29 protein-coding genes (2 of these 29 only partly in view) are annotated in these 57,671 nt (G+C 74.6%); 13 read left to right on the top strand and 16 right to left on the bottom strand.

What is annotated here, in order from left to right; translation table 11 throughout:
- The 4 genes in view from ispG to ispH are tightly spaced (at most 25 nt apart) and all read right to left on the bottom strand, a layout consistent with a single transcriptional unit that may run on beyond the window.
- Window positions 1-533, bottom strand: the beginning of a protein-coding gene (gene ispG / locus IE316_RS18060) for a flavodoxin-dependent (E)-4-hydroxy-3-methylbut-2-enyl-diphosphate synthase (protein ID WP_190205385.1). Its footprint begins 637 nt before the window's first position; the window shows 533 of its 1,170 coding nt (coding positions 1-533); it begins with the start codon at window positions 531-533; its stop codon lies beyond the left edge, outside the window.
- On the bottom strand, window positions 530-2,380 hold the full coding sequence (locus IE316_RS18055; protein WP_190205384.1) for a 1-deoxy-D-xylulose-5-phosphate synthase: 1,851 nt from the start codon (window positions 2,378-2,380) through the stop codon (window positions 530-532). The genes ispG and IE316_RS18055 overlap by 4 nt, the downstream gene beginning before the upstream one ends.
- A gap of 4 nt (window positions 2,381-2,384) precedes the next feature.
- Window positions 2,385-3,428: a polyprenyl synthetase family protein gene (locus tag IE316_RS18050; protein WP_190205383.1), complete on the bottom strand. Its 1,044-nt coding sequence runs from the start codon at window positions 3,426-3,428 to the stop codon at window positions 2,385-2,387.
- A gap of 25 nt (window positions 3,429-3,453) precedes the next feature.
- A complete protein-coding gene (gene ispH, locus IE316_RS18045) occupies window positions 3,454-4,404 on the bottom strand; it encodes a 4-hydroxy-3-methylbut-2-enyl diphosphate reductase (RefSeq protein ID WP_190205382.1) in 951 nt (316 codons plus the stop codon).
- A 266-nt stretch (window positions 4,405-4,670) separates the two neighbouring features.
- Here ispH and IE316_RS18040 point away from each other — a divergent pair, with 266 nt between their 5' ends.
- Window positions 4,671-5,837: an IS701 family transposase gene (locus tag IE316_RS18040; RefSeq protein WP_229910444.1), complete on the top strand. Its 1,167-nt coding sequence runs from the start codon at window positions 4,671-4,673 to the stop codon at window positions 5,835-5,837.
- Window positions 5,838-5,967: 130 nt separating this feature from the next.
- Here the strand turns inward: IE316_RS18040 and IE316_RS18035 are convergent, their stop codons facing one another.
- Together IE316_RS18035 and wrbA are read right to left on the bottom strand one after the other, a co-directional pair.
- The gene (locus tag IE316_RS18035) at window positions 5,968-6,432 is read right to left on the bottom strand and encodes a GNAT family N-acetyltransferase (protein WP_229910443.1); all 465 of its coding nucleotides are present in this window, start codon (window positions 6,430-6,432) and stop codon (window positions 5,968-5,970) included.
- Between the two features lie 153 nt (window positions 6,433-6,585).
- Window positions 6,586-7,203, bottom strand: a complete 618-nt coding sequence (wrbA, locus tag IE316_RS18030; RefSeq protein WP_190205381.1) for an NAD(P)H:quinone oxidoreductase — start codon at window positions 7,201-7,203, stop codon at window positions 6,586-6,588.
- Between the two features lie 462 nt (window positions 7,204-7,665).
- On the opposite strand from wrbA, the gene IE316_RS18025 reads away from it, so the two are divergent.
- Genes IE316_RS18025 through IE316_RS18010 form a run of 4 tightly spaced genes read left to right on the top strand, consistent with a single transcriptional unit; the run spans window position 7,666 to window position 13,746 of the window.
- Complete coding sequence (locus tag IE316_RS18025) at window positions 7,666-9,069, top strand: nitrate/nitrite transporter (RefSeq protein WP_190205380.1); 1,404 nt, start codon at window positions 7,666-7,668, stop codon at window positions 9,067-9,069.
- 2 nt (window positions 9,070-9,071) lie between these two features.
- Window positions 9,072-11,150: a molybdopterin oxidoreductase family protein gene (locus tag IE316_RS18020; protein WP_190205379.1), complete on the top strand. Its 2,079-nt coding sequence runs from the start codon at window positions 9,072-9,074 to the stop codon at window positions 11,148-11,150.
- Window positions 11,147-12,541, top strand: coding sequence for an FAD-dependent oxidoreductase (locus IE316_RS18015; RefSeq protein ID WP_190205378.1), 1,395 nt, complete (start codon window positions 11,147-11,149; stop codon window positions 12,539-12,541). Before IE316_RS18020 ends, IE316_RS18015 begins: the two co-directional genes overlap by 4 nt.
- On the top strand, window positions 12,538-13,746 hold the full coding sequence (locus IE316_RS18010; RefSeq protein WP_190205377.1) for an NAD(P)/FAD-dependent oxidoreductase: 1,209 nt from the start codon (window positions 12,538-12,540) through the stop codon (window positions 13,744-13,746). Before IE316_RS18015 ends, IE316_RS18010 begins: the two co-directional genes overlap by 4 nt.
- Before the next feature lie 85 nt (window positions 13,747-13,831).
- Here the strand turns inward: IE316_RS18010 and IE316_RS18005 are convergent, their stop codons facing one another.
- The 3 genes from IE316_RS18005 to IE316_RS17995 all read right to left on the bottom strand — a co-directional run bounded on the left by IE316_RS18005 (window position 13,832) and on the right by IE316_RS17995 (window position 17,038).
- On the bottom strand, window positions 13,832-14,602 hold the full coding sequence (locus IE316_RS18005) for a 2,3-dihydro-2,3-dihydroxybenzoate dehydrogenase (protein WP_190205376.1): 771 nt from the start codon (window positions 14,600-14,602) through the stop codon (window positions 13,832-13,834).
- 21 nt (window positions 14,603-14,623) lie between these two features.
- Window positions 14,624-15,793, bottom strand: coding sequence for a 3-deoxy-7-phosphoheptulonate synthase (locus tag IE316_RS18000; RefSeq protein WP_229910442.1), 1,170 nt, complete (start codon window positions 15,791-15,793; stop codon window positions 14,624-14,626).
- 480 nt (window positions 15,794-16,273) lie between these two features.
- A complete protein-coding gene (locus tag IE316_RS17995) occupies window positions 16,274-17,038 on the bottom strand; it encodes a GDSL-type esterase/lipase family protein (RefSeq protein ID WP_190205374.1) in 765 nt (254 codons plus the stop codon).
- Window positions 17,039-17,453: 415 nt separating this feature from the next.
- Here IE316_RS17995 and IE316_RS17990 point away from each other — a divergent pair, with 415 nt between their 5' ends.
- On the top strand, window positions 17,454-18,674 hold the full coding sequence (locus IE316_RS17990; protein WP_229910441.1) for an IS701 family transposase: 1,221 nt from the start codon (window positions 17,454-17,456) through the stop codon (window positions 18,672-18,674).
- A gap of 51 nt (window positions 18,675-18,725) precedes the next feature.
- Here the strand turns inward: IE316_RS17990 and IE316_RS17985 are convergent, their stop codons facing one another.
- Both IE316_RS17985 and IE316_RS17980 read right to left on the bottom strand, forming a co-directional pair.
- A complete protein-coding gene (locus tag IE316_RS17985) occupies window positions 18,726-20,303 on the bottom strand; it encodes an FAD-binding oxidoreductase (RefSeq protein ID WP_229910440.1) in 1,578 nt (525 codons plus the stop codon).
- A 190-nt stretch (window positions 20,304-20,493) separates the two neighbouring features.
- The gene (locus IE316_RS17980; protein WP_190205373.1) at window positions 20,494-22,446 is read right to left on the bottom strand and encodes a helix-turn-helix domain-containing protein; all 1,953 of its coding nucleotides are present in this window, start codon (window positions 22,444-22,446) and stop codon (window positions 20,494-20,496) included.
- 230 nt (window positions 22,447-22,676) lie between these two features.
- Here IE316_RS17980 and IE316_RS17975 point away from each other — a divergent pair, with 230 nt between their 5' ends.
- Complete coding sequence (locus IE316_RS17975; RefSeq protein ID WP_229910439.1) at window positions 22,677-23,450, top strand: methyltransferase domain-containing protein; 774 nt, start codon at window positions 22,677-22,679, stop codon at window positions 23,448-23,450.
- Window positions 23,451-23,527: 77 nt separating this feature from the next.
- Window positions 23,528-25,744, top strand: a complete 2,217-nt coding sequence (gene pabB, locus IE316_RS17970) for an aminodeoxychorismate synthase component I (protein WP_190205372.1) — start codon at window positions 23,528-23,530, stop codon at window positions 25,742-25,744.
- A gap of 98 nt (window positions 25,745-25,842) precedes the next feature.
- Here pabB and IE316_RS17965 read toward each other — a convergent pair whose 3' ends face one another.
- From IE316_RS17965 to IE316_RS17955, 3 genes are all read right to left on the bottom strand, one after another.
- Window positions 25,843-27,762 (bottom strand): anthranilate synthase family protein, encoded by a 1,920-nt coding sequence (locus IE316_RS17965; protein WP_190205371.1) that lies wholly within the window; start codon window positions 27,760-27,762, stop codon window positions 25,843-25,845.
- Entirely contained in the window at window positions 27,759-28,382 is a 624-nt protein-coding gene (locus IE316_RS17960) for an isochorismatase family protein (RefSeq protein ID WP_190205370.1), read from the bottom strand. The genes IE316_RS17965 and IE316_RS17960 overlap by 4 nt, the downstream gene beginning before the upstream one ends.
- Before the next feature lie 295 nt (window positions 28,383-28,677).
- Window positions 28,678-29,538: an AfsR/SARP family transcriptional regulator gene (locus IE316_RS17955; RefSeq protein WP_190205369.1), complete on the bottom strand. Its 861-nt coding sequence runs from the start codon at window positions 29,536-29,538 to the stop codon at window positions 28,678-28,680.
- 207 nt (window positions 29,539-29,745) lie between these two features.
- Between IE316_RS17955 and IE316_RS17950 the strand changes: the two genes are divergently transcribed.
- Window positions 29,746-30,363: a TetR family transcriptional regulator gene (locus tag IE316_RS17950; protein ID WP_190205368.1), complete on the top strand. Its 618-nt coding sequence runs from the start codon at window positions 29,746-29,748 to the stop codon at window positions 30,361-30,363.
- Window positions 30,364-30,419: 56 nt separating this feature from the next.
- Here IE316_RS17950 and IE316_RS17945 read toward each other — a convergent pair whose 3' ends face one another.
- On the bottom strand, window positions 30,420-31,364 hold the full coding sequence (locus IE316_RS17945) for a zinc-dependent alcohol dehydrogenase (protein WP_229910438.1): 945 nt from the start codon (window positions 31,362-31,364) through the stop codon (window positions 30,420-30,422).
- A 263-nt stretch (window positions 31,365-31,627) separates the two neighbouring features.
- On the opposite strand from IE316_RS17945, the gene IE316_RS17940 reads away from it, so the two are divergent.
- Together IE316_RS17940 and IE316_RS17935 are read left to right on the top strand one after the other, a co-directional pair.
- The gene (locus IE316_RS17940) at window positions 31,628-32,257 is read left to right on the top strand and encodes a malonic semialdehyde reductase (RefSeq protein WP_190205366.1); all 630 of its coding nucleotides are present in this window, start codon (window positions 31,628-31,630) and stop codon (window positions 32,255-32,257) included.
- Window positions 32,258-32,670: 413 nt separating this feature from the next.
- Window positions 32,671-35,592 (top strand): helix-turn-helix transcriptional regulator, encoded by a 2,922-nt coding sequence (locus IE316_RS17935; RefSeq protein ID WP_190205365.1) that lies wholly within the window; start codon window positions 32,671-32,673, stop codon window positions 35,590-35,592.
- Here the strand turns inward: IE316_RS17935 and mhpA are convergent.
- Window positions 35,558-37,159: a bifunctional 3-(3-hydroxy-phenyl)propionate/3-hydroxycinnamic acid hydroxylase MhpA gene (gene mhpA, locus IE316_RS17930; RefSeq protein ID WP_190205364.1), complete on the bottom strand. Its 1,602-nt coding sequence runs from the start codon at window positions 37,157-37,159 to the stop codon at window positions 35,558-35,560. The two genes, IE316_RS17935 and mhpA, sit on opposite strands and share 35 nt — an antisense overlap.
- A gap of 200 nt (window positions 37,160-37,359) precedes the next feature.
- Between mhpA and IE316_RS17925 the strand changes: the two genes are divergently transcribed.
- Window positions 37,360-53,673: a type I polyketide synthase gene (locus IE316_RS17925; RefSeq protein ID WP_190205363.1), complete on the top strand. Its 16,314-nt coding sequence runs from the start codon at window positions 37,360-37,362 to the stop codon at window positions 53,671-53,673.
- 16 nt (window positions 53,674-53,689) lie between these two features.
- Window positions 53,690-57,671, top strand: the 5' portion of a protein-coding gene (locus tag IE316_RS17920) for a type I polyketide synthase (RefSeq protein ID WP_444545390.1). Its footprint extends 2,597 nt past the window's final position; 3,982 of the gene's 6,579 nt are visible here — the first part of the coding sequence; its start codon is at window positions 53,690-53,692; its stop codon lies off the right edge, out of view.

Raw genomic sequence — 57,671 nt, 5'->3', positions numbered from 1 at the left:
CACAGCGCCGACTCCACCAGGGCCTCCGGGGTCGCCCTGCCGTACTTCTCCAGCAGCCGGCGGTCCAGCGAACCGGCGTTGACGCCGATGCGGATCGGGATGCCGGCGGCGGCCGCCTCCTTGGCGATCTCCCCCACCTTGTCGTCGAACTTCTTGATGTTGCCCGGGTTGACGCGGACGGCGGCACACCCGGCCTCGATGGCCGCGAACACGTACTTGGGCTGGAAGTGGATATCGGCGATCACCGGGATCGGGGACTTCCTGGCGATGGCGGGCAGCGCCTGCACGTCGTCGGCCGAGGGGACCGCGACCCGGACGATCTGGCAGCCGGCCGCCGTCAGTTCGGCGATCTGCTGGAGCGTGGCGTTGACGTCCGCGGTCACCGTCGTCGTCATCGACTGCACCGACACCGGCGCGTCACCGCCGACCGGCACCGAACCGACCATGATCCGGCGGGACCTGCGCCGCTCGGCCAGTGGCGGCAGCTCCGCCTCGGGCCTGACCGCGGGCATCCCGAGACCAACCGTCGTCATCGTGTCTCTCCTCCGCGTTCCCGGTCGATGAGGCGGGCCATCTCCCGCTCGAAGTCGATCGCTTCACCGCCGGTCCGGTCCTCCGCCGGACCGCTGATCTCCTCCACCACGGCCCGGGCGATCTCCTGTGCGGTCAGTCCGCAGCCGGAGAGCACCTCGGCACGGCTGCCGTGCTGGAGGAAGCGCCGGGGGATGCCGAACTCCCGCAGCGGCGTGCGCACCCCTTCGTCGCGCAGGAACTGGGCGATGGTCGAACCCACGCCGCCCATCCGGCTGTTGTCCTCGACGGTGATGGCCAGCCGGTGCCGGCGCGCCATGTCGGCGAGCGTGGGGTTGACCGGCGTGACCCAGCGCGGGTCGACCACCGTGGCGCCGATGCCCTGCGCCCACAGCACCTCGGCCACCTGCAGCGCCACCGGGGCCAGCGCGCCCACCGAGACGATCAGTACGTCGAGGGGACCGGCCCGGTGCAGTACGTCGGTGCCGGCGAACGTGCTCCTGGCGGGGATGTCCTCGCCCGTCGGTCCCTTGGGGAAGCGCACCAGGGTGGGGCCCTCCTCCCACTCGACGGCCTCCGCCAGCAGCTCGGCGAGCCGGGTGCCGTCGCGCGGGGCGGCGATCCGCAGCCCGGGCACCACCTGCAGGACCGACATGTCCCACATGCCGTTGTGGCTGGGGCCGTCGTCGCCGGTGACGCCGGAGCGGTCCAGTACGAACGTCACGGCCCTGCGGTGCAGCGCCACGTCCATCAGCAACTGGTCGAAGGCCCGGTTGACGAACGTGGAGTAGATCGCGACGACCGGGTGGACGCCGCCCAGGGACAGGCCCGCCGCCATGGTGACCGCGTGCTGCTCCGCGATGCCCACGTCGACGACCCGCTGGGGGAACCGCTGCTGCATCGGCAGCAGGCCGGTCGGCTCCAGCATGGCCGCCGTGATGGCCACGACGTCCGGACGGCGCTCGGCGATCCGGACCAGTTCGCGCCCGAAGACGGAGGTGAAGGACGGCCCGGCGGAACTCTTCAGCGGCCGGCCCGTCGCGGGGTCCATCGGCTTGACGGCGTGGCCCCGGTCCAGCTCGTTCCGCTCCGTCACCGGGAAGCCGCGCCCCTTCTCGGTCACCACGTGCACGACGACCGGCCGGCGCAGCTCCCGGGCCCGCCGCAGCGCCACCTCCAGCGCCGTCACGTCGTGCCCGTCGACCGGTCCGAGGTAGGCCAGCCCCAGTTGCTCGAACAGGCCGGGCGGCCCCGGCTGCCCGGAGCGCAGCTCCCCCAGGTGGTCGGCGAACCCGCCCTGGGTGGGCGCGTAGGAGCGCTGGTTGTCGTTGAGCACGATGACCAGCGGCCGGTCCGGCCCGCCCGCGATGTTGTTCAGGGCCTCCCACGCCATGCCCCCGGTCATCGCCCCGTCGCCGATGACGGCGACCACGGCCCGGTCGGTGCGGCCGTGGTGGGCGTCGGCGCGGGCCAGGCCGTCGGCGTAGGACAGCGCGGTGGAGGCGTGCGAGTTCTCCACGAAGTCGTGCTCGGACTCGGCCGGGTTCGGGTAGCCCGACAGGCCGCCCCGCCGGCGCAGCTTGTCGAAGCCGGCCGCCCGGCCGGTGACGATCTTGTGCACGTACGACTGGTGCCCGGTGTCCCACAGCAGCCGGTCGCGGGGCGAGTCGAAGACCCGGTGCAAGGCGAGGGTCAGCTCGACCACCCCCAGATTGGGGCCGAGGTGCCCGCCGGTGGCGCAGACCCTCTCGACGAGGAAGGCGCGGATCTCCGCGGCGAGGGTGTCCAGTTCCTCCGCGCTCAGTTCCCGGAGCCGCTCCGGGCCGTGCACGGTCTCCAGCAATGACATGCGATCACCGGTTCCGGTAGGCGACTTCGAGGGCCATCTCGCTCAGTTCCTCCCGCCACACCGGTTCGATCGCGGCCTGGTCGAGGGCCACGCCGGCGCGTTCCACGAGCGCGTCGATGCGCTCTTCGATCCGGGTCCTGCTCTCGTCGAGGAGGTCGAGCAGCGCGGCGGTGTCCCATTCGGGGCGGTTGACCAGGCAGCGCACCTGCTGGTCCCGCTCCGCCGCCTCGGCGAGCAGCAGGGTCATCTTGTGCTGCTCCAGGTCGAGTCCGACCGGTTTGCCGGCCACCGTGCTGTCGCCGAACGCGCCGATGAGGTCGTCGCGCAGTTGGAAGGCGAGGCCGAGGCACTCGCCGTACTCCTCGAACGCGGACGTCAGGTCGGGCCGTCCGGCGAGCGCGGCCCCCAGCAGCAGCGGGCGGGTGATGCTGTAGCGGCCCGACTTGCAGATCGCGATCCACCGCGACAGCTCCGGCGCGATCACGCCCTCCGCGGCCACCGCGACGTCCAGGTGCTGGCCGATCTGGATCTCGGTGACCATCTCGCCCCACACCTCGCGGGCGGCGGGCGGCAGGCCGCGGGTGAGGCGGTCGGCGTAGAGCATGGCCAGCACCCCGGAGATCAGCGCCACGCCCTCGCCGTAGCGGCGCGACTCGCCCCGCCAGCCGCGTTCGGCGTGCACCGCGGCGTGCCTGACGTGCGCCGCGGGGGCGCCGCGCCGGGTGTCGGAGGCGTCGAGCACGTCGTCGTGCAGCAGCGCACCGGTGTGGACCAGTTCGATGCCGGAGGCGGCGTCCGCCACCATCGGGTCCTCGGGGTCGCCGCCCGCGGCCAGGTAACCGGTCACGCAGAAGGCGGGGCGCAGCCGCTTGCCGCCCGCGTCGACCAGGGAGGTCACCGTGTCCACGGGGACCGCGCCCCGTTCGTCGACACCGCTCCAGCGGGCGCGTTCGTGCGCGAGGAGCTCACCCAGCCGTCGCTCGGCCCTGCGCAGCACCTCGGCGCGGGTGCCGCGCACCGCGAGCCGGTCTGTCACCGCGGTCGTCATATTGCTCCCTCTCCTGTCCGGCCGGTCAGCCGGCCTTGGCCGTGTCGATGAGATGCGTCGGCGGATGGAAGACCACGTCCTCCTGCGCCACCTGCTCGATCTCGATGTCGCGGTATCCGAAGTCCGCGAGCCTCTCCAGCACCTGGTCGACGAGGATCTCGGGAGCGCTCGCCCCCGCGCTCAGGCCCACCACCGAGACCCCCTCCAGCCACCGCTCGTCGAATTCCGTGACGTCCGGGACCAGGTGGGCGGGAACGCCGAGCCGGCGCGCCACCTCCACCATCCGCAGGGAGTTGCTGGAGTTGCGGGAGCCGACCACGAGCATCAGGTCGGAGCGCGGCACGACCTGCTTGACGGCGTCCTGCCGGTTCTGGCTCGCGAAGCAGATGTCGTCGGTGCCCGGGCCCCGCAGATCGGTGAAGCGGCGGCGCAGCACCTCGATGATGTCGCGGGTCTCGTCCACCGACAGCGTCGTCTGGGTGAGGTAGGCCACCGGGGTGCCGGCCGGCAGGTCGAGCCGCTCGGCGTCCTCCACGGTCTCCACGATCACCGTCCGGTCGGGCGCGTGCCCGAAGGTGCCCTCGACCTCCTCGTGCCCGGCGTGCCCCACCAGCAGCAGCGTGCGCTCCTCCCGGGCGAACCGCTTGGCCTCCTGGTGCACCTTGGAGACCAGCGGGCAGGTCGCGTCGATGACGTCGAGCCGGCGGGCCCTGGCGTTGTGCCGCACCTGGGGTGAGACGCCGTGCGCGGAGAACACGCACACCGCGCCCTCGGGCACCTCCTCCTCGGAATCCACGAACACGACGCCGCGCCGCTCGAACTGCCGCACCACATAGTGGTTGTGCACGATTTCCTTGCGTACATAAAGCGGAGCGCCATGGCGTTCCAGTGCGAGGTCGATAATCGATATCGCTCGGCGCACACCGGCGCAGAAACTGCGCGGTTCGGCGAGGATGACCTTCTTCTTGCGTCCCATTTTCACCCGTCTCCGCTGCCTGGTTCGACTCCCGCTGCCGACTGTGCTGTTCAGGTCTGTCCCCGGTCAACCACATACGGGTGCTCGGGCTCGAAGCAGTCATGTACCGCGGGCGCCCCAACCGCTGAACCTTGCTAGGCCCTTGTCATTCATTACGGCTGCCCCGATTCCTACCGTAGAGCGGACCGCACGACGCGAATTCATCCGGCCGCACCGCGTGAATTGAGCGGGCCGCGCGACGTGAAATGCATCGACCGAGGAGTCACATGAGTACTGCTCTCATTCGTCCCGAAGCGGTGCTCGGGGATACGCTCGAGGACCTGGGCACGGAGCTCTTCGCGACACTGCGCCGCAGCGACCAGCGGCGCCGGGGCATGGAGTACATCCACGGGCTGCTCTCCACCCGCGGTCGCAAGTCGATCCGGAACATGGCGGCGCTGAAGGGCAGCAGCACCGGCCAGAGTCTGCACCACTTCATCTGCAGCTCCACCTGGGACTGGATCCCGGTGCGCCGGTCGCTGGCCGGGTACCTGACCCGTACGGCGCCGCCGCACGCCTACGTGGTCCGCCTGATGACGATCCCGAAGGTGGGCCGCCACTCGGTCGGGGTCGGCCGCTACTTCTCGGCCGACGAGGGACAGGCCCTCAACGCCCAGCGCGCCGTCGGGGTCTGGGGCGCCGCCGACACCATGACGGCGCCGCTGAACTGGCGGCTGTATCTGCCGCAGACCTGGATCAAGGACGGGCTCCGCCGCAACCAGGCGTCCATCCCGTGCGAGGTGGAGCCCGAGACGCTCGGCGACTGCGTGCTGACGGCGTGCCGGGAGAGCCTGGCCGCCTGGGAGCTGCCGGCCCAGCCGGTGGTGGTCGACATCGAGGAGGCGGACCCCGTCGCCACCGTCCACGGGCTGCGGGCCATGGGGTTCCCCGCCATGGTCCGGGTCCACGGCGACGTGCCGCTCACGGTGCACGACCCGGCGCTGACGGGGCACGCCGCGCACCGGCTGACCGCGCCGGAGATCATGCAGGCGGCGCGGGCGCTGTTCCGGCCCATGGCCCGTCTGGAGACCGTCTCCCGGTCGCTGCCCGCGGTGCGCAGGACGGCGCTGGTCGCGGCGGTCGGGGTGCGGGTGCCGGGGACCGGACCGGGCGGCGCGCCGCTGTCGCTGGTCGGTGTCAGTGCTCCGGGCCGGCGCGGACCGGCCGAGATGTGGCTGACCGATCTGCCGCACCCGGCCGCCGCGGTGCTGCGCTTCGGCGACTGCGCCCGCCGGGTCGACCGGGACTGCGACGAGGTGGCCTCGCAGGTCGGGATCCGCGACTACGTGGGCCGCTCCTACGGCGGCTGGCACCGGCACACCACGCTGGCCTCGGCCGCGCACGCCGTGTGCGTGCTCTCGGCGGCGGACCCGCGGGCGCGGCGGGCCTCGTGAACCGGTGGCCGGGCCGGCCGGCGACCGGGGCGTGCCGGGGCGCGGCAGGCGTCGCCCCTTCCCCCGCGCTCCCCTGGGGGAGGGGGGCGCGGGGGAAGGGGCGAGGCGCGCGGGCACACCGGCCGCGCGGTCAGTCCAGGCCGTCCAGCCGGAAGTGGTACGCCGCGATACGCATCCGGCGCGCGTGGTAGAAGCGGTGGGCGGCGTGGTTGGTGACGCCCGAGTCCAGCTCGACGGCGGCGCAGCGCGCGGCGCGGGCCCGCTCGACGAGGCTGTCCAGCAGGCGGGCGCCGATCCCGGTGGACCGGTGGTCCGGGCCGGTGACCAGGTCCTCGACCAGGAGGATCCGTCCCCGGCTGGTGGCCAGCGTGCGGTGGGCGGCCACGGCCACACAGGTGCCGTCCGGGGCGTAGGCGGCGGTGAACACCAGCCCCTGTCCGTGCGCTTCGGCGGCGAACGCGTCGAAGCCGTCCTCGGTCAGCTCCGGCCGCAGGGCGCGGACGAGCGGCCGTACGTCGTCGCGCATGCGCGGGGTGCCGGGTGCGACGTCCGTGGTGCGCAGCCCGTCACCGGCGGCGGACCGGGCGCCGCTCACGGGAGGTCCCGGACGGCCGGGGTGCCGGGCGGCCGGACCGGGCTCGTGCCGGGCCGGTGTGCGCCGGGCGGGGCGGTGGTCGCGGATCGGATCATGCCGGGTCCTCCTGCGGTGGGGGGTCGACTCGCGCCGTCCGGGGGAGTCGCCGGCGGGTCAGGCCGAGGCGAATCCGCGCTTGAGGGCGCTCGCGACGGCGACGGTCCGGCGGGCCTGGAACTCGATCGCGGCCAGGTTGTGCGGGTCGACGTTGTCGGGCTGGTTGCCGGAGATGCTGCTGGTGCCGTACGGGTTGCCGTTGGCCGGCTCGAACTGGACCGGGTCGGCGAAGCCGGGGGGAACGATGATCGCGCCCCAGTGGTAGAAGGTGTTGTTCAGCGCGAGCAGGGTGCTCTCCTGCCCTCCGTGGTCGCTGGCGGTGGAGGTGAAGGACGACACCACCTTGTCGACCAGCTTGCCCTCGTACCAGATGCCGCCGGTGGTGTCGAGGAACTGCTTGAGCTGGGCCGCCGGCAGGCCGAAGCGGGTCGGGGTGCCGAACAGGAGGGCGTCGGCCCACTCCAGGTCCTCCAGGGCGGCCTCGGGAACGTTCCGGGTCGCGGCGGCGTGCGCGGCCCAGGACTCGTTCTGCGCGATCGCGGACTCGGGTGCCAGCTCGGCGACCTTGCGCAGCCGCACCTCCGCGCCGGCCTTCTCGGCGGCGTCGGCAGCGGTCTGGGCGAGCCGGTGCACGTTGCCGGTGGACGAGTAGTAGATGACGGCGACATTGGTCATGGTGGGTGAGGCCCCCTCGATGGGTTGACGCCGGCCTCGGCGCGGGTGTCCGGCGCCCGGGGCCGCAGGTGGCCTCATCGTGCGGACGGCGCGGCCGCCCGGCAAAGCGGTTTCTCCGGAGTCCGTCAGGTCCCGCCGGACGGACCGCGAAACCGCAGGCCGGACGGCGACTTGACGGACCCCCGAGCGGGTCGTTGACCGCCCGGCGACGGCTCAGCAGGCTCGGTAGCAGCGATTCCCCCCGCCAGGCCGCCCACCGCGCGGCCCGCGAGGCGTGCGGCTTCCCGCGCCGCGGCGCATGTCCGGATACCGAACGGAGACCTTCGTGAACGGTAGTCATGTCGATCGGTGCACAGCGGGGGCCGGGCCGCGCGGACTCTCCGTCCCGGAGCGGCTGCCGGCCGGCGTCTCCGGCGTCCTCGTCGCGGGTGCCGGCGGCCACGGCGCGATCGGGGCCGCGTGATGGGGCGCAAGGGCGGGGCGGCGTCCGGTGCGGCCGCGCGCGGCGGGCGGCGGCTCACGTACTGGGACCCCGAGGACGAGGCGTTCTGGGAGCGCGAGGGCCGGTTCACCGCCCGCCGCAACCTGGTGTTCTCGGTGCTGTCGGAGCACGTCGGGTTCTCGGTGTGGAGCATGTGGTCGGTCCTGGTGCTCTTCATGTCGCCCGACATCGGCTTCACCTTCACGCCGTCCGAGAAGTTCCTGCTCGTGGTGGTGCCGACCCTGGTCGGGGCGGTGCTCAGGCTGCCGTACAGCGCGGCCGTGCTCCGCTTCGGCGGCCGCGACTGGACGGTGTTCGCCTCCTGCGTGCTGCTGGTGCCCGCGGGGCTGGCGGCGTTCTTCGTGCAGCGCCCGCAGACGCCGCTGTGGGTGTTCCTGATCGTCGGTGCGCTGGCGGGCCTGGGCGGCGGCAACTTCGCGTCCTCCATGACCAACATCACCGCGTTCTACCCGCAGCGGCACCAGGGCTGGGCGCTCGGGATCAACGCGGGCGGCGGCAACCTGGGCGTGGCCGTCGTGCAGGTGCTCGGCCTGCTGGTCATCACCACGGCCGGCGACACCCACCCCTCCTACGTGGCGGCCGTCTACCTGCCGCTGATCGTGCTGGTGTCGCTGGGCGCGGCGCTGCGCATGGACAACCTGCCCGTGCCGCCCGCCGAGCCGGGGGTGCTGCGGGAGGCCGCCGCGCACCGGCACACCTGGTGGATCTCGCTGCTGTACGTCGGCACGTTCGGCTCGTTCATCGGCTACGGGTTCGCCTTCGGCCTGGTGCTGCAGAGCGAGTTCGGGGCGAGCACGCTGGAAGCGGCCTCGTACACCTTCCTGGGGCCGCTGCTCGGCTCGCTGGCCCGCCCGGTCGGCGGCAGGATGGCCGACCGCTGGGGCGGCGCACGGGTGACGTTCGGGAACTTCGCGGCGATGGCGGCCGGCACGGGGGTGCTGCTCGTCGCCTCGGCCACCACCTCCTTCCCGCTGTTCGTGGCCGCCTTCACGGTGCTGTTCGTGCTCAGCGGGCTCGGCAACGGGTCGACGTACAAGATGATCCCGGCGCAGCACGCCCGGGAGGCGGAGCAGGCCATCGCGGCCGGCGCGGACGCCACGGCGGCCTTCGCGCGGGCCCGCCGGCTCTCCGGCGCGCTGATCGCCGTCGCCGGGGCCGTGGGCGCGCTCGGCGGGGTCGGCATCAACCTCGCCTTCCGCGGCGCCTACGGCACGTCCGGCTCGGGAACCGTGGCGTTCGCCGCGTTCCTCGGCTACTACGTGCTCTGCCTCGCCCTGACCTGGCGCGTCTATCTGCGCCGCCGGGACGACGAGGCCGCGGCCGGCGTCCGGCCGGTGCGGCCGAGGATCACGGGACGGGTGTGACCATGGACCCCCGACTCACCGCGTCCTCGCCCGGGACGGCCACCCACTGCCCGTACTGCGCCCTGCAGTGCGGGACGAGGCTGAGCGGCGTCCGGGGCGCCGTCGAGGTGCGCCCCGACCCGGACTTCCCCGTCAACCGGGGCGGCCTGTGCCAGAAGGGGTGGACCGCGCCGGACGTGCTCGGCGTGCCCGACCGGCTCGCCACTCCCCTGGTGCGCGGGGCCGACGGGCGGCTCGCGGCGGCCGGCTGGGACGAGGCCCTGGACCTGGTGGCCCGGCGGCTGCGCGAGATCCGCGCCGCGCACGGGCCGGACGCCCTGGCGGTCTTCGGCGGGGGCGGGCTCACCAACGAGAAGGCGTACACGCTGGGCAAGTTCGCCCGGCTGGCGCTGGGCACCAGCCAGATCGACTACAACGGCCGCTTCTGCATGGCCTCGGCCGCCGCGGCGCAGATCGCCGCCTTCGGCGTGGACCGCGGGCTGCCGTTCCCGGTCACGGACCTCGGCGGGGCCGACGTGGTGCTGCTGGCCGGCGCCAACCCGGCCGAGACGATGCCCCCGCTCCTGCGCCACCTGGACCGGCCGGACCTGATCGTCGCCGATCCGCGGCGCACCCGTACCGCCGAGCGCGCGGCGCTGCACCTCCAGCCGACGCCGGGCACCGACCTCGCCCTGGCCCTGGGACTGCTGCACATCGCCGTCACCGAGGGCCTGGTCGACAAGGCGTACGTCGACGAGCGCACCACCGGCTTCGACGCCGCGTGGGCCCGCGCGGTCGCCTGGTGGCCGGAGCGCGTCGAGGCCGTGACCGGGGTCGCGGTGTCCGAGCTGCGCGCCGCGGTCCGGATGCTCGCGGGCGCCGAACGCGCCTACGTCCTCACCGGGCGCGGCGCCGAGCAGCACAGCAAGGGCACCGACACGGTGGCGGCGTTCATCAACCTGGCGCTCGCCCTGGGCCTGCCGGGGCGCGCCGGCCGCGGTTTCGGCACGCTCACCGGCCAGGGCAACGGCCAGGGCGGGCGGGAGATGGGGCAGAAGGCCGACCAGTTGCCCGGGTACCGCCTGCTGACCGACCCGGCGGCCCGGGAGCACGTGTCCCGGCTGTGGGGGGTGCCGCCGGACCGGCTGCCCGGACCGGGGCGCAGCGCCTACGAACTGCTGGACGCGATCGGCGAGGCCGGCGGCCCCCGGGCGCTGCTGGTGGTCGGCTCCAACCCGGTGGTGTCCGCGCCCGCCGCGGGCCGGGTCACCGAGCGCCTCGGCCGGCTCGACCTGCTGGTGGTGGCCGACTTCGTGCCGTCCGAGACGGCCCGGCTGGCCGATGTGGTGCTGCCGGTGGCGCAGTGGGCCGAGGAGGAGGGCACGCTCACCAACCTGGAGGGGCGGGTGCTGCGCCGCCGGAGGCTGCTCGACCCGCCGCCGGGCGTGCGCGGCGACCTGGAGGTGCTGCACGCCTTGGCGGTCCGCCTGGGCGAGCCCGCCGAACGGTATCCGTGCGCGCCGCGCGAGGTCTTCGCGGAGCTGCGCGAGGCCACCCGGGGCGGGCCTGCCGACTACTCGGGCATCAGCTACGAACGCCTCGACGCCGGCGCGGAGCTGTACTGGCCCTGCCCCGAGGGGAGTACCGGCACGCCCCGGATGTTCCTGGACCGGTTCGCGCACCCCGACGGCCGGGCCCGGTTCGCGCCGGTGGAGCACCGGGACCCGGCCGAGACGCCCGGGCCCGGTTTCCCGTTGTACGCGACGACCGGGCGGGTCCTCGCCCACTACCAGTCCGGGGCGCAGACCCGCAGGGTGGCCCGACTGGCCGAGGCCGCGCCGGAGCCGTTCGTCGAGATGCACCCGGACACCGCGGCCCGCGCCGGGCTCGCCGACGGTCAGTGGGCCCTGGTGCGTTCGGCGCGCGGCGCGATGCGCGCGCGGGTGCGCTGCGAGCCCTCGCTGCGGACGGACACCGTGTTCGTGCCGTTCCACTTCCCGGGCGCGGGACGCGCCAACCTGATCACGCACCCGGCGCTCGACCCGCGCAGTCGGATGCCGGAGTTCAAGGTGTGCGCGGTACGGGTGGAGGCGGCGCCATGAGCACACCGGGAACCGAGCGGATCGTGGTCGTCGGATACGGCCCGGCCGCCCACCGCCTGGTGGAGCGGCTCGGCCGGCACGGTCACCGGGGTGAGGTCACCGTGCTGGGCGACGAGCCGGCGGGGGCCTACAGCCGCCCGCTGCTGACCTCGGTGCTCGACGGCACCCTCACCCCCGGGGCGCTCGCCCTGCCCGCCCCGCCCGAGGGCACCCACCTGCGGCTCGGGGTCACGGCCACGGCCGTCGACCGGCACCGGCGCCTGGTGCGCGGCAGCGACGGGCGGGCCTACCCCTACGACCGTCTCGTCCTCGCCACCGGCGCCGCTCCCCTGGTGCCCGACCTGCCCTGGGCCCGGGGCGCCGACGGGCGGCTCACGCCGGGCGTGCGGACGCTCAGGACGCTGGCGCACTGCGCGGACCTCGGCTCGGGCGACCCGGTGGCGGTGGTCGGCGGGGGCCCGCTGGCGGTCGAGGCGGCGCTGGCGCTGCGCCGTCGCGGCCGGGACGTCACCCTCGTGCACCGGGGCCGCTACCCGCTGGACCGGCATCTGGACGCCCGGGCGGGCGAGTCGCTGTCGGCGCGGCTGCGCGCCCTGGACGTGGCCCTGTGCACCGGCCGGACGGCCGAGGCCCGCACGGGCGGCAAGCTCCGTCTCGACGACGGCCGGTGGGTGGCCGCCGGCGAGGTCCTGCTGTGCACCGGGGTGGCGCCGCGCACCGCGCTGGCACGCGCCGCGGGGCTCGCGGTGCGCACGGGCGTCGTCGTCGACGACAAACTGCGCACCGCCGACCCGCGGGTCCACGCGCTCGGCGACTGCGCCGAACCCCCCGGCGGCACCGGCCCGCACTTCGGGCACACCGCCGCCTGGGAGCAGGCCGAGGCGCTGGCCGGGCTGCTGGCCGGCGGGCGGGACCGCTACACCGCCGCCGGACCCGTCGTACGCCTGAAGGCACCCGAGATGGACCTGGTGTGGCTCGGGGCGCCGGACGGGGCCGAGGAGACGGTGGTGTTCGCGGACGCCGCCCGCCGCCGGTACGCCCGGCTCTGGCTGCGCGACGGCCGCGTCCGCGGCGCGGTGCTGCTGGGGCTCGGCCGGGCCATCGCGGCGGTGGTACGCCTCTACCGGCGCGGCGAGCCGGTCCCCGCCGACCGGCTGGCCCTGCTGCTGGGGTCTCCGGTGGAGTACGCCGGCGAACGGCGGCCGGCCGACGCCGTGGTGTGCCACTGCGCCCACGTCACGGGCGCGGACCTGGCCGCCGCCTGGCGGGCGGGTGCCCGTACCGTGGCCGGGCTGGCCGCCGCCACCCGGGCGACCACCGGCTGCGGCGGCTGCGTCGGCGAGGTGCGCGGCTGGTGCGCGGCGTACGCACGCGGTACGGAGGCCCGATGAGTGGCGTCCTGGTCGTGGTCGGCCACGGGATGACGGGCCACCGGCTGGTGCGGGAGGTGCGCGACCGGGACCGGGAGGGCGCCTGGCGGGTGGTCGTCCTGGCCGAGGAGCCGGTGGCCGCCTACGACCGGATCGCCCTGTCCGCGCACGCCCGCGGCGCTCCGGCCGGCCGGCTGGCGCTGCCCGGCGCCGACTTCGCGGGCGACGAGCGGGTGGAGCTGCGGCTGTCCGCCCCCGTGGTGCGCATCGACCGGGCCGCCGCCACGGTGCGCTGCGCCGACGGCACGGAGGTGGGCTACGACGCGCTGGTCCTGGCGACCGGATCGCGGCCGTTCGTCCCGCCGGTGCCCGGTCACGACCTGCCCGGCTGCCACGTCTACCGCACGCTGGAGGACGTCGCCGCGATCCGCGCCGCCGTCCGGCCGGGGCGCGGCGCCGTGGTCGTCGGCGGGGGCCTGCTCGGGCTGGAGGCCGCGGGCGCGCTCGACGCGCTCGGCATGCGGACGCACGTGGTGGAGGCGGCGCCGTGGCTGATGCCGCTCCAGATGGACGAGGGCGGCGGTGCCGTGCTCGGGCGGCTGCTGGCCCGGCGCGGGGTGCGCGTCCACTGCGGTGCCGGGCTGCGGTCGGTCGACGCGGGCGCGGACGGCTCGGTGCGGTCGGTGACGCTCGCCGACGGGTCGGTCCTCGGCACCGGCCTGGTGGTGTTCGCCGCCGGTGTGCGCCCGCGGGACGAGCTGGCCGCCGGCGCCGGCCTGGCCACCGGCGGCCGGGGCGGTTTCCTGGTGGACGCCCGCTGCCGTACGGCGGACGCACGGATCTGGGCGGTCGGCGAGTGCGCGGCGGTCGAGGGCCGGTGCTACGGCCTGGTGACGCCGGGCTACCGGATGGCCGAGGCGGTGGCCCGGCAGCTCACCGGCGAGCGGGACGCCGGGTTCGCCGGGGCCGAGCTGTCGACCCGGCTGAAGCTGGTGGGGATCGAGGTGGCCAGCTTCGGGGACGCGCACGCGCGCACCGAGGGCGCCGTCGAGTTCGTCCGGGCCGACCTCGGCGGCGACCGCTACGCCAAGCTCGTCCTCGACAGTTCGGCGACCACCCTGGTCGGCGGCGTCCTGGCCGGGGACACCGCCGCCTACGCCGCCCTGCGGTCCCTGCTCGGCCGGCGGCTGCCCGCCGCGCCGGACGAGCTGCTCACCGCCGCCTGAACCAGCCGGCGTCCGCACACCCCGCGCCCCCGGCCCGGTGGTCCGCCGGGCCGGGGGCGCGGGGTGCGGTGACCGGTCCGCGGGCTCAGGCGCCCAGGGAGGCGCCGCCGTCGACGGTCAGGGCGTGCAGGGTGATCTGCTCGGCCGCGTCGGAGAGCAGGAAGGCCACCGCCGTGGCGACGTCCGCGGGCAGGGCGATCCGGCCCAGCGGGATGCCCACCCGGTACTTCTCCGGATCACCCGCCAGCGTCCGCCGCGCCCCCGACTCGTCGCTCCACATGGACCGCAGCATCGGGGTGTCGGTGGACCCCGGCGCCACGACGTTGCACCGCACGCCGAAGCGGGCCACCTCCAGCCCCAGGGACTTGGTGAACATCGCCGCGGCCGCCTTGGAGGCGGCGTACGCGGCCATGTCGGCGCGGGGCGTGGCCGCCGCGTTGGACGCCACGGTCACGACCGCGCCCCGGGACCGCGTCACCATCCGGCCGACCACCGCCCGGGACACGTGGAAGACACCGTGGACGTTGACGTCGAAGGTCGTACGCCAGTCCGCGTCGTCGTAGGAGACGACCTCGCCGAGCCGCAGCACACCGGCCGCGTTGACGAGCATGTCGACCGGGCCGAGTCCGTCCTCGATCCGGGCGACGGTCTCCTCCACCTCGCCGCTGTCGGTGACGTCGGTGGGGAAGGCGGTGACCGCCAGGCCCTCCGCCACGAGTTTCCCGGTCCGCTCCCCGAGCCGCTCCCCGTCCCGGTCCAGGGCCGCGACGACGGCGCCGCGGCCGGCCAGCTCCCTGACGACGGCCTCTCCGATGCCGCCGGCCGCGCCGGTGACCAGGGCCACGCGTCCTTCCATGTCTGCGACCTCCATCATCGCTCAGTCGGTCCAGGCCGTCACGACGGACACCGCCTGATCCGGAGTCAGACGCGGGTCGCAATGGCTGGTGTAGACGTCCCCCACCCGTCCGATGTCGCCGGCGTGGCGCGCGCACTCGGTGACGTGGTCGGGCGTGGTCTCCAGGTGCAGGCCGCCGGCCACACCGCCGGCCGACTCCACGGCGCGCTTGAAGGCCCGCACCTCGCGTTCGATGGTGGTGACCAGGCGGGTCTTGTGCCCCGACGGGGTGCGGACGGTGTTGCCGTGCATCGGGTCGGTGAGCCAGATCACCGGGTGGCCCGCCGCGCGCACCGCGCGGACCAGGGGCGGGAGCCGTTCGGCGGCGTGGTCGGCGCCCATCCGCGCGATCAGGGTGAGCCGGCCGGGTTCGCGCCCGGGGTCCAGGCGCTTGCACAGGGCGAGCAGTTCGTCCTCGGTCATGGCGGGCCCCACCTTGCAGCCGACCGGGTTGCCGACCTTGGCGAGCAGGGTGACGTGGGCTCCGTGGACCTGACGGGTGCGCTCTCCGATCCACGGGAAGTGGGTGGAGGTGAGCAGCAGCTCACCGGAGGGCTGCTCCCGCACCATGGGCACCTCGTAGTCGAGCAGGAGCGCCTCGTGGCTGGTCCACACGGTGGACTCCGCGTGCGGGCGGCGGACGCCGTGCCAGCCGAGGTTCCGGGCGATCTCACTGGCCGCCATGTAGCCGGTGAGCAGCCGCAGCGGGTCCGGTCTGCGGCTCTCCGCGTCCGGCGCGGGCGAGTTGACCATGTGGCCGCGGTAGACGGGCAGTTCGACACCGCCGACGATCTCCGTGTCGCTGGTGCGCGGCTTGCCGAACTGCCCCGCGATGCGGCCGACGCGGACCACGGGCCGGCGGGTGATCAGCTTCAGGGCCCCGGCGAGCAGGTCCAGTACGGCGGCCTTGCGGTGGACGTGTTCGGGTGTGCTTTCGTCGGGGTCCTCGGAGCAGTCGCCGGCCTGCACGACATGGGCCTCGCCCGCGGCGACGCGGGCGAGCTGGTCCCGCAGGACACGTACGTCGTCCGCGCGGACCAGCGGCGCGCGCAGGGAGAGCTCCTTGCGGATCAGCTCGGTCTGCACGAGGTCGTCCCACCTGGGCTGCTGCGACGCGGAGGTGAGGCATATGTCGTCCAGAGTGTTGTCCACTGAAGATCTCCGAAGGGTGCGGGACGGGTACGGCCGGACGGGTCGCGGAACGGGCTGGCGGTCGGTCATCGCGCGGGGGAGCCGCCGGGGGCGATCCGGATGCCGGTCCCGTACTCGACGACTGTCTTCGGCATCGCTCTTCGTCTCCTCGGTATCTGTCCAGACGGGCACGTGAGCTGTGACGCCCTGTCACTCGTGGCGGGCTCGGCGGGTCACGGCCGCGGCCGGGGGCGGACGGCCTGTCGCTCCTCGGAGAGGAAGGTGCCGACGAGGCGGCGGCTCAGGAACGTCGGTGAAGGCGGTTCCATGCTGTGGATTCAGGACAGACGCGGCAACAAACGCCCGGCCACTTCGTCATGTCGCGGGCACGCGCGCACGACCGCGGCCCCCTGGGCTCCCGGGCCGAGGGGTGCGGTCGCGGCCGGTGGCCGGTCGCGGCGGGATCCGGAAGGGGCGTCCCGTGGGCCGGTGGCGCCGCCCTCAGGACTCGCGCCGGCCCGCGGGCCGGGGCTCCGGCACCGGGCGGGCCAGCCAGGGCGCGTGGTAGTCGCGCAGCCACTCCGCCCCGCTGCGGCGCAGCCGGCTGAGGGACGTTCCCGGCTCACGCAGCAGCCGGCCCTCGGAGGCGGTGCTGCGCAGCCCCAGCACCCGGGCCGCCTGCGCGGCGACCTGCCGGTGCCCCGCCGGGGACAGGCACAACGCGCCGTCCTCCCAGGCGCGGTGCTCCTGCAGCGCGCGCAGCGACCACAGATCCACCACCGGGCAGTGGAACCGGTCGGCGATGGCCCGTACGTGCGCGGTGTACGTGGCGGTCCTGCCGCGCAGATGGCGCAGTCCCGGCAGGGCACGCGGATCGACGCCGGTGAACAGCAGTACGGTGCCGGCGTGGGCGGACAGTTCCGCCACCGCCTCCTCGGTGCGTTCCGCCACCGCGTCCGGGTCGCCCCCGGCGAGCAGCAGGTCGGCGTTGCCCGCGCTGAAGCTGACCAGGTCGGGCGGGTACCGCCGGACGACGGCCAGTTGCTCGGCCCCGGCCCGGTCCCGGAACCGTCCGCGCGCCGGTCTCCGGTAGTGCAGCACACCGTCGGGCCGCTCCTCGGCGAGCAGCACGGCGAGCCGGTCCGCCCAGTCGGTCGACGCGCCGTCGGCCGCGCGGACGACGCCGCGGTCCGCGTCCAGAGTCTCGCCGACGACCGTGTACGACTCGATGCGGCGCCTGTCACCCGTTCTGCATGGTGTGGTCACGTCGGGACTTCTCACTCTCGGGCCCTGCGGGCGCGTCCGCCACCTCGGCGGACAGCGGGGAGCGGAGCCACCGGCTCGCCGGCGGCGGCAGGTGATCCGGTACTCCGGGAATCCGTCAGGCATGGTCCGGCCATTTGCCGGTGAACGCTAGGAGGTCTGGTCCGAATCTGTCACCTAGCGGCGCTCGTACAGGCCGTTTCCCGCCGGTTTCCGCCGTACCCGGTGGTCCGGCCACACCCCTCGCCGCCGGTGCGGCCGGCCGTCCCGGCCCGGCGCCGCGCCCGGTGGGCCCGCTGGTGGCACGGGCACCGGCCGGCCCCGCAACGGGGTGTCCGCCGCACCTCGTGCCGGGCCGGGTCCGGACCTGACGGTGGTCTCCGCAGCCGCGGGGCTGTCCGACCGGATGGAGAGCGTTGTGAACACGTCTGCAGTCAGGCGGGAGACTTTCGCCGAACCGGGCCTGAAGCGCCTTCGAGTCCACGAACTCACCGGCAGCGCGGTCTGCGACGACGCCGTCACCGAACTGGGTGCCGCGCTCTTCTCCACGTTCCGCAGGAAGGACCAGCGCCTGAAGGCCGACCAGTATCTGCGGGGGCTGCTGTTCGCCAAGGGGCGCAAGTCGATCCGCAACATCGCCGCGCATGTCGGCGGTGCCGCCGCCGAGCAGAGCCTGCACCACTTCATCTCCAGCTCGACGTGGGACTGGCGCCCGATCCGGACCGAACTGGCGGGGTATCTGGAGCGGACGGCGGCGCCCCGGGCGTGGGTGGTGGGCCCGCTGCACATCCCGAAGGCCGGGGAGCACTCGGTGGGCGTGGACCGGCTGTTCGCCCCGCGACTGGGCCATATGTTCCGGGGGCAGCAGGCGTTCGGTCTGTGGTTCGCCGCGGAGGAGATGAGCGTCCCGGTCAACTGGCGGCTGCTGCTGCCCGAGCCGTGGGTCGAGGACCACGAGCGGCGGGAGCGGGCGGAGGTGCCCCGGGAGGCCGGCCGGGAGACCCCGGAGGAGTGCGCCGTCGCGGTGGCCCTGGACACCGCCCGGTACGGGAACGTCACGCGCCGGCCGGTCCTGCTGGACCTGCGCGGCGGCGCCGTCCGTCCGGCGCTGGCGCAACTGGCCCGGGCCCGGGTGCCCGTCGTCGGCCGGATCGGCGCCTCCTGCCGGCTGACGGTGGCGGACCGGTCCCTGCCCGGTTTCGGCGCGGGGCCGCTGCCCGCCCAGCAGATCATGGAGTCGACCAAGGGGCTGCGCCGGCCGGTGCACTGGCTCGACCCGGCGCGGCCGCACGCCTCGCACACCTCCCTCGCCTCCGTGGTACGGGTGTCGCTGCTGGACCCGCAGATGGGCCGGCAGCGGCCGATGCTGCTGCTCGGCGAGTGGCGCGACCCGCGCCGCCCGCCGGTCCGGTTCTGGCTGACCGACCTGATGAGCGCGCCGGTCGCGCCGCTGCTCCGGCTGACGAAGCTGACCCGCCGGGTGGACCGGGACTACGCCGAGACCGGCGAGGAGGTCGGGCTGCGGGACTTCGTGGGGCGGTCCTTCCGGGGCTGGCACCGGCACATCACCCTGGCCTCCGCGGCCCACGCGGCGGCGGTGCTCTCCACCGGCGGCCTCGGCCTGGAGGACGTGGCCTAGGGCACGGGCGGCGCGGAGCGCCCCGCGCCGCCCGTGCCGTGCCGTGCCGGGTCAGTCGTTCAGCGGTTCGATCGACTGGGGGTGGCGGAAGAAGTTCCGCGGGTCCCACTCGGTCTTGACGCGCCGCAGCCGGGGGTAGTTGTCCTTGTAGTACAGCTCGTGGCAGGAGACGCCGGACCGGTTGAAGTCCGGGTCGCTGAGGTCGTTGTCCGGGTAGTTGATGTAGCAGCCGTCGGTGACGTCGTTCGGCACCGGGACGCCGCCCGTGTCGGCGTACAGGTCCTGGTACAGCGACCGCAGCCAGGTCACGTTCCGCTCGTCGTCCTCGGCCCGGTGCCAGTAGGACTCGAAGTACACCAGCCACAGGGCGTCGCGGTGGGCGGCCGCGGTGTCGGCGTCGTCCAGCGCGCTGATCCGCCCGCGCACGGAGTTGATGACCAGGAAGCTGTACGGGTTGGGGTTGACCGTCTTGGTGAGGTACCGGTAGATGGTCCGCACCTGGTGCTCGGGGAAGGCGTCCTTCATGTAGGTGGACTTGTGGGACGTCCGCAGACTGGGGCTGGTGATCGTCTCGCCGGCCGTCATGGTCTGCGCGGTGGCCTTCAGGAACGGCTGTTCCGTGATGGTGGTGCGCTGCGGCTGGACGCCGAGCGAGCCGGCCACGAACGCGAGGAAGTCGTCCACCAGCCTGCGGGCGTCCGGCACGGTGGAGTCGATCTGCGCGACCACGTTGAAGGTGCCGGAGTCGGCGTGCTGGAGGAAGATCCAGTGGCCGAGGTCGATGTAGGGCGAGTCGAGGCTGCCGTGGGTCTTGGACCAGTCGGCGTAGCGGGCCATGAAGGTGGCGAAGGCTTCCTCGGTGATCTGCTCCCACGACCAGGCCGCGAAGATGGAGAAGACCGTGGACGGCGCCTTCGGCAGCAGAGCGCCCGGGCCGCCCTCGGCTCCGCGGCTGCGCATCCAGAAGCGGGTGACGACACCGAAGTTGCCGCCTCCCCCGCCGGCCACGGCCCAGGCCAGGTCGTGGTGGGGGTCCTCGGGGTCGCGGGTGGCGACGACCGCGCGCACCTCGCCCCGCTCGTCCACGGTGACGATCTCGACGGCGTAGAGGTGGTCGCTGAGGATGCCGTGCTTGCGCGAGAGGATGCCGTACCCGCCGCCGGAGAAGTGGCCGCCGGCGCCCGTGGCGTAGCAGCCGCCGCCGGGGAGGGTGACGCCCCAGCCGATGTGCAGGGTCTCGTAGATCTTCAGCAGGGTGGCACCGGGCTCCACCACGAAGGCGCCGCGGTCCTCGTCGAAGCCGACGTGGTTCATCAGCCGCAGATCGATGATGATCTCCGTCTCGTCGTTGAAGACGAGGTTCTCGAAGCAGTGCCCGCCGCTGCGGACGGCGACGCGCTTGCCGTCGCGGACCGCCTCCCGGACGATCTCGACGACCTGTTCGGTGGTGGACGGCAGGCGGATCGCCTCGGGGGAGGCCACGTGCCGGTTGTTGCCGTGGCCCCTGATCATGTCGGGGTAGCGCGCGTCGTCGGGTGTCACCGTGGGGATGGCCCCGGTGTGACGGCGCGGCGCGGCCTCCTGGGGGGTGGCCGGAGCCGGGTGATCGCTGGTTACGGTGGTGTTCACTCGGTTCACGCTCCCGTTCCGTGAGCTGTCCGTGCGACGGGCTCCTTTGCTCGCCGCGCCTCCAGCCTCGGCGCCCGGTGCGGGACGTTCCGGAACTCCCCCGGATTGTTTGTCAAGTACACCGATCTAGGCTGCCGCGAGGCGGTGGGGACCAGCCAACGGAAGATGATTTCCGGTCGCGCGGGCCCTCTCACCTGCCCTCGTCCGCCGCCCGGGACCCGCCGCGCTCCCGCAGCGCCGCCCGGGTCCGCAGCAGCCGCAGCGCCAGATGCACCTCCAGTGCCTGGCCCGGCTTCTGCCAGTCGGTGCCGAGCAGTTCGGTGATCCTCTCCAGCCGGCGCGAGACGGTGTTGGGGTGCACGTGCAGCGCCTCGGCGGCGTTGGTGGGGCTGCCGCCGGAGGCGAAGTACGCCTCCAGCGTGCGGGTGAGGTCGGTCAGTCGCTCCGCGTCGTAGGCGAGGACGGGGCCGATGGCCAGGTCGATGAAGTCGTCCACGTCGTAGTCGTCGGAGAGCAGCAGGCCGAGGAAACCGAGGTCCTGGGCGGAGGCGGCGCAGCCCACGCCGTCGAGGGCGGTGAGCGCGTCCAGGCAGCGCAGGGCCTCGCGGTGCATCCGGGCGACGCTGGCGGCTCCCCAGTCGGGTCCGGCCGCGCCCACGGAGACCGGGTGTCCGAGCAGGGGGGTGAGTTCGCCGACGACGGCGCGGGCGGCGGCGGAGGCGTCCGTGCCGGGCAGCAGCAGGACGATGCAGCCGCCCTGCACGGTCTTCAGGCCGGACATCCGGTAGGCGTAGGAGGAGGCCCACACCACGGCCCTGCCCTGTTCACCGCCCTCGGGCCGGGCGACGACCAGGACGTGCGGCTGGTCCAGGTCGACGTCCAGCCGGCGGGCCCGCTGGGCCGTCTGGTGCGGGGGGTGCGCGGAGGAGGACACGGCCAGCAGCTCGTCGAGGAGGTCGTCGCGCACCGGGCCCTCGGCGGCCGCCGCGCTGCGCTGCATCAGCAGGTGCACGGCGAACGCCTGCGCGGTGGTCTGCAGCAGCGAGCTGTCCTGCCCCACCAGTTGGGCCACCGGCCGCAGCACCACGACGCCGAGGTCCTCCGTGCCCGCGGTGACGGGAGCCACCCAGGTGTGGTCGTCGGCCTGTACGGGGCCGCGCCGGGCGTGCGTGGCCAGTACGGCCCTGGCCACCGCCTCCTCGTCCAGGTCCGGTATCTCCCCGCCGGCCGCCAGCACCCGGCCGGCCGGGTCGCGCATCTGCAGGGTGCCGTCCAGGGCGTCGCCGGCGGCCTTGGCCACGGTGGTCAGGTCCGCTCCGGCGACCAGCAGGCTCATGATCCGGCCGTACGCCTCCGCGAGCTGTTCCAGACGGGCCAGGCTGGAGCGCGCCCGGAACCCGTCGAGTTCGAGTTCGGCCACCTGTTCCTGGGTCTGCTGGAGCAGGCCGGTCTTCTCGATCGCCACGGCCGCGAGGTCGGCGAGGGAGCAGATCAGACCGATCTCGTCGGGCGTGTAGTGGCGCACCTTGCGGTCGGCCCCGTACAGGACGCCCACCGCGCTGTCGCCGCAGCGCAGCGGGACGGCCATGAGGGCGTGCAGTCCCTCGGCCTCGACCACCCGGTCGAGGCTCTCGGTGTGCTTGATGGAGTCGTCGTCGAGGTAGTCGGCCGTCCACAGCGGGGCGCCGGTGATCAGAGCCTGATGGCCGAGGCCGCTGCCGCTCTCGACCCGCAGTCCGGTGTTGAGCGCGGTGGTGGCGCCCTCCGAGGTGTGGATGACCATGTCCTCGTCGTCGCCCCGCAGGGCGACGTAGGTCATGTCGAAGTGGAGCAGCAGCCTGACCCGCCGCGTGATCACGCTCAGCAGCGTGTCCAGGTCGTACGGGAACGTCAGGTCACGCGCGGTGTCGACCAGCGCGGCGAAGCCGGCCTCGCGCTGCCGTCTGCGGTCCAGGGCGGCGTGCACCTCCCGGGCGAGCTGCACCGCCCGTTCGACGCGGGCCAGTTCCGCCGGGTCCGGGGCGCTGCGGCGCACGCGGTGCAGCAGCGTGTCCAAACGGCTGGACGGTGCCTCTTCCGCCAGGAGGGAGAGGACGGCGAGGACGGCATCGTCCTCGTCCCCGGGTATGCGAAAGCCCGACATGTTCCATCCCCCGTTCGTCGAACCGAGCATGGCTCGGCGCGGCCGAACCTAGTTCGCCCGACTTCGGCGCGTCAACGCCGCGCTGGACCGTTTCCGCAGCGCTGTGCCGGGAGCACCGCCCCGGTGCCCCCGCGGTGTTCCGGGACCACCTTCCTGCCGGGCGCCGCTCTGCCCGAGGCTCGTGCCCCCGGCGCGGGGCCGATCGGCTCCGCCACTGGAAGGGGACCGCCTTGCAGATCCGAAGCCACCTACGTTCGCTGGAGCGCAGCCGGACGGCGCGCACCGACCCCGACCGGCCGCGCCGCTTCACCATGCGGGGCCGCGAGTGGGATCTGCTCCCGGACGTGTTCGCCCCGCCGTACTCGGCGTCGACGGACGCGGCCATGGAGCTGCTCGGGTTCATGGCGGGGACCCAGGCCCCGCGGCAGGGGTCGTTCCTGGAGATCGGCTGCGGTACCGGCATCATCGCGGTGAGCGCGGCGCTGGCGGGCTGCGAGCGGGTGCTCGCCACCGACATCAACCCCCGGGCGGTGGACAACGCGGCGCTCAACGCGCTCCGGCACGGCGTCGCCGACCGGGTCCGCGCCCTGCACAGCGACCTGTTCGACGCGATCGGGGCGGACCAGCGCTTCGACACCGTGTACTGGCACTCCAACTTCGTCCTGGCCCCGGCCGATCACCGCTACGAGTCGGTCCACGACCGCGCCTACGTGGACCCGGGCTACGCGGCCCACCGCCGGTACCTGCGGGAGGCGCCCCGCTGGACCACCCCGGGCGGTTCGGTGCTGCTGCACTTCAGCGACCGCGGTGACCTGGACCGGCTGCATGAGCTGGCCGACGCGTCCGGCCGGAGGCTGGAGGTGCTGCGCCGCACGCGCATGCGGGAGGGCACCGAGCTGGTGGAGCACATGCTGATCAAGGTGTCACCGGTCCGGGCGGACGCCGACCCGGACGGGGCACGCCCGGGTCCCGGGGCCGCACGGCCGGTCCGCGGCTCCGGCTGAGTCCTGCGGCCCGACCCCCGCGCGGACGCCGCGTCCGCTTCCGCCGACCCCATGACGCAGAACGGGACAGACAGACCATGCGCATCCTGCTCGTCGACAACTACGACTCGTTCACCCACAACCTCGTCCACCACCTGGCCCGGATCACCGGCCGCGAACCGGTGATCGTCCCCAACGACGACCCCGCGTGGCACCCGGGGCGGCTCGCCGAGGCCGACGCCGTCGTGCTGTCGCCCGGCCCCGGGACGCCGGAGCGCGCCGCCGACTTCGGGATCTGCCGGGAGCTGGTGGAGCGCTGCGAACTCCCGCTGCTCGGTATCTGCCTGGGCCACCAGGGCGTGGCCCTCGCCCACGGCGCGGCCGTCGTCCGGGCGCCCGAGCCCCGCCACGGCCGGCTGTCGCCGGTGCTGCACCACGGGGAGGAGCTGTTCGCCGGTATCCCCTCGCCGTTCGAGGCGGTGCGCTACCACTCGCTGGCCGTGACCGACCTGCCCGGGAGCCTGGAGGGCACGGCGTGGACACCGGACGGCGTCCTGATGGGGCTCAGACACCGCGGCCGGCCGATGTGGGGGGTGCAGTTCCACCCGGAGTCGATCCTGACGCGGCACGGCGAGAAGCTGCTGGGCAACTTCGTGGAGCTGGCCCGCCGGTGGCACGCGGAGCGCCCCGCCGGAGCGCGGGTCGCGCCACCGGCGACATCGGTGGCATCGGTCGCACCGGCGGCATCGGCGACACCGGTGGCACCGGCGACATCGGTGGCGCCGGCGACATCGGTGGCGCCGGCGGCCGTTCCGGCCGGGGACCGCCCGGTCCGTGAACTGAGTCTCGTCGTCGACCGGCTGGACACCCGGTGGAGCGAGGAGGCCGTCTTCGCCGAGCTGTTCGGCGCGGGCGAGCACGCCTTCTGGCTGGACAGCGCCACCGGCCGGCCCTCCCGCGGGGCGCTGGGCCGCTTCTCCTTCATGGGGGACGCCTCGGGACCGCTGGCCCGGATCGCCGAGGCCGACGTGTGGACGAACACCACCACCGTGCGGTCCGCGGCGGGCACCGAGGTGGTCTCCGGGGACTTCCTGACCTGGCTGGACCGCGATCTCGCCGCCCTGCGGACGACCCGGCCGGAGCTGCCCTTCGACTTCGCCCTCGGCTGGGTCGGCTATCTGGGCTACGAGCTCAAGGCCGAGTGCGGCGGCCGCGCGGCGCACCGGGCGGCGGAGCCGGACGCCGTCATGGTCTTCGCCGACCGCGCCGTGGCGTTCGACCACGCCACCGGGACCACGTACCTGCTCGCGCTCGCCGAGGGGGACGACCGCGCGGCCGCCCGCCGCTGGACCCGGCGGACCGCCCGCCGTCTGCAGCGGCTCGCCGGCCGACCGCCCGCCGAGGCGCCCGGTGCCGTCCCCGGTGCCGAACTGACCCTGCGGCACGGCCGGGAGGCGTATCTGCGCCTGGTCGAGGCGGCCCAGCGGGAGATCGCCGCGGGCGAGAGCTACGAGGTGTGCCTGACCAACATGGCCGAGGCGCGGGGCACCTTCGACCCGTGGCCGAGCTACCGGCTGCTGCGCCGGATCAGCCCCGCGCCGTACGGTGCGCTGCTCGCCTTCGGGGAGCTGTCGGTGCTCAGCACCTCCCCCGAGAGGTTCCTGCGGATCGGCGCGGACCGCCGGGTGGAGTCGAAGCCGATCAAGGGGACCCGGCCGCGCGGGGCCACTCCGGAGGAGGACGCCGCGCTGGTGGCGGAGCTGCTGACGGACGAGAAGGACCGGGCGGAGAACCTGATGATCGTGGACCTGGTCCGCAACGACCTCGGCCGGTGCGCCCGGACCGGGTCGGTGGCGGCCGACGAGATCTTCCGGGTGGAGACCTACGAGACGGTCCACCAGTTGGTCAGCACGGTCCGCGCCGAGCTGCGGGAGGACCGCTCCGCCGTGGACTGCGTGCGGGCCGCCTTCCCGCCGGGGTCGATGACGGGGGCACCGAAGATCCGGACCATGGAGATCATCGACGAGTTGGAGGGCGGGCCGCGCGGGGTGTACTCGGGGGCGATCGGCTACTTCTCGCTGTCGGGCGCGGCCGACCTCGGCGTGGTGATCCGCACGGCGGTGCTCAGCCCCGGCCGGCTCCGCTACGGCGTGGGCGGCGCGGTGATCGCCCTGTCCTCGCCGGAGGGCGAGTTCGAGGAGACGGTGGTCAAGTCCAGGCCGCTGCTGGCGCTGAGCGGGGGCACGTTCCCCAGGGGCCGGACGCCGGGAGCGGACCGGGAGCCCGCGGCCCGGGCCGGTGCGGGGGCACACTGACCCACCGCGGGCCCCCGGCGGTCCGGGGGCGGGAAGCCGGGGCGCGGCCGGGCAGGGACGGAGGCGTTCCCACCCGGCCGCGGGCCGGCGCGGCGGCGTCAGCCGACGAGCATCCCCTTGGCGAGTTCGGTCAGCCGGGCGGCCACGATGCGCAGGCCGCCCCGGGTGAGCACGGACTCCGCGTGGAACTGCATCGAGGTGAAGTTCGGTGCGCGCAGGGCGTGCACCTCGCCGGTGCGCGCGTCGCGGCTGACCTCCACCACCGTGCCGTCGGGCGCGTCGAACGCGTCACTGGGGCAGTGCGCGGCGAACGTGTTGTAGAAGCCGACGTGTTCGCGGCTGCCGAACAGGTCGATCTCCCGCTGGACCCCCTGGTTGGGCACCTCCCGGCGGCGCAGCCGCAGCCCCAGGCGCTCGCTGAGCACCTGGTGGCTCAGGCACACGGCGAGGAACGGCCTGCGCTCGTCGAGGAGCGTCCCGATCGCCGAGTGCAGATGGGCGATCTTGGGGTGGGAGGTGTCGCGCGGGTCGCCGGGCCCGGGCCCCATCACGACGAAGTCATGGCCGTCGAAGGAGTACGGCTCGTCGAAGCGGCGCACGGTCACCGCCAGGTCCAGGGAGCGCAGTTGCTGCGCGATCATGGCGGTGAAGGTGTCCTCGGCGTCCACGACGAGGATGCGGCGGCCGGCCAGCTCCGTGCCCGGCGGTGTGCGCGCGGGACGGTCGGCGAGCCAGAAGTCGGCGATCGGGGCGTTGCGTTCGGCGAGCGCGGCACGGACCCGGGGGTGGTCGGCGAAGCGTGCCGGGCCGCCGTCCTCCAGGGCGCCGACGAGGGCCGCCGCCTTGGCGCGGGTCTCGGCCACCTCGGAGTCCGGGTCGGAGTGGCGCACCAGGGTGGCGCCGACCCCGATGCGCAGCTTCCCGTCGTCCTCGATCTCCGCGGTGCGGATCAGGATGGCCGAGTCCATGGTCCGCCCGCCGTCCGCGGCCCGGCCGATCAGGGCGGCGACCCCGCTGTAGTAGCCGCGGCCGTGCGGTTCGTACTCGGCGATGACGCGGCAGGCGCTCTCCAGCGGGCTGCCGGTGACGGTGGGCGCGAACATGGTCTCGCGCAGGATCTCCCGGGGATCGCGGTCGGTGCGCCCCTCGATGAAGTACTCGGTGTGCGCCAGGCGCGCCATCTCCTTGAGGTACGGCCCCACGACCCGGCCGCCCCGGTCGCAGATCCGCGCCATCATCTTCAGTTCCTCGTCGACCACCATGTACAGCTCCTCGGCCTCCTTGCGGTCGGCGAGGAAGGACATGACGCCGTCCAGCGTGGGGCCGGTGACCGGGTAGCGGTAGGTGCCGCTGATCGGGTTCATGACGGCCGTGCCGGCGTCCAGGCTGACGTGCCGCTCGGGCGAGGCCCCGACGAAGGTGCGGTCGCCGGTGTGCACGACGAAGGTCCAGTAGGCGCCCTGCTCCCGCTCCAGCAGGCGGCGGAAGAGGGCCAGGGCGCGGTGCACCCCGTAGTCGGTGATCTCGGCGGTGAAGGAGCGCTTGATGACGAAGTTGGCGCCCTTGCCGGTGCCGATCTCGTCGGTGACGACCTTGCGGACGATCTCCGCGTAGGCGACGTCGTCCACGTCGAAGCCGCTGCCGCGCAGCTCTATGGGGGCGTCGGGGACGCGCCGCAGCACCTCGGTGAGCGGCACCCGCTGCTGCTCGGTGACGCTCAGGGCGAGCAGCGGGGCTCCGTCGTCGACGCAGTCGAAGCCGCGTTCGGCGATCTGGCGGTACGGCAGGAGGGCCAGCACCTCCTGGTACGGGGTGCCGGTGGCGGCGCCCGACGCCGGTACCGGCAGGTCGTCGAGGGTGCGGGGCCGGGTGACCGTGCCGAGCAGCACGTCGAGGGAGCCCGGGCCGGCGGTCTCGGGACGGTGCAGGACGGCGAAGGCCGGGGGGTGCGGGGCCAGGACGCGGCCGAGCAGGTCGGCGGCGGATGCGCCGGCCGGAGTCCCGTCGTTTCCGGTCATCCCATGATCTCCTTGGTGGTGGTGACGACGGCGCAGCGCCGGGCCGCGTAGTGGACGGCCATCCAGTGGTCGTCCTCGGTGAAGTCCGCGACGGCGTCGGCGACCAGGAAGGTCTCGATGTCGTTGGTGAACGCGTCGACGGCGGTCATCAACACGCCCACGTGCGCGTAGACACCGCAGACGATGAGCTGGTCCCGCCCGTGCGCGCGCATCCGCTGCAGCAGTTCCGTCCTGAAGAACGCGCTGTAGCGCCACTTGGTGAACCGCCAGTCGCCGGGCGCGGGCGCCAGCTCGTCGATCACCTCCCGGTCCTCGGCGGCGGTGCGCATGCCGGGCCCCCACACATCGGCCAGGAGCCCGCGCTGCTCCGGCGTCATGCGGCCGGGCTGCGCGGTGTAGGCGACGGGGATGCCCCGCGCGGCGCAGTGCCCGCGCAGCGCGGCGGCGTTCGCCACCAGTTCGGTGCGCAACTGTCCGGAGAAGGGCCGCAGGAAGTAGCGCTGCATGTCGTGGACGAGCAGTACCGCCCGGCCGGGGTCGACGGACCACCGCGGCACGCTGGCCGGCAGGGCGGAGCCGAGCGGCAGGGGGTAACTGTCGATGGACGGCAGACCGGCCATGGAGATCCTCTCGTCAGACGTGGACCGGACACCCCGGACGCGGGGCGGGAGGCGGGGCTTCTCCCGCGAACGGCTGGCTGTTGTGCCGATTCTGTGGAGCGGTGCCCGGTGGGCCAACGGATCGGCTTGGACTACGTCAAGTGGCGCACGGTCCGTCGGGCGGAGGTGCGGGGCCGGAGCCGACGACGGGGGCGCACAGCGGCCCGAGGGGGTCCGACGGCGGTCGTCGGGCCCCCTCGGGCCGGGGCTGCGCACAGGGTGCGCGGGCGGCGGGCGCCGCGGTGATGACGGTGGGTCAGGGCCGGCCGAGCGGCACGGTACGGCCCCTGCCCGCCGCTGTGCCGTACCGCGCGACCGCGGCCGGGCGGTCGTACGGATCCGGCACGAAGCGCACCGGCGGGCGGGGGCCGGGGCGCGGGATCCGGGCGGTGACGAGGACGCGGGACGACGCCGACGGCTGGACCAGCCGCTGGTAGGCCGCGAGCGCCTCGCCCTGGTCGGCGCACCGCTCCAGGGCGGCGGGGAGCTGGTCGCGCACCCGGCAGGGCACCTGCACCCCGGGCAGGTCGGCGGCGAGTTCGCGGTGGCGGCCCAGCCGCAGTTCCGCCTCGACCCACTGTCCGAACGCCCGGTCCCGGGACTGCCGCAGACGGTCGATCTGGGCGGTCAGGTGCGGGCCCGGCGTGAGGTCGGCGAACGGCTCGCCGCGCCACAGCCCGAGGGCCTCCCGCAGGCGGCGCGCCGCGGTGACCAGGTCGCCGACGGCCAGCGCCCGGTAGCCGGCGCCGGCGGCCCGCTCGAACTCCCAGGCGTCGCTGGTGACTTCGTCGCCGCGGAGCTGGTACCCGCCGGGCATGTCGGCCAGGATGTCGGCGGCCCGCCGGTCGCAGCGGCTGCGTGCCGACCCGGTCCGCTCGCGGCCGCGCAGGGCGGCGGCGATCAGTTCGCGCAGCTCGCCGACGTAGGACTGCAGCATGGCCTTGGCCTGGTGGGGCGGCCGGTCGGGCCAGAGGTCCTCGACCAGGAGCCCGCTGGGGACGACACGGCCGGCGAGCATCGCCAGTAACGCCAGCACCTGCCGAGGCTCGGCCGCCACGGGCGTGACGGGTGTGCCACCCTCCGTGACGACGAGCACCCCCAGAACCTTGATGTCCATGTCCCCCTCCTTGGACGGTGATCGTGAATCCGACCGCACCGGCTACATCACCAAAGACTCGCAAAATAGTAGTGAACTTTTTCTTTTTTCGTAAGTCCGGTCCGCGCCCCGTCGGCGGCCGATTTGTAGTAGTGATGACGGCTACGGGGGGTGTGGCACACCGGCGGCGGCGGACGGCTGCCGGAAGTGGGGGAGGAAGGGTTTCCGGTGAGACAGGCACGAGCCGCCCGGACACGTCAGGCCCTGGTGCGGGCGGCCGCGGAGGAGTTCGACCACCGTGGCTACGCCGGCGCGTCGCTGACCCGGATCAGCCGTGCCGCGGGCGTCTCCATGGGCGCCCTCAGCTTCCACTTCGCCAGCAAGCAGGAGCTGGCCGAGGCGGTGCGGGCGGAGGGCGAGGAGATCACCCGGGCGGTGGTGGAGCGGGTGTCCGAGGACCGCGAGCCGGCCCTGCGGGCCGCGGTGGCCCTCACCCTGACCCTCGTCGGGCTGCTGGAGGGCGACGTACGGGTCCGGGCCGCGGCGCGCCTGGAGCGCGAACGCGCCGCCGGGCAGCCGGACAACTGGACCGCGCTGTGGGCGCCCGCGCTGCGCGAACGGCTGCGTTCCCTGCCCGGCCACGAACTGCGCGGCGGCGCGGACCCGGCGGCCGTCGCCACGCTCTGCCTGCTGCTGGTGCGGGGAGCCGAGACCTCCGTCCGGGAGTACGCCCGCACCTCCGGCGCCCCGCAGGATGTCGTGGGGCAGCTCTCGCAGGTGTGGCGCCTGGTCCTGAACGGCGTGGGCGCCGCCCCGGACTCCGGCCCCGGCAGCGCGGGGTCCTAGACGCTTTTCCGCTCAGGCGGCCCCGGGGCCGCACGCCTGCCGTCCCGCTCGGCCGGTCACCCGAGGTCGACCCACACCTTGCCGGACGCGGTGGCCGCCGCGGTGAACGCCGCGTCGACGTCGTCCAGGGGGTAGCCGTCGCTGACCACCGCGCCCAGGGGGGTGGCCGACGGTGTGCGCAGGGCGGCGACGGTGCGGGCGAAGTCGCCGGGGTGGTCGTAGACCATGCTGCCGATGAGGGTGACCTGCCCGGCCACCAGGTCACGCGGGGAGAGGTCGAGCCGCGCGGTGCTGAGGCCGATCAGTACGGCGGTGCCGTGCGGGGCGAGGCGCCGCAGCCCCTGTTCGAACGCCCCGGGGGCGCCGGAGGTCTCGAAGAGGTACGGGTACGTCTCACCGTCCGGCGGTGCCGGCCGCGCGCCCAGGGAGCAGGCCCGGTCCAGGCGGGCCGCGTTGGGCTCCTGGACATGCACCGTCACCCCGTGCTCGACCAGTGCCCGGCACAGCAGCAGGCCCTGCGAGCCGGCCCCCGTCACCAGACAGGTGAGACCGGGCGCGATGCCGGAGCGGCGCAGCGCCGCCCATGCCACGGTGGCCGGCTCCACGCAGACCAGGTCCTCCAGCGGCACGTCCGGCGGGACCGGCCAGACGAACCGAGCCGGGGCCACCGCGTACTCGCTCAGCAGCCCCGGTACGGTCAGTCCGACCGCGGCCCGGCCGGCACAGGCCGAGGTCCGACCCTGCCGGCACGGCGGGCAGGCCAGACAGCAGTAGTCCGGTTCGACGACCACGTCCTGACCGACCGTCAGGCCCTCGACGCCCGCGCCGATCGCGGCGACGCGGCCGGCGCCCTCGTGGCCCAGGATCCAGGGCCGGCGCGGCGGGGGCCGCTGTCCCGCGTACACCGCGAGGTCGGAGCCGCACAGGCCGGTGCCGCGCATCCTGATCAGCACCTCTCCGGTGCCGCACTCGGGGTCCGGCACGGAGGTCACGGAGAGCACGCCGGGCTCCGTCAGCACGGCGGCCCTCAAAGGACCGCCCGTTCGTCGCGGCGGCGGATCGTCGGCGGGGGCATGCCGGAAGCCTGCCACAGGCGATCAGCCCCGCGGTAGACCGCACCGATGTCCTCGGGCCGTTTTCTTCCCCGATGGCGGACAAGTGCCCCCGCACGGCGGGCAGTTCGCCCTGTGGGCCGGCTCGGGGAACGCGTACGCTGGGCCGGGTAATCAGCACCGCGGGCACGGTAAAAGAGGAGTAATTCGATATGTCGGACAGCACCCTGGTCTCCGCAGCGGACCAGAGCTTGTACGCGCTTTCCCCCGAGGGACAGGCATTGCTGTTCACCGAGGCGAAGACGGCCTATGCCTTCCGTGACGAGCCGGTCGGGGACGACCGGCTGCAGGCCATCTACGAACTCTTCAAGTGGGCTCCGACCTCGGCGAATATCAACCCGCTGCGGATTCTTTACGTCCGCACCGAGGAGGGCAAGCGCCGGCTCCTCGACGGCGTGGCCCCGCCCAACCGCGAGCAGACCGCGTCGGCCCCGGTCACCGCGGTACTGGCGGCGGACACGCGGTTTGCGGAGTACGTTCCCGTCCTTGCTCCGTCCAACCCCCAGCTCAAGGCGATGCTGGAGGCCAACGAGGGTCTGCGGGTGACCCAGATGGAGCTCAACGCCAGGATCCAGGCGGGTTACTTCGTGCTGGCCGTGCGGGCCGCGGGGCTGGCCGCGGGCCCGATGGGCGGCTTCGACGCGCGCGCCGTCGACGAGGAGTTCTTCCCCGACGGCCGGTGGAAGTCGATCCTGCTGGTCAATATCGGCCACCCGGCCGAGGGCGCGTTCCGCGAGCGCGGGGCGCGGCTCTCCTACGAGCAGGCCGTACGGCTGGTCTGACGGCGGATCGGCCCGGCACCACGCCGGCATGCCGGGGAACGGGACACCCGGCGCGAGTGCCCCGTTCCCCCACCGCACCCGGCCCGCGCGCCGGGCCGGAGCGGTCCGTGAGGTACGACTCAGTCGCTTGACACTGCGCTGCGCGGCGATTTATCCATGATTCCGAGAGTTTCCCCCACCCCCGCGGTCCTCCCCCACTCACTCGAAGTCCCCACGCATTCGGTGCGCGCCCGCCCGCGCCTTGACCAGGCACCGTCATCACAAAAGACTCCGGATTTTACCCGGTCTTTTCCTCCATCATTCTCGCCGTGGCGTTTCACGTCACGGCTGTCGTCTGCCCGTACGTCAAGCAGTTTGCGCGGCGGTGTTCCCTTCGCCCGGCCGCACAACACCAGGGAATGTCGGGAGTTGGCATGTCATTAGGTTTCCCGGAATGCCTCGATGCCAGGGCCGCCGTCACCGGCCGGCGTGATCTGGTCGAGCGCGACGCCGCGCTGACCGCGCTGCGCGGGGCGCTGGCGGACGCCGCCGGCGGCAGAGGACGGCTGGTCGTCGTCGAGGGGCCGCTCGGCAGCGGCAAGAGCAGGCTGGTCCACGAGTTCCTGGAGACCCTGGAACCCGGCGCCGCGCGCGTCCTGCGGGCCACCGCGTCGCTGCGGGAAGAAGCGCTGCCGTTCGGTGTGCTGACGCAGCTCTCCCACGGCCTGGCGATCCCGCCGGCCCGCCGGGAGCCGTTCCGTTCGCTGCTCGCCGCGGCGGTCGAGCACGCCCTCCTGCGCGGCGGCCCCGCCCCCGACGCCGCGGACCCCCGGATCGCGGACGCGTTCCAGAAGCTCACCGTGGAACTGGCTCATCTGGCCGAAAACACCCCCCTGGTGATCTGTGTCGACAACGCGCACTACGTGGACGTGCCCTCCCTGCACTTCCTCGCGGGTGTCGTGGCCTGGCTGTACCGCACCCGCATCCTGGTGCTGGTCACCGACGACCCGGCCATGCGCCGGCCGCGCTCACCACTGCTCGGCGGGCTCGCCCCGGGCCCGCACGTCCGCCGCGTCCCCCTGGCCCCGCTCAGCCGCACCGCCGTGCACAGCCTCGCCACCCGGCTCCTGGGACCGGGCACCGCCACCGCCCGGCTCACCGCCGAGCTGTACGCGGTCAGCGGCGGCAACCCGCTGGCCGTGCGTGCGCTGATCGTCGACCAGCAGGCGGGCGGCACCGGCCGTCCGGAAGGGTACGGACAGGCGCTCCTCGACCTGGTGGCGCACGCCCGGCCGCCGATACCGGCCGTGGTCCGCTCCCTGGCGGTGCTCGGCGGCGCCCCGGAGCCGGCCGACGTGGCCCCGCTGGCCGGGCAGGACACCAAGACCACCCGCTGGGCGCTGCGGGCGCTGGCCGAGGCGGGCGTGCTGCGCGCCGACGCACGTCTGCCGGGCGCCCCCGGGGGCCCGCCCTGTACCGGTGCCACGGGGCCGGGCGCCGGGGCCGCGGCGCCGGCGCGCGCCGAGCGGTACGCGTTCCGGCATCCGGCCGGTGCCGCCGCCGTCCTGGACGACCTGCCCGCCGCCGACCGGGCCGCGCTGCACCGCGCCGCCGCCGAACTGCTGCGGGACAGCGGCGCCTCCGCGCTCGCGGTCGCCCGGCAGCTCACCAGCGCCGGTGACGCGGGCATCGACGACGGCATCGACGTCCTTCTCACCGCCTCCCAGGAGGCCCTGGCGGCCGGCGACGTCGGCACCGCCCTCGGCTGCCTCGGCCTCGCCCGGCGCACCCGGACCGACGGCGTCACCGCCGCCCGGGTCCGGACCCGGCTCAGCCGCCTGGAACGGCAGTGGAAACCGCAGGCCGCCGTCCGCCACCTCCGCCCCCAGCTCGACGACTTCCATGCCGGCCTCCTGGACCGGCGGGGCGTCTCCGACCTGGTCCTCGGACTCACCGAGACCGGCGCCCTGCACGACCTGACCGCCCTGCTCGACGTCCTGCGCACCCGGTACCGGCAGGACGGCGGGCCCGGCCCCGGCACCGAGGACATCCGCTTCCTGGCGAGCTGGGCGGCGCGGGCCTACCCCCTGCACACCGGCCTGCGCCGGCTCGCCCACTCCGTCGCCGCGGCCTCCCCCGCGGCCGTCCCCTGCCACGACCCGTGGCTGCCCTCCGCGGTCGCCCTGTCCGACGACTACGTCGACGGGCGCGACGACCGGCTGGTCCAGCGCGCCGAACTCCTGCTGAGCACCTACCACCTGGACCACGACTCGCTGTGGAACGTGGAGTCCGGGGTGCTGGCCCTGCGCGGCCTGTGCCACGCGGGCAAGCTGGACGAGGTGGTCGCCTGGTGCGAGAAACTGGAGGCCGAGACCGCCGCCCACCAGGCCGTCGCCTCGCAGGCCCGGTTCCTCGCCGTGCGCGTCGAGGCCCATCTGCGGCGCGGCGACCTGGTCCGCGCCCGCGACCTGGCCGCGCACGCCCTGTCCCTCGTCCCGCCGCAGGGCTGGGGGGTCGGCCTGGCCGGCGTACTGGCCTGCGCCGTGCTGGCCGCCACCCGCTCCGGGGACCTGGCGGCGGCCGAGAGGTACGTGGCGCTGCCGCTGCCCGAGCACGCCCTGCACAGCCGCCACGGCGCCGCCTATCTGCACGCCCGCGGCCACTACCGGCTCGCCACCCACCACCCGCAGGCCGCGCTCGCCGACTTCCTCGCCTGCGGCCGCTTCGCCGAGACCTGGGGCAGGCCCGGCGCCGACGTGGTCCCCTGGCGCCTCGGCGCGGCCGAGGCATGGCTCGCGCAGAGCGACCAGGAACAGGCCAAACGCCTGGTCCGCGAACAGCTCGCCCGGCTGCACCCCGGCCCCTCCCCGGAACGCGGGCAGGCCCTGCGCACCCTGGCCGCGGTGAGCCGGGTCACCCGCCGCCCGCAACTGCTCACCGAGGCCGTCGACATGCTCATGGAGAGCAGCGACGAATACGAACTCACCCGCGCCCTCATCGACCTCAGCGCCGCCTTCCGGGACGCCGGCGACCAGCGCAACGCCCGCCGGGTGGCGCACCGCGCCTGGCACCTCGCCAAGCAGACCGGCACCGAGCACCTGTGCCGCGAGGCGGCTCTCGACCCGGTCGGCTCCGAGGCCGCGCCGGCCGCCGACGACGCGGCGGACCGCTCCGACGGCGTCTCCTCGCTGACCCGGCAGGAACGCAGGATCGCGGCGCTGGCCTCCAAGGGGTACACCAACCGGGAGATCGCCGCGAAGCTGTACATCACCGCCAGTACCGTCGAGCAGCACCTCACCCGCGTCTTCCGCAAGGTCAACGTCAAACGGCGGCAGGATCTGCCCTACCTGCTGTGACCGGCCGCCCGGTCAGCGCCGAACGGAACGCGTCGACCAGCGCCGCCAGTTCCCGCGCGGTGCGGGCCGGGCCGTAGACGTGGTGGTCCGGGCGCACCAGCAGGTACCGCGCCCGAGCCGCCCGCAGCAGCGGCAGATACACGCCGTCGACGTCCACGGCGGCGTCCGGCGCGGCGTCCGGCGCCCCGTCCGCCACCAGGTGCACGATCCGGGTGCCGAGCCCGGTGAGGAAGGCGAGCCGCGGCCCGTCGAGTGCCGCCGCCGGAGCGGCCGACCCCAGCAGCACCGGGCCGGTGCCGGCCACCTCGTCGAAGTACCCGGTCACCCCTGCCAGCCGTACCCGGCCCTGCGGCACCACCTCCCCGGCCGACGGCACCGGCCGCGCGCCGGCCCCGGTGTACAGCAGCCCGGTCCGCAGCGGCGTCCCCGCGCCGCCGCCCCGGCCGGTGTCCGCGCCCGCCAGCAGCGCGGCGTCCCGGGCCGCCGCCGCGGCCGGGTCGGTCACGCAGAGCACCTTGCCCAGCCGCACCGCCGTGCCGACCGCCTCCCGCACATGTCCGGCGCGCTCGGGACCGTACGTGTCCAGCAGCGCCTCACCGGCGTCACCGCTCAGCACCAGGTCCAGTTTCCACGCCAGGTTCAGCGCGTCCCGGACGCCCGCGCACATGCCCTGGCCGGTGAACGGCGGCATCAGGTGGGCCGCGTCCCCCGCGAGCAGCACCCGGCCGCGCCGCCACTCCTCGGCCCAGGCCGCCTGGAAGCGGTAGACGCCGTGCCGGTGCAGCGTGGCGTTGGCCGGGGACACGTCGAACGGCGCCAGCAGTTGCCACGCCGTCTCCTCCCGGTTCAGCTCGGCCACGCTCTCCCCGGGCAGCCGCATGAACTCCCAGCGCCTGCGGCCGGGTCCGCTGCCCACCGCCGTGGTCGGCCGCGCGGGGTCGCAGAACTGCACGTTGAGCGGCGAGAACTCCCTCGGCACGTCCAGTGTCACGTCACACAGCAGCCAGTCGTAGGAGAAGCCCAGGTCGTGCCAGCGCACCCCCAGCCGCCGCCGTACGAAACTGTTCGCGCCGTCGCACCCGACGACCCATGACGCCGTCCACCGCCGCTCCCGCCCCGCCGTGTCGGCCGCCGTCACCGTCACCCGGTCCCCGTCGTCGGACAGTTCCGTCACCGTGCACCCGCGCACCACCTCGATGCCGGGCAGTCGCCGTGCGCGGGCGGACAGCGCCTCCTCCAGGGCGGGCTGGTGCATGGTCGTCGTCTCCGGCCAGCCGTGCGCGCCCCGCCGGGCCAGCTCGACGCGGAGCAGCGTCGCGCCGTCGGCGTTGCGCCAGTCGTAGGCGTCGGCCGGCAGTCCGATCTCCGCGAACGCGTCGCCCACGCCCAGCGCCGCCAGGGTCCGGGCCGTCTCGCCGTCGAAACTGGTCGCCCGGGGCAGCGTGTAGGGGGCCTCCCACCGCTCGACCACGGTCACGCGCCGGCCCCGCTCGGCCAGCAGCAGCGACAGCACCTGCCCCACCGGCCCGTACCCGACGATCAGGACGTCCGCCTGCGACGTGCGCATGGGCTCCTCCCTCCGCAAGTGCGGCGAACCTACCAACGGCGTTCCGCCGCGCGCCCCGGGGAAGGCCCCGCAGGCCACAAGTAAGGGGAGTTGAGGGGGTCATTCAGGGGATCCCCGGCGCCCGGCGCGGGTGAAGCTGGACCTGGCCGAAGCCGCCGCAGCGGCACGCGTACCTCAGCGAACGGGAGTATGGAGACAGCATGCTGCGTGCCGAGTTGATCCGCCCGGTCCACGAACTCCTCACCGAACAGAGCAGGCGCTTCGGCGACCGGACCGCCTACCTCGACGCCCGGCGCGCCGTCAGCTACGCCGGTCTGGAGGCCCGTACCCGCCGCCTCGCCGGACATCTGGCCGGCCTCGGCCTGCTGACCGGCGACCGGGTGGCGATGTTCCTCGGCAACCGGGTCGAGATGGTGGAGAGCTACTTCGCGGTCGTCCGCGCCGGCGGCATCGGCGTCCCGGTCAACCCGCACCTGTCCGCCGCGGAGCTGGAGCACCTGCTCACCATCAGCGGCAGCCGCGTCGTCATCACCGACGCCGCCCATGTGCCCGCGGTGCGCGGGCTGGCCCCCGCTACCGGCGCGCTGACCGTGATCGTGGTGGACGGTGACGGACCCCTCCCGGCCGGGTGCCTCTCCTACGAAGAGTTCGCCACCACCGATCCCGGCACCCCGGCCCGCGACGACCAGGGGCTCGACGACGTCGCCTGGATGCTCTTCACCTCCGGCACCACCAGCAGCCCCAAGGGCGTCCTCGCCACCCAGCGCAACTGCCTGTGGTCGGTCGCCGCCGCCTACGTCCCCGCGCTCGGCCTCACCGCCGAGGACCGGGTGCTGTGGCCGCTGCCGCTGTTCCACAGCCTGTCCCACATCGTCTGCGTGCTGGCCGTGACGGCCGTCGGGGCCACCGCCCGCATCACCGACGGCCACTCCGCCGACGACGTACTCGACCTGTGGCGCGAGGACCGGTCCACGGTCGTCGCCGGTGTTCCCACGCTCTACCGCTATCTCGTCCGCGCCGCGCGGGCCCCGGGTTTCACCGCGCCCCCGATGCGGGTCGGGCTGGTGGGCGGCGCCGTCTTCAGCGCCGCGCTGCGCCGCTCGGCCGAGGAGACCTTCGACGCGCCCCTCATCGACGCCTACGGCTCCACCGAGACCTCCGGCTCCATCGCCATCAACTGGCCGACCGGCGCCCGCGTCGAAGGCTCCTGCGGCCTGCCCGTGCCGGGCCTCGCGCTGCGGATCGTCGACCACCGTACCGGCCTCGACGTGCCCGACGGCACCGAGGGCGAGGTGTGGGTGCGCGGCCCGAACATCATGGCCGGCTACCACGAGCAGCCCGACGCCACCGCCGAGGCGCTGCGCGACGGCTGGTTCCACACCGGCGACCTCGCGGTCCGCGACCGCGCCGGCTACCTGACCGTCACCGGACGGCTCAAGGAACTCATCATCCGCGCCGGGGAGAACATCCACCCCGGCGAGGTGGAGGAGGTGCTGCGCCAGGTCCCCGGCGTCGCCGACGCCGCCGTGGCCGGCAAGCCGCACGACGTCTTCGGCGAGGTGCCGGTCGCCTTCGTCGTCCCCGCCCCCGGCGGCTTCGACCCGGCGCAGGCGCTCGCCCTGTGCCGCGAGCGGCTCTCGTACTTCAAGGTCCCCGAGGAGCTGTACGAGATCGAGCGCGTCCCGCGCACGGCCACCGGCAAGGTCACCCGGCACCGGCTCCTGGACGGTCCCGCCCGGCTCCGCGCGGTCGGCAGCGCCCACCACGACACCCTGTTCCGCACCCACTGGGTTCCCCAGCCGTCCGCACCCGCGCCCGCCGGCACCGGTTCCTGGACGCTCCTTAGCGACCCCGGCACCGCCCTCGCCGACCGCCTCCGGGCCCACGGTACCGACCTGGCCGGCGACACGCCCTCCGTGGCCCTGCTGCCGGCCCCCGCGGGCGCGAGCGTCGACGACTTCCTGCGGACGGCCGAACCCTGGCTCACCTCCGCCGACCCGGCCGGCCCCCGGCTGGTCGTGCTCACCCGGGGCGCCGTGGCCACCCACCCGGGCGAGACGGTACGGGACCTCGGCCAGGCGGCGCTGTGGGGTCTGATCCGCTCCCTCCAGGCCGCCCACCCCGGCCGCGTGGCCGTGGTGGACCTGGACGGCACGGCGGACGACGCGGCGGACGAGGCGACCGACGACGCGCCCGATGAGGCGGCCCTCGACGCGACCGTGGCCGCGCTGGTCGCCACGGTGGCGTCCGGTGAACCGCAGAGTGCCGTGCGCGGTGGTGTGGTCCTGCTGCCGCGGCTGGAACGGGTGACCCTTCGCGCCGCTACGGATCCGGGGGCGCCGCCCGAGCAGACCGCCGAGCGCGCGGACACGGCCGCGCCGCCGGAGCAGACCACCGACCGCGCGGGCGCGGCCACGCGGCCCGAGCACACCGCCGCCCCCGCGGGCGCGGCCACGCGGCCCGAGCACACCGCCGACCGCGAGGGCACCGCCGTCGTCACCGGAGCCGACACCCGGCGCGGCAGGGCCATCGCCCGCCACCTCGCCACCGCCCACGGCGTCCGCAGCCTGCTGCTGATCACCCCGCCCGGACAGAGCACCGGAGCGGCCGATCTGCGCGCCTGGCTGACCCGGCAGGGCACCCAGGTCCGGCTCGCGGAGGCCGACCTCGACGACCGCACGCGACTCAGGCGAGCGCTGGCCAAGGCTCCCTCTCCCCTGACCCTGGTCGTCCACGCCTGGGACGCCGTGGACGAGCCCTGCGAGACCCGCGTGGCCGCCGAGGTCCGCACCCTGCACGACCTCACCCGCGACGCCGCCCTCACCGCCTTCGTGCTGTCCTCCTCGACCAAGGGCCTGCTGGGCGCGGCCGGCGAGACCACCGAGGCCGCGTCGGCCGCCTTCCTCGACGCCTACGCCCAGAACCTGCGCGTCCAGGGCATCCCGGCCCGGTCCCTGGCCTGGGGACCCTGGGAGGGCGAGGAGGGCGAGGGCGACACGGCGAGCGGTGCCACGGGCGATGCTACGAGCGGTGCGCTCACCGAGCAGCAGGCGATGGCCGCCCTGGACGCCGCCCTCACCCTGGACGACGCCCAGCTCGTCGTGATGAAGCTCGACCCGTCCGCCGCTCCCGGCTCACCGCTCCTGCACGACCTGATCGACAGGCCGGCCCGGACCACCACCGCGGACCGAGCCGTCACGAACGCCCTGCGCGAGCGCCTCGCCCAGCTCCCGGACGCCGACCGCGACCGGCTCCTCACCGACCTGGTCCGCGACCAGCTCTCCGACCTGCTCGGCCTGACCGGCAGACAAGCCGTCCATCCGGAACGCCCCTTCACCGACCTGGGCCTGACCTCGGTCACCGTGGTCGAACTGCGCAACCGCCTCACCGAGGCCACCGGGCTCCGCCTCCCCGCCACCTCCGCCTTCGACCATCCCACCCCGCGGGCCCTGGCCGGCCTGCTGCGCCGTGAACTGTCCGGCGGCACCACCCCGTTCGCCACCACCCCGACCGCTCCCGCCCCACTCCCCCACACGGCCGACGACCCCGTCGTCATCGTGGGCATGGCCTGCCGCCTGCCGGGCGGTGTCGCCTCCCCGGAGGACCTGTGGGAGCTGGTCCGGGCGGGCGGCGAGGGGACCGGCCCCTTCCCCACCGACCGGGGCTGGGACCTGGACCGCCTCTTCGACCCGGACCCCGACCACCCCGGCACCAGCTACGTCCGCCAGGGCGGCTTCCTGCGTGACGCGGGCGGCTTCGACGCGGCCTTCTTCGGCATCTCCCCGCGCGAGGCCCTGGCCATGGACCCGCAGCAGCGACTGCTCCTGGAGACGTCCTGGGAGGCGTTCGAACGGGCCGGCATCGACCCGACCGCCCTGCGGGGCCAGGACATCGGCGTCTTCACCGGCATGATGCACCAGGACTACGGTGCCGGCGCCACCGGCGACCTCGAAGGCCACCTCATGACCGGGACGACGGCCAGCGTGGCCTCGGGCCGCGTGTCCTACGTGCTCGGCTTCGAGGGCCCCGCGGTGACCGTGGACACGGCGTGCTCGTCCTCGCTGGTCGCCCTCCACCTGGCCGTCCAGGCACTGCGGGCCGGGGAGTGCTCGATGGCGCTCGCCGGCGGGGTGACGGTGATGTCCGGCCCCGAGTCGTTCGTGGAGTTCTCCCGCCAACGGGGCCTGGCCCCGGACGGCCGCTGCAAGTCCTTCGCCGCGGCGGCGGACGGCACGGGCTGGGCGGAGGGCGTGGGCGTGCTGCTGGTGGAGCGCCTGTCGGACGCGGAACGGCTGGGACACCGGGTCCTGGCGGTCGTACGTGGCAGCGCCGTCAACCAGGACGGCGCCTCCAACGGCCTCACCGCCCCCAACGGCCCCTCCCAGCAGCGGGTGATTCGGCGCGCACTGGCGGCGGCCGGGCTGACGCCGGGTGACGTGGACGCGGTGGAGGCACACGGCACGGGCACGGCACTGGGCGACCCGATCGAGGCGCAGGCCCTGCTGGCGACGTACGGGCAGGGTCGTGAACGGCCGCTGTGGCTGGGCTCGTTGAAGTCGAACATCGGGCATGCGCAGGCCGCCGCCGGGGTGGCCGGCGTCATCAAGATGGTCATGGCGATGCGGCACGGGGTGCTGCCGCGCACGCTGCATGTTAACGCGCCCAGCCCTCAAGTGGACTGGTCGGCGGGCGCGGTGGAACTGCTGACCGAGGAACGCGAGTGGCCGGAGACGGGGCGTCCGAGGCGGGTGGGGGTGTCGGGGTTCGGGGTGAGCGGCACCAACGCTCACGTCATCCTGGAACACGTTCCCGAGCCCTCCGAAACCCCTAGTCCGTGCTCCAGCGGTCCCTTGCCTTTGCTGGTCTCCGGAGCCGATGAGCAGGGCATCCGTGCCCAGGCACGGCAACTGGCCGACTTCCTGCATCAACGGCCGGACATCGACCTGGGCCGGTTCGCCGGGCTCCTGGCCCACACACGCGCCGCGCTGTCCAGCCGTGCGGTGGTCATCGCCGAGGACCGGGACGAAGCGCTGGCCGGGCTCGACGCCGTAGCCGAAAACAGTGGCCGGGCGGATGTGCAAGGACGGATCGCGTTCGTCTTTCCCGGCCAGGGCACACAATGGGCCGGCATGGGTGCCGAACTCGCCAGCACCTCAACCGTCTTCGCCCAGGCACTGGACGAATGCGCCGCCGTGATGGACCCGCTGACCGGCTGGTCCCTCCTCGACACCATCCACGGACAGCAACCCCTCGACCAGGTCGACATCATCCAACCGGTCTCCTTCGCGGTCATGATCGGCCTGGCACGGGTGTGGCAGGCGGCAGGCGTCCAGCCATCCGCCGTTATCGGCCACTCCCAGGGAGAGATCGCGGCAGCCCACGTAGCGGGCGCCCTGTCCCTCGCCGACGCCGCCAAAGTCGTCGTCCTGCGCAGCCAGGCCATCGCCACCCACCTCTCCGGACACGGCGGCATGATGTCCCTCGCCATATCCCATGCCGAGGCCGAGGAACTCACCGCCCCCTGGAACCACCACATCCAGACAGCCGCCCTCAACGGACCAAACTCCGTCGTCGTAGCAGGCGAACCACAAGCCCTCGCAGAACTCGCCGCCACCTGCGACCAGACCGGCATCCGCGCACGCACCATCGACGTCGACTACGCCTCCCACACCACCCACGTCGAAACCATCCAAGACCAGCTCACCCACACCCTCGCAGACATCACCCCCACCACCTCCCACACCCCCTTCCTGTCCACCGTCGACACCGACTGGCTCGACACCACCCACCTCGACGCCACCTACTGGTACCGCAACCTCCGCAACACTGTGAACTTCGCCCCCGCCATCGACCACCTCCTCACCCAGGGCTTCACCACCTTCATCGAAATCAGCGCCCACCCCGTCCTGACCACCAGCATCGAAACCACAGCCGAACACACTGATCCCGGTCCCCTATTGATCACGGGCACCCTGCGCCGCGGCCACGGCGGCACCCGCCAACTCCTCACCTCCCTCGGCCACGCCTGGACCCGCGGCCTCCCCATCAACTGGACCACCCCTCTAGAGCACCCCACACCCCCACACACCGCCTGGCACCTCCCCACCTACCCCTTCCAACACCAGCACTACTGGCTCAGAAACGTTCCTTCCGCCGGTGCCGTGGCCGCCGCCGGGCTCTCGGATGCCCGGCACCCCCTGCTCGACGCCTGGGTCGAACTGCCCGACGAGAGCGGGGTGTTGTTCACCGCGCGGCTGTCGTCGAGCAGCCACCCGTGGCTGGCCGAACACACGGTGCACGGTGTCGCGGTGGTGCCCGGGGCGGCGTTCCTGGAGATGGCGGTGCGGGCCGGGGACGAGGTGGGGTGCGCTGCCGTCGAGGAACTGCGGATCGAGACGCCGCTCGTGCTCGGGGAGGGTCCGGGCGTACGGCTCCAGGTGGCCGTCGGCGCGGCGGACGGCTCCGGTCGGCGCCGGTTGACCGTCCACTCCCGGCGTCAGGGCGGTACCGACTGGACCCGGCACGCCACCGGCACACTGGCCGTCCGTCCGGACACCGCCCCCGGCGTCGACCTGTCGGTGTGGCCGCCGGCCGGGGCGGTGCCCGTCGAGGTCGATCCGGCGGTGCCGGGGCTGCGTGCGGCGTGGCAGCGGGGCGCCGAGGTCTTCGCCGAGGCCGAGGTGGACGAGGAGGAGCGGGCCGACGCCGAGCGGTTCGCGCTGCATCCCGCGCTGCTTGAGGCCGTGGGCCGGGCCGGTGGGGGCACCGCGCTGTCCGTTGCCTACCGTGCCGTGTCCCTGGCAGCGGCCGGGGCCACCTCCCTGCGGGCGCGCATCGCGCCGGACGGCGGTGGCGGTACGACGCTGGAACTCGCGGACGCCTCCGGTCGGGCGGTCGGCAGCCTCGGGTCGGTCGTCTCGCGTGAGGTCGGTGCGGACGAGCTGGCGTCGGCGGTCGCCCGGGGCGGCGTGGATCCGCTGGACGCGTTGTTCCGCGTCGACTGGGTGCCGTGTGCCGTCGAGGCCGTGGCGGGCCCGATGCGGCCCCTGGTCGCCGTCACCGGCCTGGATGAACTGCCGGCGTCGGCCGCCCAGGGTGATGTGCGGGTGGATCTGACGGACACCGCCCAGGGGTTGCGGGCGCTGACCTCGCGGGCATTGGCGTGGGTCCAGGCGTGGCTTGCCCTGCCGGTGACGGACGCGCGGCTGGTCGTCGTCACGCGGGATGCCGGCGACCCGGTGACCGCGGCCGTCTGGGGGCTGGTCCGCTCGGCGCAGTCGGAGGCGCCGGAGCGGCTGGTCCTGGCCGCCGTGGACGGGGACGCCGCCTCCGAGGCGCTGCTGCCCGCCGCCGTCGCCACCGGTGAGCCGCAGTTCGCCCTCACCGCCGGCCGGGCCACCGTACCGAGGCTGGTGCGGGCGGCGTCCGCCGCGGCCGTCCGACCACTCGACCCCGACGGCACCGCCGACCCCGTACCGGCGCTCGACCCCGACGGCACCACCGACCCCGTACCGGCGCTCGACCCCGACGGCACCGTGCTGATCACCGGCGGCACCGGCACCCTGGGCCGCCTGCTCGCCCGGCATCTCGTGGCCGAGCACGGCGTACGGCATCTGCTGCTGGTCAGCAGGCGCGGGGGTGCCGCCGACGGTGTGCCGGAGCTGGAGCGCGACCTCGGCGCGCTGGGCGCCACCGTGCGTACCGTCGCCTGCGATGTCACCGACCGTGCCGCGCTGGCCGGGCTGCTGGCGTCGATCCCCGGCGAGGCACCGCTCACCGCGGTCGTGCACACCGCCGGTGTGCTGGACGACGGCGTGGTCACCGCCCTCACCCCGGAGCGGCTGGACACCGTCCTGCGGCCGAAGGCGGACGCGGCGCTCCTGCTGGACGAGCTGACCCGGGACAGCGGCCTGGCCGCGTTCGTGCTGTACTCCTCGGCCGCCGGTGTCCTCGGCAACCCCGGGCAGGCCAACTACGCCGCCGCCAACGCCTTCCTGGACGCGCTGGCCGCGCGGCGCAGGGCGGCGGGGCTGCCCGCCACCGCGCTCGCCTGGGGCCACTGGGCGGCCACCAGTGAGCTGACCGCCCACCTCACCGACGCCGACCTGCGGCAGCACTCCCGGCGGTTCGGGATGGCGGCGCTGGACGAGGGGACCGGCCTCGCGCTGTTCGACGCCGGTCTGCGCAGCACCGTCCCGGCGCTGGTGGCGGCCCGGTTCGACCTCGGGAAGTTGCGTGCCGAGCCGGACGGCGGCCCCGTGGCCCCCCTGCTGCGCGAGCTGGTGCCGCCGGTCCGGCGCCGGGCCGCGGGCCGGGCGGCGGCCGGCGGGACGGATCTCGTACGACGGCTGGCGGCGCTGACGCCCGACGAGCGGCACGAGACCCTGCTCGACCTGGTCAGGAACCGTGCCGCGCACGTCCTCGGGCACCCGTCCGCCGAGGCCGTGGCCGCCGGCCGGGCGTTCCGTGAGGCGGGCTTCGACTCGCTGACCTCCGTGGAACTGCGCAACCGGCTCGCCGCGGACACCGGACTCCGGCTCCCCGCCACCCTGCTCTACGACCACCCGAGCCCGGACGCCCTCACCCGGCACCTGCTCGCGGAACTCCTGGCGGGAGCCGACGCCTCCGCGGCACCGTCCGCAGCCCCGCACGGGACGGCCGACGACCCCATCGCCATCGTCGCGATGAGCTGCCGCTTCCCCGGTGGCGTGGCGAGCCCGGAGGACTTCTGGCGGCTGATCAGCGAGGGCGGTGACGCGGTCGGCGACTTCCCGGACGACCGCGGCTGGGACCTGTCCGCGCTCTACGACAGCGACCCCGACCACCCCGGCACGTCGTACGCGCGGCGCGGTGCGTTCCTGGCGGACGCCGCCGGGTTCGACGCGGACTTCTTCGGGATCTCGCCGCGCGAGGCGCTGGCGATGGATCCGCAGCAGCGGCTGCTGCTGGAGACGTCGTGGGAGGTGTTCGAGCGGGCCGGCATCGACCCGACGACCCTGGCGGGCCGTGCCATCGGTGTGTTCACCGGCATGAACACCCAGGACTACGCGCTGCGCCTGCGCGAGGTCTCCGAGGAGGTCGAGGGACACCGCATCACCGGCATCTCCGCGGCCGTGCTGTCCGGCCGGGTGGCCTACACCCTCGGTCTCGAAGGGCCCGCGGTGACCATCGACACGGCGTGCTCGTCGTCGCTGGTGGCCCTGCATCTGGCGGCGCAGGCCCTGCGCTCCGGCGAGTGCACGATGGCCCTGGCGGGCGGCGTGACCGTGATGGCCGCGCCGGACGCCTTCGTCGACTTCTCCCGGCAGCGGGGACTGTCCGCCGACGGCCGGTGCAAGGCGTTCGCAGCGTCGGCGGACGGCACCGGGTGGGCCGAGGGCGTGGGCGTGCTGCTCGTGGAGAGGCTGTCGGACGCCCGGCGCAACGGTCACCGGGTGCTGGCCCTGGTCAGCGGCAGCGCGGTGAACCAGGACGGCGCGTCCAACGGCCTCACCGCTCCCAACGGCCCCTCCCAGCAGCGGGTCATCCGGCAGGCGCTGAGCAGCGCCGGGCTGACCGGGGCCGACGTGGACCTGGTCGAGGCGCACGGCACCGGCACGGCGCTGGGCGACCCCATCGAGGCGCAGGCCGTCCTCGCCACCTACGGCCGGGACCGGCCCGGGGACCGCCCGCTGTGGCTGGGCTCGGTGAAGTCCAACATCGGGCACGCGCAGGCCGCCGCGGGCGTGGCCGGCGTCATCAAGGCGGTCCTGGCCATCCGGCACGGCCTCCTGCCGCGCACCCTGCACGTCGACGCCCCCACCCCGCAGGTCGACTGGTCGGCGGGCGCGGTGGAGCTGCTGACGGAGCAGCGGCCCTGGCCCGAGACCGGGCGACCGCGCCGGGCGGGCGTCTCCGCGTTCGGCGTCAGCGGCACCAACGCCCACGTCATCGTCGAACAGGCACCGGACACGGACACCGGTACCGACACCGGTACGGACGACACACCCGCACCCGCACCCGCGACCGTGCCCGCCGTCGTCCCCTGGGTCCTCTCGGCCCGCAGCCCCGAGGCGCTGGCGGGGCAGGCGGAGCGGCTCGCGGCATGGGCCCGGCAACACCCGGACGCCGACCCCGCCGACATCGCCCACGCACTGCTCTCCACCCGGACGGCGTTCGAACACCGTGCCGTCGTCGTGGGCGCGGGACGCACCGCGCTGCTCGACGGTCTGGACGCCTTCGCCCACCCCCGGCACGCCCGGGGAGTGGCGCGCCCCGGCAAGCTCGCGGTGCTCTTCACCGGGCAGGGCAGCCAGTACACCGGCATGGGCCGCCGCCTGCACGAGCAGTACCCGGTGTTCCGCGACGCCTTCGACGCCGCCTGTGCCGAACTGGACCGGCACCTGCTGGACGCCGGGCACGTCACCCGGTCCGTCCGGGACGTGGTGTTCGGCGACGACCCGGACGAGCTGGAGCGGACGGTGTTCGCGCAGGCCGGGCTGTTCGCCGTGGAGGTCGCCCTGTTCCGGCTCTACGAGTCCTGGGGCGTCCGCCCCGACCGGCTCGCCGGGCACTCCGTCGGCGAGGTGACGGCGGCGCACGTGGCGGGCGTGCTGTCGCTGCCGGACGCCGCGACGCTGCTGGCGGCGCGCGGACGGCTGATGCAGGCCCTTCCGGGCGGGGCGATGGCCGCGCTCGGCGCCCCCGAGTCCGTCGTCCGGCCCCTGCTCGCCGACGCGCCCGGCACCGTCGGCATCGCGGCGGTCAACGGGCCCGCCTCGGTCGTGGTCTCGGGCGACCGGGACGCCGTGACGGCCGTCGCCGAGGCGTGCGCGGCCCTCGGCCACCGCACCAAGCGGCTCCGGGTCAGCCACGCCTTCCACTGCGCGCACATGGACGGCATGCTCGACGCGTTCCGCGAGGTCGTGACCGGGCTGTCGTACTCGCTCCCGGCGATTCCCGTCGTCTCCGGCGCCACCGGCGAGCCGGCCACCCCGGAGCACCTGTGCTCCCCGGAGTACTGGGTCGAGCACGTCCGCCGCACCGTCCGCTTCCACGACATCGTCGGCACGCTGCACACGCACCACATCACCACCTTCCTCGAACTGGGCCCCGGCGGCGTCCTCACCGCGCTGGCCCAGGAGGCGTCCGGCCCGGGCGCCGAACCGGCGATGTTCGTGCCCACGCTGCACGCCGACGCCGGCGCCGAGGACGAGCCGATCGGTGCCGTCACCGCGCTGGCCCGGCTGCACGTCCGCGGCATACCCGTCGACCTCTCCGCCCTGCTCCCGGCGGCCCCGCGCCGCACGGTCGAGTCCCTGCCCACCTACGCCTTCCAGCACCGCCGGTACTGGCCGGACGCCCCGCACCCGACGGCCCACCCGGCACCCGCGTCACAGCCGGTGCCCGTACCCGTACCCGTACCGCAGGCGGTGCCCGATCCGGCCGGCGGCACACCGCTGGACCTGGTGCTGACCAGCGCCGCCGCCGTGCTCGGACACGACGACCCCTCGGCGATCGACCCCGAACGGCCCTTCCGGGACCTCGGCTTCGACTCCCTGAACGCGGTCCGGCTCCGCAACCGCCTGTACGACCTGACCGGCGCCGACCTGCCCACCACCCTCGCCTTCGACCATCCGACCCCGGCCGCGCTCGCGTCGTTCCTGCGCGCCCGGCTGCTCGGCGACGACACCGCCGGGCACGACGGCCCGGCCCGGCGGGCGGCCGACCCCGGCGAGCCGGTCGCCATCGTCGGCATGGCGTGCCGGCTGCCGGGTGGCGTGGCCTCCCCGGAGGACCTGTGGCGGTTGCTGCGGGCCGGGGAGGAGGGCATCGGTGAGTTCCCGACCGACCGCGGCTGGGACCTGGACTCTCTCTTCGACCCGGACCCCGACCACGCCGGCACCAGTTACACGCGGCGCGGCGGTTTCCTCTACGACGCGGGCGAGTTCGACGCGGAGTTCTTCGGCATCTCCCCGCGCGAGGCGCTGGCCATGGACCCGCAGCAGCGGCTGCTCCTGGAAACGTCCTGGGAGGCGCTGGAGCGGGCCGGCATCGACCCGACGAGCCTGCGCGGCCAGGAGGTCGGTGTCTTCGCCGGCATGGTCAACCACGACTACACCAGCCGCCTGCGCACGGCCCCCGACGGCTCCGAGGGCTATCTCATGACCGGCGGGGCGGGCAGTGTGCTGTCGGGCCGGGTGTCGTACGCGTTCGGCTTCGAGGGGCCCGCGGTGACCATCGACACGGCGTGCTCGTCGTCGCTGGTGGCCCTGCATCTGGCGGCGCAGGCCCTGCGTTCCGGTGAGTGCACGATGGCTCTGGCGGGTGGGGTGACGGTGATGGCCGGGCCCGAGGCGTTCGTGGAGTTCTCCCGGCAGCGGGGCCTGTCGGCGGACGGCCGCTGCAAGTCCTTCGCCGCCTCGGCGGACGGTACCGGGTGGGCCGAGGGCGTGGGCGTGGTCCTGGTCGAGCGGCTCTCGGACGCCGAACGCCTGGGTCACCGGGTGCTGGCGGTGCTGCGCGGCAGCGCGGTCAACCAGGACGGTGCCTCCAACGGCCTGACCGCCCCCAACGGCCCCTCCCAGCAACGGGTGATGCGCCGGGCGCTGGCCGAGGCCGGGCTGACCCCGGGTGACGTGGACGCGGTGGAGGCACACGGTACGGGCACGGCACTGGGCGACCCCATCGAAGCGCAGGCGGTCCTCGCCACCTACGGACAGAACCGCGAACACCCGCTCCTGCTCGGTTCGCTGAAGTCCAACATCGGACACGCCCAGGCCGCCGCGGGAGTCGCGGGCGTCATCAAGACCGTACTGGCCCTCCAACACGGCATCCTGCCGCGCACCCTGCACGTCGACACCCCCACCCCACAGGTCGACTGGTCGGCAGGCGCGGTGGAACTGCTGACGGAGGAACGGGAGTGGCCACGGGCGGACCGTCCGCGCCGGGCGGGTGTCTCCGCGTTCGGCGTCAGCGGCACCAACGCCCATGTCGTCCTGGAACAGGCTCCGGAGGCCGGTGAAGCGCCGGTCACGACGGCACGCCCGGACGGCGGCCTGACGCTGCTCCCCCTCTCCGCACGGGACGAGGCCGCCCTGCGCGCACAGGCACAGCGACTGCTGTCCTACCTGGGACAGCGCCCCGAGCTGGACCTCACCGCCGTGGGCAGCGCGCTGGCCGCGAGCCGGGCGGGGTTGCCGGAGCGGGCGGTGGTGGTCGCCGCCGACCGGGACGAGGCGCTGACGGGCCTGGGCGCGGTGGCGCGGGGCGAGAGCGCGGTCGGCGTGCACTACGGATCGGTGCGGCGTGGACGGCTGGCGGTGCTGTTCACCGGGCAGGGCTCCCAGCGGCTCGGCATGGGGCGCGAGCTGTACGAAGCGTTCCCCGTGTACCGCGAGGCGTTCGACGAAGTCTGCACAGCCCTCGGCGACGACACACGCGACATCGTCTTCGGAGACGACCCCGACCGCCTCAACCAGACCCTGCACACCCAAACCGCACTCTTCGCCCTGGAAGTCGCCCTCTACCGCCTCATCACCTCCTGGGGCATCACACCCGACATCGTCGGCGGACACTCCATCGGTGAGATCACCGCCGCACACGTAGCAGGGGTCCTGTCGTTGGAGGACGCGGCCACTCTGGTCACCACCCGCGGACGCCTGATGCAAGCACTGCCCGAAGGCGGCGCCATGATCGCCGTCGCCGCCCCCGAACACGACCTCCCCACCCGGCCCGGCATCGACATCGCCGCCGTCAACAGCCCCACCTCCACCGTCCTGTCCGGCGACGAAGAACCCGTACTCCACGCAGCACAGGAACTGGCCGCACAGGGCATCCGCACCCGACGCCTGACCGTCTCCCACGCCTTCCACTCCACCCGCATGCAACCCATGCTGGCCGACTTCGAAGAGACACTGGCCGGCCTGACCTTCCACACCCCCACCCTCCCCGTCCTGTCCAACATCACCGGACAGCTCGCCGACCCCCACACTCTGACCACCCCCGCCTACTGGGCCCACCACGCACGCGCGACCGTCCGCTTCGCCGACGGCATCAAGACACTGACCGCCTACGGCGTCACCACCTACCTCGAACTCGGCCCCGACAGCACCCTCACCGCCCTGACCCGCGAAAACCTCGACCCCCACACCAACACCACCCTCATCCCCGCACTACGCCGCGACCACGACGAAACCCGCACCCTCACCACCGCCCTCGCCCAACTCCACACCACCGGCACCCCCATCGACCTCAACACCCTCCACCGCACCACCACCCCACCCTCCCTCACCCCCGAACTGCCCACCTACCCCTTCCAACGCACCCACTACTGGCTCACCCCCGACGACACCCCCAGCACCACCGACGATGCCGATGCCCGTTTCTGGGATGCCGTCGAGCGGGAGGACCTCGGGTCCGTGGGTGAGGCGCTGGGGGTGCGGGACGGCGCGGAGCTGGATGCCGTCGGCGGGGCGCTGGGGGTGCTGTCGGCGTGGCGGCGCCGGCGGGACGAGCGGGCCGCGGCGGACCGGCTGCGTTACGAGGTGCGGTGGAAGCCGCTGCCCGGCGCGGCGTCCGGGGTGCCGTCCGGCACCTGGCTGGTCGTGCTGCCGGACGGCGGCGGTGCCGACGAGTACGCCGAGCGGGTCGCGCCGGCGCTGGACCGGCAGGGGTTGCGCGGTGTCGTCGTACGGACCGGGACCGGAGTCGACCGGGGCGAGCTGGCCGAAACGCTGCGGGGGGCGCTGGCGGAAGTGGACGAGGTCGGCGGCGTCCTGTCGCTGCTGGCGCTGGACCGGCGTGCGCGGCCGGGTGGTGCCACGCTCACCGAGGGGGTGGCGGCGACCCTGGCACTGGTGCAGGCGCTCGGTGACCTGGGCTCGGGGCCCCGGTTGTACTGCGCCACCCGGGGTGCGGTCGCCGTCGGTGGCTCGGACGGCATCGACGCCCCCGAGCAGGCGGCCGTGTGGGGGCTCGGGCTCGCGGTGGCGCTGGAGCAGCCGGATCTGTGGGGCGGGTTGGTCGACCTGCCCGAGGTGTTCGACGAACGGGCCGCCCGGATGCTGCTCGGGGTGCTGGCCGCCGGGGCCGGTGAGGACCAGTTCGCGATCCGGCCGACGGGCGCGCTGGTGCGCCGGATGAGCGGCCGTCCGCTGTCCGCGGCCGCGGCGGCGGGGCCGGAGTGGCGGCCACGCGGCACCGTGCTGGTCACCGGCGGTACCGAGGGTCTCGGCCGGTATGCCGCGCGCTGGCTCGCCGAGGCCGGTGCCGAGCACCTGGTGCTGACCGTGGCCTCGGACCCGGAGGCGCCACGGGTGCGGGAGGTGTGCGACGAGCTGAGCGCGCACGGCACGAAGGTCACCGTCCGTCAGGTCGACCTGGGTGACCGAGAGGCGCTCGCGCACCTGCTCGACGGGCCCGCCGCCGCGCCCGGTCTGAGCGGCGTCGTGCACACCGCGGACCTCGCGCGTGTCGCCCAGGCCGATGCCACCACCGCCGGTGAACTGGCCGAGACGCTGGCGGCCAAGGTCGACGGGCTGTGGCACCTCGACGCGCTGCTGAGCGGACGGGACCTGGACCTGTTCGTCGTCTTCTCGTCCGTCGCCAGTGTGTGGGGCGGCGGTGGGCAGGGGCTCATCGGTGCCGCCAACGCCCAGCTCGACGCGTTGATCGAGCGGCGGCGGGCGCGGGGGCTGAGGGCCACTTCGGTGGCCTGGGGTGTGATCGACGGGTTCGGTGTGGCGTCGGACGCCGCCGCGCGGGAGCAGTTGCGCCGGCGCGGTGTGCTGCCGATGGCGCCCGAGGAGGCCATGGCGGCGCTCACGCTCGTGGTGCGGAACGACGACACGCGGGTGGCCGTGGTGGACGTCGACTGGGCGGCGTTCGTGCCCGCCTTCACCTCGCTGCGGCCGAGCCCGCTGATCGGCGACCTGCCGGGCGTACGGGAGATCGCCGACGCCCTGGCCGCCGACGGTGCCGGTGACGAGGCGGCCTCGGAGTTCCTGCGGCAGCTCGCCGCGGCCTCCGACGCCGAGCGGGAACGGGCGCTGATGAAGGCGGTCCGCGAGCACACGGCACTGGCGCTGGGACACGGCGGCGCCGAGGCGGTGAAGCCGGGGCGGGCCTTCCAGGAGATGGGCTTCGACTCGCTCGCCGCGGTCACCCTGCGCAACACCCTCGGCGCCGCCCTGGGCACCAAGCTGCCCGCCACCCTCGTCTTCGACTACCCCACGCCCGCCGCGCTGGTGGAGCACCTGCGCACCGAACTGCTGGCGGACGCGGCCGAGGAGGAGCTGAGCGAGGCGGACGAGGAGGAGCTGCGCCGGACGCTGGCCTCCATCCCGGTCAGCCGGTTCCGGGAGGCCGGGCTGCTGGACGCGCTGCGGCAGCTCGCCCGGACGGCGGGGACGGACGGGCCGGACGACGGCGGACCGGCGCCGTCCGCCGCGGCCGCCGCCGAGGAACTCGACCTGATCGACGCAATGGACGTCGCCGGGCTGGTCCAACGAGCACTGGACGGGAACCGGTTGTGATCGCGCACTCGACACGGTGGGAGCAGCCATGAGCAGCGGCCAGACTGAACAGATCGTCGAAGCGCTGCGCGCCTCGCTGAGGGACAACGCCCGGCTGAAGCACGAGTACGACAAGGCGGTCGCGGCCACCACCGCGCCGGTCGCCGTGGTCGGCATGGCCTGCCGGCTGCCGGGCGGGGTGTCCTCGCCCGAGGAGCTGTGGGAGCTGGTGTCCAGCGGGGGCGACGGCATCACCGGGTTCCCGGCCGATCGCGGCTGGGACCTGGACCACCTGTTCCACCCCGACCCCGACCACCCCGGCACCAGTTACGCCAGTGAGGGCGGCTTCCTGCACGACGCCGGGATGTTCGACGCGGGTTTCTTCGGCATCTCGCCGCGCGAGGCCGTGGCGATGGACCCGCAGCAGCGGATCATGCTGGAGCTGTCCTGGGAGGTGCTGGAGCGGGCCGGGATCGACCCGACGAGCCTGCGCGGCAAGGACGTCGGGGTGTACTCCGGCATCGCCTTCCACGACTACGGTGCCGGGCTGCCCGAGGTCCCCGACGAACTCGCGGGCTTCCTCCTGACCGGTGGGGCGGGCAGTGTGCTGTCGGGCCGGGTGTCGTACGTGCTGGGCTTCGAGGGGCCGGCCGTGACGGTGGACACGGCGTGCTCGTCGTCGCTGGTCACGCTGCATCTGGCGGCGCAGGCGCTGCGGGCGGGCGAGTGCTCGCTGGCGCTGGCCGGCGGGGTCACGGTGATGGCGGAGTCGGACGCGTTCGTCGGTTTCTCGCGGCAGCGCGGGCTCGCCCCCGACGGCCGGTGCAAGGCGTTCGCGGCGGCGGCGGACGGTACCGGGTTCGCCGAGGGCGCCGGGGTGCTGCTGCTGGAGAAGCTGTCCGACGCGGTCGAGGCGGGCCATCCGGTCCTGGCGGTGGTACGCGGCTCGGCGGTCAACCAGGACGGCGCGTCGAACGGGCTGACGGCGCCGAACGGCCCTTCGCAGCGGCGGGTGATCCGGCGGGCGCTGCGCGCCGCCCGGCTGACCGCCGCCGAGGTGGACGTGGTGGAGGCGCACGGCACCGGTACGGCGCTGGGCGACCCCATCGAGGCGCAGGCGCTGCTGGCCACCTACGGCCGGGACCGGGAACGGCCGCTGTTCCTGGGGTCGGTCAAGTCGAACATCGGGCACACGCAGGCGGCCGCCGGTGCGGCCGGGGTCATCAAGATGGTGATGGCGATGCGGCACGGCGTCCTGCCGCGCACCCTGCACGTGGACGCGCCGACGCCGCAGGTGGACTGGTCGGCGGGGGCCGTGGAGCTGCTGACCGAGGAGCGGGCGTGGCCGCAGACGGGACGGCCCCGCCGGGCCGCGGTGTCCGGTTTCGGCATCAGCGGCACCAACGCCCATGTGATTTTGGAGGAGGCCCCGGCCGCCACCGCTGCCGTGGACGGGGCGGTTCCCGGGGAGCCGCTGCTGACCGGCGCGCCCGTGCCGCTGCTGGTCTCCGGGCGCGGCGAGGCCGCGCTGCGCGCCCAGGCCGAGCGGCTGCGGTCGTACGTGGCGGACCGCCCCGGCGTGGCGCTGCCGGACCTCGCCCGGTCGCTGGCCACCGGGCGGGCGGCGCTGGAACAGCGCGGTGTCGTCCTGGCCGCCGACCGGGACACCGCGCTGCGCGGTCTGGCCGCGCTGGCCGGGAACACCCCGGCACCCGAGGTGGTGCGCGGCGACGGCGGCCCGGCCACCGGGCACACCGTCTTCGTCTTCCCCGGCCAGGGCCCGCAGTGGCCCGGCATGGCGGCCGAACTCCTCGACTCCTCCCCGGTGTTCGCCGCCCGGTTCGCCGAGTGCGACGAGGCGCTCCGCCGCCACCTGGACTGGTCCGTCACCGATGTCGTCCGGGGCGCCGCGGCGGCGCCGTCCATGGAGCGCATCGAGGTGCTCCAGCCCGCCCTGTTCGCGGTGCACGTGTCGCTGGCCGCGGTGTGGACGGCGGCCGGGGTGGCCCCGGCGGCGGTGGTCGGCCACAGTCAGGGGGAGATCGCGGCGGCGTACGTCGCCGGGGCGCTGACGCTGGAGGACGCGGCCCGTATCGTCGTGTTGCGCAGCGCCCTGTTCGCCGAGGAGCTGGTCGGCAAGGGCGCGGTGGCCTCCGTCGCCGCCTCCGCCGAGACGGTGGAGAAGCGGCTCGCGGCGTGGGACGGGCAACTGGCCGTCGCGGGCCGCAACGGGCCCGCCGCGGTCGCGGTCGCCGGTACGGAGGAGGCGCTCGCGGAGTTCGTGGCCGGTTGCGAGGCCGACGGCCTGCGGGCCCGTGTGGTCGGCTCCACGGTCGCCTCGCACTGCGCCCAGGTCGATCCGCTGCGCGACCGCATCCTGGCGATGTTCGCCGACATCCGTCCGCGCCGCTCGGCCGTCCCGTTCTACTCGACGGTCACCGGGGGCGCGTTCGACACCACCGGCCTGGACGCCGAGTACTGGTTCAGCAACGCCCGCCGCCCGGTGGACTTCGAGGCCGCGGTGCGCGAACTGCTCGCCGACGGCTTCGGGTTCTTCGTGGAGTCCAGCGCCCACCCCGTGCTGGTGACCGCCCTGCAGCACCTCTTCGAGGACGCCGGGGCGGAGGCGGTCGCGGTGGGCTCGCTGCGGCGCGGCGAGGGCGGCGCGCCCCGGATGCTGGCCTCGCTCGCGGAGGGGCACGTGGGCGGGCTGCCCGTCGACTGGTCCGCGGTCCTGGCCGGCGCGGCGGACCCCGCCGGGGCCCCGGAGCGGCCGACCGTCACCGTGGCCGACCTGCCCACCTACGCCTTCCAGCACCGGCACTACTGGCTGGAGTCGGGGCAGGGCCACGGCGACGCCGCGAGCCTGGGACTGACACCGGCCGGGCACCCGCTGCTCGGCGCGGTCACCGAGGTCTCCGGCACCGGCACCGACCCGGCGTCCGGGTCCGTGCTGTTCACCTCCCGCCTGTCGCTGCGCACCCACCCCTGGCTGGCCGACCACGCGGCGGGCGGCACGGTGCTGCTGCCCGGCGCGGCCTTCGTGGAGCTGGCGGTGCGCGCCGGGGACGAGGTGGGCTGCCCCACCCTGGAGGAACTGGTCGTCGAGGCGCCGCTGCCCCTGGCCGAGGGCGACGGCGTACGCGTACAGGTCCTCGTCGGCGAGGCGGAGGCGCAGGGCCGCCGCCCGCTGTCCGTGCGCTCCCGCCCCGCCGACGGCGACCCCGGCGCACCCTGGACCCGGCACGTCAGCGGCTTCCTGACCCCGGCCGCCGGCCCCCCGCCGGAGGCGCTCGCCCCGTGGCCGCCGGCCGGGGCGGTCCCGGTCGGCCCGGAGCGGGTGACGCAGGCGTACGAGGAGATGGCCGCCGCCGGATACGGCTACGGGCCGGCCTTCCGGGGCCTGCGCGCGGTGTGGACGCGGGGCGAGGAGGTGTTCGCCGAGGTCGCCCTCGCCGAGGACCAGGGGCTGTCCGCCGACGGGTTCGGACTGCACCCGGTGCTGCTGGACTCCGCCATGCACGCCATCGGCTTCCGCGCCCCGGCCGGCGCCGACGCCGTACTCGCCCTGCCCTTCGCCTACCGCGATGTCACCCTGCACGCCGCCGGGGCGACCGCGCTGCGCGTCCGCGTCACCCCGCACGGCACCGACGAGGTCGCCCTGCATCTCGCGGACGCCACCGGCGCGCCGGTCGCCACCGTCGGCTCGGTGGTGTCCCGGCCGCTCACCGCGGACCTGTCCGCCCCCCGTACCGCCCCCGTCCGCGACCGCCTGTTCCGCGTCGGCTGGGACGAACTGCCCGCGCCCGGCCCCGTTGAGGACGCGCCGCACCCCGTGCCGGTGGCGACCGCCGAGGACATCCGGGAACTCGCCGAGACCGCCGACCTGGGCATCCCCGAGACACTGCTCCTCGACCTGGGAACGGCAGGCAGCGGATCGAGCGCCGCCGCCGTCCACGACCTCACCGGCCGGGTCCTCGACCTGCTCCAGACCTGGCTGACCGCGCCCGGCCTGGACG

It is taken from the genome of Streptomyces fumanus, assembly GCF_014655295.1.
Classification (GTDB): domain Bacteria; phylum Actinomycetota; class Actinomycetes; order Streptomycetales; family Streptomycetaceae; genus Streptomyces; species Streptomyces fumanus.
Note: the sequence above shows the minus strand (reverse complement) of the source record. Positions and strands in the feature narration are given on the sequence as shown.

Excerpts from the sequence above, each read along its gene's own strand:
- IE316_RS18055 (WP_190205384.1), bottom strand. The coding sequence starts at position 2,380 with ATGTCATTGCTGGAGACCGTGCACGGCCCGGAGCGGCTCCGGGAACTG.
- IE316_RS18050 (WP_190205383.1), bottom strand. The coding sequence starts at position 3,428 with ATGACGACCGCGGTGACAGACCGGCTCGCGGTGCGCGGCACCCGCGCC.
- ispH (WP_190205382.1), bottom strand. The coding sequence starts at position 4,404 with ATGGGACGCAAGAAGAAGGTCATCCTCGCCGAACCGCGCAGTTTCTGC.
- IE316_RS18040 (WP_229910444.1), top strand. The coding sequence starts at position 4,671 with ATGAGTACTGCTCTCATTCGTCCCGAAGCGGTGCTCGGGGATACGCTC.
- wrbA (WP_190205381.1), bottom strand. The coding sequence starts at position 7,203 with ATGACCAATGTCGCCGTCATCTACTACTCGTCCACCGGCAACGTGCAC.
- IE316_RS18025 (WP_190205380.1), top strand. The coding sequence starts at position 7,666 with ATGGGGCGCAAGGGCGGGGCGGCGTCCGGTGCGGCCGCGCGCGGCGGG.
- IE316_RS18020 (WP_190205379.1), top strand. The coding sequence starts at position 9,072 with ATGGACCCCCGACTCACCGCGTCCTCGCCCGGGACGGCCACCCACTGC.
- IE316_RS18015 (WP_190205378.1), top strand. The coding sequence starts at position 11,147 with ATGAGCACACCGGGAACCGAGCGGATCGTGGTCGTCGGATACGGCCCG.
- IE316_RS18010 (WP_190205377.1), top strand. The coding sequence starts at position 12,538 with ATGAGTGGCGTCCTGGTCGTGGTCGGCCACGGGATGACGGGCCACCGG.
- IE316_RS18005 (WP_190205376.1), bottom strand. The coding sequence starts at position 14,602 with ATGGAAGGACGCGTGGCCCTGGTCACCGGCGCGGCCGGCGGCATCGGA.
- IE316_RS17980 (WP_190205373.1), bottom strand. The coding sequence starts at position 22,446 with ATGTCGGGCTTTCGCATACCCGGGGACGAGGACGATGCCGTCCTCGCC.
- pabB (WP_190205372.1), top strand. The coding sequence starts at position 23,528 with ATGCGCATCCTGCTCGTCGACAACTACGACTCGTTCACCCACAACCTC.
- IE316_RS17965 (WP_190205371.1), bottom strand. The coding sequence starts at position 27,762 with ATGACCGGAAACGACGGGACTCCGGCCGGCGCATCCGCCGCCGACCTG.
- IE316_RS17960 (WP_190205370.1), bottom strand. The coding sequence starts at position 28,382 with ATGGCCGGTCTGCCGTCCATCGACAGTTACCCCCTGCCGCTCGGCTCC.
- IE316_RS17955 (WP_190205369.1), bottom strand. The coding sequence starts at position 29,538 with ATGGACATCAAGGTTCTGGGGGTGCTCGTCGTCACGGAGGGTGGCACA.
- IE316_RS17940 (WP_190205366.1), top strand. The coding sequence starts at position 31,628 with ATGTCGGACAGCACCCTGGTCTCCGCAGCGGACCAGAGCTTGTACGCG.
- IE316_RS17935 (WP_190205365.1), top strand. The coding sequence starts at position 32,671 with ATGTCATTAGGTTTCCCGGAATGCCTCGATGCCAGGGCCGCCGTCACC.
- mhpA (WP_190205364.1), bottom strand. The coding sequence starts at position 37,159 with ATGCGCACGTCGCAGGCGGACGTCCTGATCGTCGGGTACGGGCCGGTG.
- IE316_RS17925 (WP_190205363.1), top strand. The coding sequence starts at position 37,360 with ATGCTGCGTGCCGAGTTGATCCGCCCGGTCCACGAACTCCTCACCGAA.